50 protein-coding genes and 3 tRNA genes (2 of these 53 cut by a window edge) are annotated in these 57,671 nt (G+C 38.8%); 20 read left to right on the forward strand and 33 right to left on the reverse strand.

Annotated elements, in window-relative coordinates:
* Nucleotides 1-540: the beginning of a YifB family Mg chelatase-like AAA ATPase gene (locus EZL74_RS07330; protein ID WP_131475956.1), read on the reverse strand. The gene continues 996 nt to the left of window position 1, outside the view; the window shows 540 of its 1,536 coding nt (coding positions 1-540); its start codon is at nt 538-540; its stop codon lies off the left edge, out of view.
* Nucleotides 541-705: 165 nt separating this feature from the next.
* Between EZL74_RS07330 and EZL74_RS07335 the strand changes: the two genes are divergently transcribed.
* Both EZL74_RS07335 and EZL74_RS07340 read left to right on the forward strand, forming a co-directional pair.
* Entirely contained in the window at nt 706-1,185 is a 480-nt protein-coding gene (locus EZL74_RS07335; protein WP_131475957.1) for a hypothetical protein, read from the forward strand.
* Nucleotides 1,175-1,375, forward strand: coding sequence for a helix-turn-helix transcriptional regulator (locus EZL74_RS07340; protein WP_131475958.1), 201 nt, complete (start codon nt 1,175-1,177; stop codon nt 1,373-1,375). The genes EZL74_RS07335 and EZL74_RS07340 overlap by 11 nt, the downstream gene beginning before the upstream one ends.
* A gap of 4 nt (nt 1,376-1,379) precedes the next feature.
* Here EZL74_RS07340 and EZL74_RS07345 read toward each other — a convergent pair whose 3' ends face one another.
* Nucleotides 1,380-2,282 (reverse strand): patatin-like phospholipase family protein, encoded by a 903-nt coding sequence (locus tag EZL74_RS07345; protein WP_131475959.1) that lies wholly within the window; start codon nt 2,280-2,282, stop codon nt 1,380-1,382.
* A complete protein-coding gene (locus EZL74_RS07350) occupies nt 2,279-4,363 on the reverse strand; it encodes a M1 family metallopeptidase (RefSeq protein WP_131475960.1) in 2,085 nt (694 codons plus the stop codon). Before EZL74_RS07350 ends, EZL74_RS07345 begins: the two co-directional genes overlap by 4 nt.
* Nucleotides 4,364-4,527: 164 nt before the next feature.
* On the opposite strand from EZL74_RS07350, the gene recG reads away from it, so the two are divergent.
* The 9 genes from recG to pheT all read left to right on the forward strand — a co-directional run bounded on the left by recG (nt 4,528) and on the right by pheT (nt 17,577).
* On the forward strand, nt 4,528-6,654 hold the full coding sequence (gene recG, locus EZL74_RS07355; protein WP_131475961.1) for an ATP-dependent DNA helicase RecG: 2,127 nt from the start codon (nt 4,528-4,530) through the stop codon (nt 6,652-6,654).
* A gap of 132 nt (nt 6,655-6,786) precedes the next feature.
* Nucleotides 6,787-7,845, forward strand: a complete 1,059-nt coding sequence (locus EZL74_RS07360) for an efflux RND transporter periplasmic adaptor subunit (RefSeq protein WP_131475962.1) — start codon at nt 6,787-6,789, stop codon at nt 7,843-7,845.
* Nucleotides 7,846-7,896: 51 nt separating this feature from the next.
* Nucleotides 7,897-11,019: an efflux RND transporter permease subunit gene (locus EZL74_RS07365; protein WP_131475963.1), complete on the forward strand. Its 3,123-nt coding sequence runs from the start codon at nt 7,897-7,899 to the stop codon at nt 11,017-11,019.
* A 2-nt stretch (nt 11,020-11,021) separates the two neighbouring features.
* Nucleotides 11,022-12,329: a TolC family protein gene (locus EZL74_RS07370; protein WP_131475964.1), complete on the forward strand. Its 1,308-nt coding sequence runs from the start codon at nt 11,022-11,024 to the stop codon at nt 12,327-12,329.
* A gap of 211 nt (nt 12,330-12,540) precedes the next feature.
* Nucleotides 12,541-12,783, forward strand: coding sequence for a hypothetical protein (locus EZL74_RS07375; protein WP_131475965.1), 243 nt, complete (start codon nt 12,541-12,543; stop codon nt 12,781-12,783).
* A gap of 89 nt (nt 12,784-12,872) precedes the next feature.
* Nucleotides 12,873-13,349, forward strand: a complete 477-nt coding sequence (locus EZL74_RS07380; protein WP_131475966.1) for a DinB family protein — start codon at nt 12,873-12,875, stop codon at nt 13,347-13,349.
* A 76-nt stretch (nt 13,350-13,425) separates the two neighbouring features.
* Complete coding sequence (locus EZL74_RS07385; protein WP_131475967.1) at nt 13,426-14,100, forward strand: hypothetical protein; 675 nt, start codon at nt 13,426-13,428, stop codon at nt 14,098-14,100.
* 90 nt (nt 14,101-14,190) lie between these two features.
* On the forward strand, nt 14,191-15,054 hold the full coding sequence (locus tag EZL74_RS07390; protein WP_131475968.1) for a bestrophin family protein: 864 nt from the start codon (nt 14,191-14,193) through the stop codon (nt 15,052-15,054).
* 102 nt (nt 15,055-15,156) lie between these two features.
* Nucleotides 15,157-17,577, forward strand: a complete 2,421-nt coding sequence (pheT, locus tag EZL74_RS07395; protein ID WP_131475969.1) for a phenylalanine--tRNA ligase subunit beta — start codon at nt 15,157-15,159, stop codon at nt 17,575-17,577.
* A gap of 55 nt (nt 17,578-17,632) precedes the next feature.
* Here pheT and typA read toward each other — a convergent pair whose 3' ends face one another.
* Nucleotides 17,633-19,429, reverse strand: a complete 1,797-nt coding sequence (gene typA / locus EZL74_RS07400; protein WP_131475970.1) for a translational GTPase TypA — start codon at nt 19,427-19,429, stop codon at nt 17,633-17,635.
* Nucleotides 19,430-19,591: 162 nt separating this feature from the next.
* Between typA and EZL74_RS07405 the strand changes: the two genes are divergently transcribed.
* Together EZL74_RS07405 and EZL74_RS07410 are read left to right on the forward strand one after the other, a co-directional pair.
* Nucleotides 19,592-21,313 (forward strand): PAS domain-containing sensor histidine kinase, encoded by a 1,722-nt coding sequence (locus EZL74_RS07405; RefSeq protein WP_131475971.1) that lies wholly within the window; start codon nt 19,592-19,594, stop codon nt 21,311-21,313.
* Between the two features lie 2 nt (nt 21,314-21,315).
* Entirely contained in the window at nt 21,316-21,726 is a 411-nt protein-coding gene (locus EZL74_RS07410; RefSeq protein WP_131475972.1) for a response regulator, read from the forward strand.
* A 68-nt stretch (nt 21,727-21,794) separates the two neighbouring features.
* Here the strand turns inward: EZL74_RS07410 and rpsT are convergent, their stop codons facing one another.
* The 4 genes from rpsT to proS form a co-directional block, all read right to left on the reverse strand.
* On the reverse strand, nt 21,795-22,046 hold the full coding sequence (gene rpsT / locus EZL74_RS07415; protein ID WP_131475973.1) for a 30S ribosomal protein S20: 252 nt from the start codon (nt 22,044-22,046) through the stop codon (nt 21,795-21,797).
* Nucleotides 22,047-22,199: 153 nt separating this feature from the next.
* A tRNA-Glu gene (locus EZL74_RS07420) sits at nt 22,200-22,271 on the reverse strand.
* Nucleotides 22,272-22,294: 23 nt separating this feature from the next.
* Nucleotides 22,295-22,366: transfer RNA gene (locus tag EZL74_RS07425), tRNA-Glu, on the reverse strand.
* Nucleotides 22,367-22,448: 82 nt separating this feature from the next.
* On the reverse strand, nt 22,449-23,927 hold the full coding sequence (gene proS, locus EZL74_RS07430; RefSeq protein WP_131475974.1) for a proline--tRNA ligase: 1,479 nt from the start codon (nt 23,925-23,927) through the stop codon (nt 22,449-22,451).
* Nucleotides 23,928-24,027: 100 nt separating this feature from the next.
* Here proS and EZL74_RS07435 point away from each other — a divergent pair, with 100 nt between their 5' ends.
* The 3 genes from EZL74_RS07435 to rimO all read left to right on the forward strand — a co-directional run bounded on the left by EZL74_RS07435 (nt 24,028) and on the right by rimO (nt 28,055).
* A complete protein-coding gene (locus EZL74_RS07435) occupies nt 24,028-24,999 on the forward strand; it encodes a hypothetical protein (protein ID WP_131475975.1) in 972 nt (323 codons plus the stop codon).
* A gap of 79 nt (nt 25,000-25,078) precedes the next feature.
* Nucleotides 25,079-26,638, forward strand: coding sequence for an OmpP1/FadL family transporter (locus EZL74_RS07440; RefSeq protein WP_131475976.1), 1,560 nt, complete (start codon nt 25,079-25,081; stop codon nt 26,636-26,638).
* Between the two features lie 115 nt (nt 26,639-26,753).
* Nucleotides 26,754-28,055: a 30S ribosomal protein S12 methylthiotransferase RimO gene (gene rimO / locus EZL74_RS07445; RefSeq protein WP_131475977.1), complete on the forward strand. Its 1,302-nt coding sequence runs from the start codon at nt 26,754-26,756 to the stop codon at nt 28,053-28,055.
* Nucleotides 28,056-28,092: 37 nt separating this feature from the next.
* Here the strand turns inward: rimO and EZL74_RS07450 are convergent, their stop codons facing one another.
* Together EZL74_RS07450 and EZL74_RS07455 are read right to left on the reverse strand one after the other, a co-directional pair.
* Nucleotides 28,093-28,971: a TorF family putative porin gene (locus EZL74_RS07450; RefSeq protein WP_131475978.1), complete on the reverse strand. Its 879-nt coding sequence runs from the start codon at nt 28,969-28,971 to the stop codon at nt 28,093-28,095.
* Nucleotides 28,961-31,069 carry an ATP-binding protein gene (locus EZL74_RS07455; RefSeq protein ID WP_131475979.1) on the reverse strand — a complete coding sequence of 703 codons (2,109 nt, stop codon included), beginning with the start codon at nt 31,067-31,069 and terminating at the stop codon, nt 28,961-28,963. The genes EZL74_RS07450 and EZL74_RS07455 overlap by 11 nt, the downstream gene beginning before the upstream one ends.
* A gap of 204 nt (nt 31,070-31,273) precedes the next feature.
* Between EZL74_RS07455 and EZL74_RS07460 the strand changes: the two genes are divergently transcribed.
* Entirely contained in the window at nt 31,274-32,269 is a 996-nt protein-coding gene (locus EZL74_RS07460; RefSeq protein WP_131475980.1) for an FAD:protein FMN transferase, read from the forward strand.
* A gap of 51 nt (nt 32,270-32,320) precedes the next feature.
* Here the strand turns inward: EZL74_RS07460 and EZL74_RS07465 are convergent, their stop codons facing one another.
* The 6 genes from EZL74_RS07465 to EZL74_RS07490 form a co-directional block, all read right to left on the reverse strand.
* Complete coding sequence (locus tag EZL74_RS07465; RefSeq protein WP_131475981.1) at nt 32,321-33,172, reverse strand: T9SS type A sorting domain-containing protein; 852 nt, start codon at nt 33,170-33,172, stop codon at nt 32,321-32,323.
* Between the two features lie 41 nt (nt 33,173-33,213).
* Complete coding sequence (locus tag EZL74_RS07470; RefSeq protein WP_131475982.1) at nt 33,214-33,747, reverse strand: YceI family protein; 534 nt, start codon at nt 33,745-33,747, stop codon at nt 33,214-33,216.
* An 11-nt stretch (nt 33,748-33,758) separates the two neighbouring features.
* Entirely contained in the window at nt 33,759-34,100 is a 342-nt protein-coding gene (locus EZL74_RS07475; RefSeq protein WP_131475983.1) for a hypothetical protein, read from the reverse strand.
* 4 nt (nt 34,101-34,104) lie between these two features.
* Nucleotides 34,105-34,971, reverse strand: a complete 867-nt coding sequence (locus tag EZL74_RS07480) for a DUF5777 family beta-barrel protein (protein ID WP_131475984.1) — start codon at nt 34,969-34,971, stop codon at nt 34,105-34,107.
* Nucleotides 34,972-34,978: 7 nt separating this feature from the next.
* Nucleotides 34,979-35,377 carry an OB-fold protein gene (locus EZL74_RS07485; RefSeq protein WP_131475985.1) on the reverse strand — a complete coding sequence of 133 codons (399 nt, stop codon included), beginning with the start codon at nt 35,375-35,377 and terminating at the stop codon, nt 34,979-34,981.
* 143 nt (nt 35,378-35,520) lie between these two features.
* Complete coding sequence (locus EZL74_RS07490) at nt 35,521-37,746, reverse strand: B12-binding domain-containing radical SAM protein (RefSeq protein WP_131475986.1); 2,226 nt, start codon at nt 37,744-37,746, stop codon at nt 35,521-35,523.
* Between the two features lie 172 nt (nt 37,747-37,918).
* Here EZL74_RS07490 and EZL74_RS07495 point away from each other — a divergent pair, with 172 nt between their 5' ends.
* Entirely contained in the window at nt 37,919-41,545 is a 3,627-nt protein-coding gene (locus tag EZL74_RS07495) for a T9SS type B sorting domain-containing protein (protein ID WP_131475987.1), read from the forward strand.
* A gap of 14 nt (nt 41,546-41,559) precedes the next feature.
* Here the strand turns inward: EZL74_RS07495 and EZL74_RS07500 are convergent, their stop codons facing one another.
* The 12 genes from EZL74_RS07500 to idi all read right to left on the reverse strand — a co-directional run bounded on the left by EZL74_RS07500 (nt 41,560) and on the right by idi (nt 50,248).
* A complete protein-coding gene (locus EZL74_RS07500; protein WP_131475988.1) occupies nt 41,560-42,273 on the reverse strand; it encodes a DUF4369 domain-containing protein in 714 nt (237 codons plus the stop codon).
* Between the two features lie 115 nt (nt 42,274-42,388).
* Nucleotides 42,389-44,248 (reverse strand): M61 family metallopeptidase, encoded by a 1,860-nt coding sequence (locus EZL74_RS07505; RefSeq protein WP_131475989.1) that lies wholly within the window; start codon nt 44,246-44,248, stop codon nt 42,389-42,391.
* 124 nt (nt 44,249-44,372) lie between these two features.
* On the reverse strand, nt 44,373-44,648 hold the full coding sequence (locus tag EZL74_RS07510; protein ID WP_131475990.1) for a TIGR03643 family protein: 276 nt from the start codon (nt 44,646-44,648) through the stop codon (nt 44,373-44,375).
* A gap of 103 nt (nt 44,649-44,751) precedes the next feature.
* On the reverse strand, nt 44,752-45,576 hold the full coding sequence (locus EZL74_RS07515) for a sterol desaturase family protein (RefSeq protein ID WP_131475991.1): 825 nt from the start codon (nt 45,574-45,576) through the stop codon (nt 44,752-44,754).
* Between the two features lie 35 nt (nt 45,577-45,611).
* Complete coding sequence (locus EZL74_RS07520; RefSeq protein WP_131475992.1) at nt 45,612-46,214, reverse strand: alpha-ketoglutarate-dependent dioxygenase AlkB family protein; 603 nt, start codon at nt 46,212-46,214, stop codon at nt 45,612-45,614.
* Nucleotides 46,215-46,287: 73 nt separating this feature from the next.
* Nucleotides 46,288-46,995, reverse strand: coding sequence for an aquaporin Z (aqpZ, locus tag EZL74_RS07525; RefSeq protein WP_131475993.1), 708 nt, complete (start codon nt 46,993-46,995; stop codon nt 46,288-46,290).
* Between the two features lie 297 nt (nt 46,996-47,292).
* Nucleotides 47,293-47,366 (reverse strand) — tRNA-Thr (locus EZL74_RS07530).
* Nucleotides 47,367-47,445: 79 nt separating this feature from the next.
* Nucleotides 47,446-47,712 carry a hypothetical protein gene (locus tag EZL74_RS07535; RefSeq protein ID WP_131475994.1) on the reverse strand — a complete coding sequence of 89 codons (267 nt, stop codon included), beginning with the start codon at nt 47,710-47,712 and terminating at the stop codon, nt 47,446-47,448.
* Between the two features lie 90 nt (nt 47,713-47,802).
* A complete protein-coding gene (locus EZL74_RS07540; protein WP_131476041.1) occupies nt 47,803-48,765 on the reverse strand; it encodes a type I phosphomannose isomerase catalytic subunit in 963 nt (320 codons plus the stop codon).
* Between the two features lie 18 nt (nt 48,766-48,783).
* Entirely contained in the window at nt 48,784-49,236 is a 453-nt protein-coding gene (locus EZL74_RS07545) for a peroxiredoxin (protein ID WP_131475995.1), read from the reverse strand.
* A gap of 2 nt (nt 49,237-49,238) precedes the next feature.
* Nucleotides 49,239-49,646, reverse strand: a complete 408-nt coding sequence (locus EZL74_RS07550; RefSeq protein ID WP_131475996.1) for a 6-pyruvoyl trahydropterin synthase family protein — start codon at nt 49,644-49,646, stop codon at nt 49,239-49,241.
* A 74-nt stretch (nt 49,647-49,720) separates the two neighbouring features.
* Complete coding sequence (gene idi / locus EZL74_RS07555; protein ID WP_131475997.1) at nt 49,721-50,248, reverse strand: isopentenyl-diphosphate Delta-isomerase; 528 nt, start codon at nt 50,246-50,248, stop codon at nt 49,721-49,723.
* Between the two features lie 207 nt (nt 50,249-50,455).
* On the opposite strand from idi, the gene EZL74_RS07560 reads away from it, so the two are divergent.
* Nucleotides 50,456-51,514 carry a bifunctional methionine sulfoxide reductase B/A protein gene (locus EZL74_RS07560; protein WP_394345860.1) on the forward strand — a complete coding sequence of 353 codons (1,059 nt, stop codon included), beginning with the start codon at nt 50,456-50,458 and terminating at the stop codon, nt 51,512-51,514.
* A 31-nt stretch (nt 51,515-51,545) separates the two neighbouring features.
* Here EZL74_RS07560 and EZL74_RS07565 read toward each other — a convergent pair whose 3' ends face one another.
* The 4 genes from EZL74_RS07565 to EZL74_RS07580 form a co-directional block, all read right to left on the reverse strand.
* On the reverse strand, nt 51,546-53,846 hold the full coding sequence (locus EZL74_RS07565; RefSeq protein ID WP_131475999.1) for a TonB-dependent receptor plug domain-containing protein: 2,301 nt from the start codon (nt 53,844-53,846) through the stop codon (nt 51,546-51,548).
* Nucleotides 53,843-54,745, reverse strand: a complete 903-nt coding sequence (locus tag EZL74_RS07570) for a FecR family protein (protein WP_131476000.1) — start codon at nt 54,743-54,745, stop codon at nt 53,843-53,845. The genes EZL74_RS07565 and EZL74_RS07570 overlap by 4 nt, the downstream gene beginning before the upstream one ends.
* 11 nt (nt 54,746-54,756) lie before the next feature.
* The gene (locus EZL74_RS07575) at nt 54,757-55,281 is read right to left on the reverse strand and encodes a sigma-70 family RNA polymerase sigma factor (RefSeq protein WP_131476001.1); all 525 of its coding nucleotides are present in this window, start codon (nt 55,279-55,281) and stop codon (nt 54,757-54,759) included.
* Nucleotides 55,282-55,351: 70 nt separating this feature from the next.
* Nucleotides 55,352-56,533, reverse strand: coding sequence for a hypothetical protein (locus EZL74_RS07580; RefSeq protein ID WP_131476002.1), 1,182 nt, complete (start codon nt 56,531-56,533; stop codon nt 55,352-55,354).
* A 145-nt stretch (nt 56,534-56,678) separates the two neighbouring features.
* On the opposite strand from EZL74_RS07580, the gene EZL74_RS07585 reads away from it, so the two are divergent.
* On the forward strand, nt 56,679-57,293 hold the full coding sequence (locus EZL74_RS07585) for a hypothetical protein (protein ID WP_131476003.1): 615 nt from the start codon (nt 56,679-56,681) through the stop codon (nt 57,291-57,293).
* A gap of 3 nt (nt 57,294-57,296) precedes the next feature.
* Here the strand turns inward: EZL74_RS07585 and EZL74_RS07590 are convergent, their stop codons facing one another.
* A protein-coding gene (locus tag EZL74_RS07590) for an NAD(P)/FAD-dependent oxidoreductase (protein WP_131476004.1) crosses the window boundary here: on the reverse strand, nt 57,297-57,671 show its 3' end. The gene runs 1,188 nt beyond the window's last position; 375 of the gene's 1,563 nt are visible here — the last part of the coding sequence; its start codon lies off the right edge, out of view — the gene reads right to left on this strand; the stop codon is at nt 57,297-57,299.

Consider the following 57,671-nt stretch of genomic DNA (forward strand, 5'->3'; position numbering starts at 1 on the left):
ACGAGTATCAATAACTGTTGGTTCTAATTCCTGCTTGCCTTCAAAAAAACCGATTACTTCTAAAACATTTTCTACGCCGTACACATTCAACCCACTTACAATAGCGGCTTCCTTTACATTTTGTTTGGGCAAAAAGAATCCTTTGAATCCCTCTTCCTTGGCTTTAATGGCAATAGACAAAGCTCCTTTTATGGGTTGCAAACTACCGTCGAGCGACAATTCGCCCATAATCATGTACTGATCAACCTCATCAGCTTTAATTTGATTGGAAGCAGCCAGTATACCAACAGCTAAAGTCAAATCGTAAGCAGAGCCTTCCTTGCGTAAATCAGCCGGAGCCATATTGATGGTTATTTTCTTTCCCGGAAGCTGGTACCCGTTGTTCTTCAGGGCTGCTGCTATGCGGTAACTGCTTTCTTTGATGGCATTATCGGGCAAACCAACCAGATGATAGCCGACTCCTTTATCGATATTTACTTCTACCGTCACGGTCGTGGCCTCCACCCCAAAGACAGCACTTCCAAAAACCTTTACCAACATATCCTATTTTATTTACAAAATAAAAATAATAAAATAGTTACAAAAATTGATATTAGCAAGTATAATTTTAATTAAAAAGTAAAACAAAGCAAACTTTTTGTAAAGTTTATTTGTCTATTTGTAAAATATAACATACTTTCGAAATGAATTTAAATCACAACTCACATGAAAACACATTTTTTACTTCCGAACCAATTCAAAAAAATCGGCTGGTTTTTATTTATTCCTTCCTTGATTGCTTCGCTCCTCATTTCGATAGCAAACCTTAACATTGATGACTATTTAGTTGTGAAAGTTTTTGCTTTTACTAACGACGACATCTTAGGTCCAAAAAAATACTTTTCTTTTATCAATAACAGTATAGCCGATGAACTTTTACTTTTCGGTTTGGTTATCGGAGGTATTTTAATAGGATTTTCAAAACTGAAAATTGAAGACGAATTCACTTCTAAAATACGGTATGAAAGTTTGGTTTGGGCCACTTATCTCAATTACGGGCTGATATTGTTTTTTACGATTTTTGTTTACGGATTGCCGTATCTGAACGTTTTGTTTTTCAACACATTTACACTGTTGTTGTTTTTTATCATACGGTTTCATTATCAGATTTACAAACTCAATAAAACTTCAGGCGATGACGAATAATCTGAAAGTACTGAGAGCTATTAAAAACATTTCTCAGGAAGAATTGGCCAAACAAATACAAGTGAGCCGGCAAACCATCAATGCTATGGAAAAAGGGAAATATGTACCATCAACGGTACTGGCCTTGAAGTTAGCCCGTTTTTTTGAAAAACCGGTAGAGGATATTTTCACTTTAGAGGAAACCGATTAGGCGTCTACTGCAAATTGTCACTCATCAGTTCACTCTTGTTTTTGGCATAATCATACCCTTGTTGCCACCATTGCTTCATTTTATCTTTATTAAAAATCAGAGCATTGTTAGTCAACTGTGTGGGGGTATAGTATAAATTGAGCTTAACATTTTTGTTGTTTGCTGCCAATTTGCCTATGGTGATATCGTGTTTTTCTACCTGATTCAACAGCGTTTGAAACAAATCTATCATCAACGAAAACGGGTTCCGTCCAATGGCTTTGGGAGTACTTTGTTTTTCGGTTTCCAAAATTACGACGTCTACTTCGGTAGCACCTCTGTTGATGGCTTCGCGTATGGGGACCAAACTCGAAAAACCTCCGTCGCCATACTCCTGATTGTTTTTGGTCACCAAACTCATAAACGGAATATAGTTGCACGAAATCCAAATCCATTCACAAAACTCATCATAGGTAAAATCGTTAATTGACTTATACTCTACCTCATTTTTTGAGAGATTGGTAACCGTCACTACTATATTGCAGCCCGAAGCCTTTAATTGATTGAATTCGCTTTCAGTAAAGTTTTCTTTGATGTAACTTTTCAAACGATGGCTTTCGCCAAATGTTCTCTTTCCTCTTAAAAGCTGCAACAGTACATTGAAGTGATTGATGGAAACTATTTCCAGATCGCCTTTTTTCTTGACCACAAACGGATTGATATCGAAAATCTTGCTCATGTCGACACTGGTGTAAATGCCGTGAATTTTGCTCACATTGCCCAAGGCCAAATGAGGAATCAACAAACTCCCGGTCGAACTCCCGATGAGCAAGTCGTATTGGTGTAATTTTTCCTGAAGCAGGTATTGCGCCACACCGCCACCAAAAGCACCTTTGCTTCCGCCTCCCGAAATCACTAAAGCCCTCATGGTTTCTCGTTTAAGAGTTTTTGCAACTGACTTTTATCGGGTTCCGCAAGTGTGGGTAACATGGTTTCAAACAAGTTGCGATAACCTTCCAGAGTAAGTAATTCTCTGATTTTATCGCGCCCGAATTTGCTGAACTGCCATCTATAATGTGTAGTGGCATTGACCAGATTTTTTAGAACAATGATGTCTTTATCGTTTATGGTCAAAGCGTTGATTATAGCATTTTGACGTACTGAGCTTTCGTATTTTGACGAAGTGTAGGCTATCAATTCGTTGTAACAATTTTCCTTGGCATCGCTTTTTTCCTCGGCAGACATTACCGAAAACGCCAAGAACATAATCCGCAAACTTTTGTCGTTTCCGCCTACCCAATTTTGTGCTTTGGTCAAATAAATGCTTCGGCTTTCGGGAAAGTTTTTCCACAAATTCATAAAAGCAATTTCTTTGGTGTCGTAGGATTGGTCGTCTAATAACGTTTCATATTGGGTTTTAAACTCCAACGGAATTTCATTGGTAAACTCAGCTACCGATTGGCGAACTTTAATATCATTGGTTTGCAATGCTAATTCCAGCAATTCTCTTTTATCCTCAAACGGCATGTACTTTATTTGATACAGAATCTCAGTCTTTATCGGGTAAAATACATCCGACAGCAGTAATTTTTTGTAGGTTTCTTTGTTATCGGCGAACTTATTTTTACGCAATTGTTGGGTTTCAAACAGTGTCTTGATGAAGCTATTTTTCTTGAGTAAAACGTTAGCCTCATCGGTTTGAAAATGGTAATCCTGCAACCAGTTTTTCTTGAAGGTTTCAGTATCAAAATGAGACACTTTTCTGATTTCTGCTAAAAAATCATCGGTTTCAGCATTCTTATATTGATACTTTTTCAGATAGGATTTCACGGCTTTCTGAAAAGCTTTCGGACCAATAGCTTCTCGGATTACGTGCAAAGCCCAGGCTCCTTTTTGGTAAAACGACAGCGAACTGGCTCGTTCACTCATCACCGGAACCGTATCCGACTTTGCGGCATTGCGCAGTTGTAACGACGAACGGTACAGTTGATGGTAAAAATAATCATCTCCAAAAACCTGACGCTCGGCCAGGAGGGCATAATAAGTAGCAAATCCTTCCTGCAACCAATGGTGTTTTCCTGATTTGGCCGTCACTAAATCGCCAAACCAATGATGGGCTAACTCATGAGCATTGACATTGACGTAATTCCTGTCGTTAAATCCCACCTCATCTACTACAAAATCTTGTGCAAAAATGGTAGCTGTGGTGTTTTCCATGCCGGCGTACAGAAAATCCTCTACCGGAATTTGTTTGTAGATTTTCCATGGGTATTTTACTCCTATTTCTTTCTCCAAATAATCAAATATTGTTTTAGAATGGCGGTAAGTAGCTTCAAACTTTGCCGTATCCTTAGGCTGAATGAACAACTGCAGCGGCACCCCCGATTTAGAGCCTATGGCTTTATTACTGAAATCGCCTATAGCCAACGCCAGCAAATAAGAACTCATCGGATGCTGCATTTCATACTTCCAGATTCGTTTGTCTTTATCGGGCAGAACTTCTTTTAAAACTCCGTTAGCAATGACGTTGTAGTTTTTATCAAACGAAACATTCAAGTTAAAAATCACCTTCTCATTCACATCGTCAAAACTCGGAAACCAATGGCTGGTATATTTACCTTGCCCTTGCGTCCAAACTTGTTGGTTGCTGATTTCAGGAGCGGTAAAATCGCCGTTGAAATATAGCGTTTGTTTGGGCTTGGCCTGATAGGTAAATGCCAGAGTGTACTTCCCTTTTTTATAGCCGTCAAACAGCAACAATTGTTTTCCCGAATTGCTAAACCTTGCCTCCTTACCGTTTATTTTAACGCCAGCAAAAATCATGTTCTGCGCATCAATTTTAAGGGTATCAACCGGTTCTTTTACTTCTAAAGTGTAACGAACCGATCCTGATATTTTTTTCTCTACAGGGTTGATTGTGATATTTCCGTAAGCGGTTTTGAAGTCGACCTTAGAAGTCTGCTGGGCAAAAGTAAAAACCGAAAAAAAGAGCAAGGAAAGTTGGCGCATTTGGCTGTAAATTATTTGATACGAATATAATCATTTTCAAATTGACTCATTTTCAAATTTTCAAATTAAAAAACTATCTTCGCTTTGAATAAAAAGACAAAAGATGAAAGACGAAAAGATGAAAGACTGTCTGCCGTCTGTCAATCCATCAGTTAGCTCAAACAATGTCATACTCTCTCCTGCAGACTCCCATCGAATATCTTAAAGGCGTTGGTCCTCAGCGCGGTGAGTTGTTGCGCAAAGAAATAGGCATCCACCGCTATGAAGACCTGCTCAATTTTTATCCCAATAGGTATATTGACCGAACTCGCTACTATAAAATCAATGAATTAAACAACAATCCGGCGGAAGTACAAATCATAGGCAAAATCATCAACATCAAAACTGTTGAATTCGGTAAAGGCAAAAAACGACTGGCCGCTGTTTTTGTGGATGATACCGGGCAAATGGAACTCACCTGGTTCCAGGGACACAAATGGATTCGCGACACCTTGAAACTCAATATTCCTTATGTGATTTTCGGAAAGGTAACGAACTTCAACGGGCAGTACAGCATGGCTCATCCCGAAATGGAACTGCTCAGCGAACACGAAAAGAGTCTGCGCTCGGCCATGCAACCGGTCTATCCGTCAACAGAAACCCTGACCAACAGGGGTATTTCGAATAGGGTGATTACCAAAATGATGCAACAGGTTTTTTTAGAAACTCAGGCACAGTTTGTTGAAACTCTGCCCTCATACCTGATGGATGAATTAAAGTTGATTCCGAAAAATGCAGCGTTGTTTAACATACATTTTCCTAAAAGTGCCGATCTTTTGGCGAAAGCCCAATTTCGGTTAAAGTTTGAAGAATTGTTCTTTATTCAACTACAATTGATTACCAAAAATCTGGTCCGAAAACATAAAATCAAAGGACATCCTTTTACCGTGGTAGGGAATCACTTTAATGACTTTTACCAAAATCACTTGCCTTTTCCACTGACCAATGCCCAAAAAAAGGTACTCAAAGAAATCAGAAATGACCTGGGGTCGCATGCGCAAATGAACCGTTTACTACAGGGCGATGTGGGCTCGGGGAAAACCATCGTGGCCCTGATGGTCATGCTTATTGCTTTGGATAACGGTTTTCAGAGTTGTTTGATGGCTCCTACCGAAATTTTAGCCACCCAGCATTTCAACGGTTTAACCGAACTGGCCAGAGAATTAAACATCAACATCAAAATTCTCACCGGTTCAACCAAACCCAACGAACGCAAAATCATACACGAGGAACTCGAAAACGGAACACTTCATATTTTGATAGGAACCCATGCGCTGCTGGAAGACAAAGTACAGTTTCAAAATTTAGGGTTGGCCATTATCGATGAGCAGCATCGTTTTGGTGTAGAACAACGTTCCAAACTTTGGCAAAAAGGAGGCTCTGCCGGAGGAACACAAGTACCGCCGCACATATTGGTTATGACCGCCACTCCTATTCCGCGTACATTAGCCATGAGTTTGTATGGCGATCTAGACATCTCAGTTATTGACGAATTACCGCCCGGCAGAAAACCCATACAAACCGTGCATCGGTACGACAGTAACCGATTGAAAGTGTGGAAATTCATTAAAGATGAAATAGCCAAAGGCCGTCAAATTTACATTGTGTACCCTTTGATTCAGGAAAGCGAAACGATGGATTACAAAGATTTGATGGATGGCTATGAAAGTCTGTCAAGAGATTTTCCTTTACCGCAATACAGTATTTCAATAGTGCATGGTAAGATGAAACCCGCCGAAAAAGATGCCGAAATGAAACGCTTTGCCGAAGGTAAAACCAACATCATGGTAGCCACCACGGTAATTGAAGTGGGAGTAAATGTGCCTAATGCGAGTGTGATGATCATAGAAAGTGCCGAACGCTTCGGCTTGTCGCAATTGCATCAGTTGCGAGGTCGCGTAGGTCGGGGTGCAGAACAGAGCTATTGTATTTTGATGACTTCGTTTAAATTATCCAACGACAGTAAAACCCGATTGGAAACTATGGTCAGAACCAATGACGGTTTTGAAATAGCCGAAGTGGATTTGAAACTGCGCGGCCCGGGAGATATTATGGGGAAACAACAAAGCGGTGTCCTTAATCTTCAGATTGCGGATTTAGTAAAAGACAAAGACATTTTGCTGTTGGCCCGACAAAAAGCTATGGAACTTTTGAAAAGAGATGCCTCTATGAGCCTGCCCGAACACCAAACCCTTCGAGCCGTATTTATAGAACTGACCAAAAAGAAAAATATTTGGAATTACATCAGTTGATGCAACCAATGAAATAGATACAAAATTTGTATCTACAACTGTTAAATAAAAATTAAGGATTACCCCATTTTAATCGCTAAAAAGTAGTTTTGCAAGATAAAAACTCCTTCATACTAAATCAACTCCATTCTGATGAAAATAAAACACCTGCTAATTACCCTTATAATTATTGCTCTCGGAGCCATGATTGGTTACCGAATCACCAAAAACAAAGCCGAGAACGAAAAAGGAAATGATAAAAACGGTAAAAAACCCCCAATGTCGGTTAGCGCCGTAGTGGTAAAACCTCAGGATTTTTCGAATACCATTTCGCTTTCAGGTTCTATTGAGGCCAACGAACAAATTGAAATTCACAGCGAAGTTTCTGGTATCGTAGAACAAATCTATTTTTCCGAAGGCAGTCAGGTCAGCAAAGGACAGGTTTTACTTAAAGTAAATGACATCGAACTAAGAGCCCAATTGGCACAGGCCAAAACCAAAGAAAGCCTCGCTTCAGAAAACGAACGAAGAGCCAAATTGCTTTTGCAAAAGGAAGCCATTAGTCAGGAAGAATACGACATTGCCAGTGCCGACTACCGTTCGGCCAAAGCTCAAACCCAACTCATTCAGGCGCAAATAGGTAAAACTTCTATCAGAGCTCCTTTCTCCGGAAAAGTAGGTCTGCGCAACATTTCTCCGGGAACTTATGTCACACCCACTACCTTGATTGCCAATTTGGTCAATACCAATCCGCTCAAAATTACGTTTTCATTACCCGAAAAATACGCTTCTGAAATTGTAAAAGGAGCTCAGGTAACTTTCACAGTTCCGAACATGACCGAAAAATTCAAAGCCAAAATCTATGCGTTGGAACCGGGCATTGAACTGGCCACCCGTACGCTTAAAATCAGAGCCCTGACGGAAAACCCGAACGGAAAACTCTTGCCGGGTACTTTTGCTACCATCGAACTTCCGTTGAAGGATATAAAAGATGCCATTATCGTACCTACCGAAGCCATAGTACCTGTGCAGGACGGTAAGAAAGTATTCATTGCCAATAACGGCAAAGCCAAAGAAGTAAAAGTAGAAACACTTACCCGAACCGATACAGACGTGATTATTACTTCCGGATTGAAAGCCGGTGATACGCTGCTCACCTCGGGAATGATGTCATTGAAAGACGATGCCGACATCAAAGTAAAACTAAAATAATTTTAGCATTTCATTCCTATTGAAGCTGAAATCTAAAATATGAAGAACATTATGAGTTTATCCACCTTAAGCATCAAACGACCGGTATTTACGATTGTTGTCAATCTGACCATCATTCTTTTCGGAATCATTGGTTACAGTTATCTGGGCGTACGCGAATTTCCTTCTATTGATCCGGCTCAGATTTCGGTGCGTACCAATTATACCGGTGCCAATGCCGATATTATTGAATCGCAAATTACCGAACCGCTCGAAAAAGCCATCAACTCTATAGATGGTATCCGAAACATTACTTCATCAAGTAACCAAGGTTCGAGCATCATCACCATCGAATTCAAACTCGAAAAAAACCTGGAAGAAGCCGCCAATGATGTGAGAGATAAAGTATCGCAGGCCGTCAGAAGTTTGCCGCAGGACATCGATGCCCCACCGGTAGTTTCTAAAGCCGATGCCGACTCTGATCCTATCATTACCATGACAGTGCAGAGTGACACTAAAAATGCTTTAGATCTGAGCGATTATGCCGAAAACGTCATAGCCGAGCGCCTGCAAACCATACCCGGCGTTAGTAGTGTTCAAATTTGGGGACAAAAACGCTACTCGATGCGTATATGGATAGACCCTGTAAAACTGACTTCCTATGGCATCACCGTTTCCGATGTCAGAACAGCTCTTGAAAAACAAAATGTAGAATTACCTTCGGGAAAACTGACCGGTGCCAATACCGAACTCACGGTAAAAACCATGGGAAACCTTTCTAAGCCAGAAGAATTCAATAACATCATCATCATTGCTAATGGGGATAAAATTGTAAGACTCAGCGATATCGGTCATGCTGTTCTGGATGCTGAAAACCTTGAGACACAACTAAAAGCCAACGGGCAACCCATGGTAGGACTGGCCATTATTCCCCAACCGGGAACCAATTATCTGGACATAGCCGACCAGTTTTACAAGCAATTTGATGCCTTTAAAAAAGACCTACCCAAAGACATTAAGCTCAATGTAGCTTTGGACAATACACTTTTCATCAAAAAATCGGTAGTAGAAGTAGCCGAAACCCTGCTCATTTCCATCATCCTGGTGATTTTGATCATCTATTTGTTTTTCAGAGACTGGGCCATTGCATTCCGTCCGCTTATTGATATACCGGTATCGTTGATTGCTACTTTTTTCATCATGTACCTCTGTGGTTTTTCAGTAAATGTACTAACGCTGTTGGCCATCGTACTTGCGACCGGATTAGTGGTTGACGACGGAATTGTAGTAACCGAAAACATTTTCAAAAAGGTAGAAGAAGGCATGTCGCCTATAGAAGCTGCTATCAAAGGGTCAAACGAAATATTTTTTGCCGTTATTTCTATTTCCATCACACTGGCTGCGGTGTTTTTACCGATTATCTTTTTAGAAGGATTTGTGGGAAGACTGTTTAGGGAATTTGGAGTGGTCATTGGGGCGGCTGTTTTGGTTTCAGCCTTTGTATCGCTTACCCTGACCCCTATGTTGAATGCTTACCTGATGAAAGGAGGCGAACAAAAGAAAACCAAATTTTACACCTTTACCGAACCTTATTTTGAAAGTTTAAATAAAGGGTACGCCACTGCGTTAGAAAATTTTATGCAGCGCAAATGGCTGAGTTTCCCGATAGTCTTGTTTTGTATCGGGCTCATCGTGCTGTTTTTTAAAATCATTCCCAAAGAAACGGCTCCTTATGACGACAGAAGCCTAGTTATTGTTGGGGTCACTACTCCTGAAGGAGCAACTTATGACTACACCGACCGCTTTATGCAAGAATTGTCAAATTTGATAGATGATTCCATACCCGAGAAAAAAATAGCTTTAGTCATCACGGCTCCCGGTTTTGCCTCAGCATCGGTAAACAGCGGTAGGGTGCGATTGGCTCTCAAAAACCCTGAAGAACGCGAACGTTCACAGAAAGAAATAGCCGAAGCTTTCACCAAATGGACCAAAAAATATTCTCAGGCCAAAGTAACGGTTTCCGAGCAGCCTACCATAGCGGTAAACAAAAGAGGTGGTTTGCCCATACAATACATCATACAGGCTCCGAATTTTGAAAAGCTGCGTGAAAAAATACCTCAATTTTTAGAATTAGCGAATCAAAACGAAACCTTTTCCAATGTAGATGTAAACCTGAAGTTCAACAAGCCGGAGATTAATGTTACCATCGATAGGGAAAAAGCAGAGAGTTTGGGTATTTCGGTTATGGATGTCGCACAAACGCTGCAACTTTCACTGAGCGGACAACGCTTTGGCTATTTCATGCGCAACGGCAAACAGTATCAGGTCATTGGGCAATTTGACGATAAAGACCGCGACGAGCCCTTAGATTTGACGTCGATGTTTGTTAAAAACAACAAAGGCGAACTGATACAACTGGACAATGTGGTTAAGGTTGACGAACAAAGCAATCCGCCTCAATTGTACCACAACAATCGTTATATGTCAGCCACAGTTTCGGCAGGTTTGGCTCCGGGCAAAAGCATTAGTGATGGTATCGAGGCAATGGATGAAATCAAAGCCAAAGTACTCGACTCCAGTTTCACTACCGATTTGGGCGGAGAATCCCGCGATTTTGTAGAGAGCAGCTCCAATACTATGTTTGCTTTTGGCTTGGCTCTGTTATTGATTTACTTGATTTTGTCGGCACAATTTGAAAGTTTTATCGATCCGTTCATTATCATTTTAACGGTGCCTATGGCAGTAGCGGGTGCCTTATTTTCGCTTTGGCTGTTTGGACAGACTTGGAATATTTTCAGCCAAATCGGAACCGTCATGCTCATTGGGCTGGTAACCAAGAACGGAATCCTGATTGTGGAATTTGCCAACCAACTGCGCGAGCAAGGCCTTTCTAAATACGATGCTATCATTCAGGCTTCAGAAGCCCGATTGCGCCCTATCTTGATGACCAGTTTAGCTATTGCTCTGGGTGCGTTGCCTATTGCGCTATCACTGGGGGCAGCCTCAACCAGCCGTATCGGAATGGGAGTGGTTATTGTGGGCGGAACGACATTCTCATTGGTACTGACGTTGTTTGTGATTCCGTCTTTTTATCTGATGTGGTCGAAAGCCAAAAAGCACCGACCTGAATTTGACAACCTTGCAGCTTTGGAAGCAGCACCAAAAACCGGAACTAACGAAGCTAAACACCATTGATTATGAAATTGAAGACTTTATACAGCATTTTGGCACTGATGGTATGGATACCTAACCTGAAGGCTCAGGAAGTGTTGACTCTGGAAACAGCTGTAAAAACAGCGCTTGAAAACAACTTTGATATCCGCATTGCTTCGAATTCAGCCAAAATGGATGCTACCAATGCTACCGCGGGTAATGCCGGTATGCTACCCAAAGTGACCGCCAATATCGCCGATAACAACAGTGTTCAAAACAGTTCTCAAACCCGTCAGGACGGTACCAAAAATGAGCTGAACAATGCTAAGAACAACAGCCTTACCTATGGGGTAAGTTTAGATTGGACGGTATTTGACGGCTTTAAAATGTTTGCCAAAAAAAGTCAGTTGGAAGCCTTACAAAAACTGGGGGATGCCCAACTCAAACTGACCATTATTACCAAAATAAGCGACGTAAATGCCACCTATTTCGATTTGGTTCAACAGCAACAACAGTTGGCGGCTTTGGACAGCTCTATCGTTATTTCGAACCAACGCTTAACGATGGCTCAAAACCGCTTCAGTATTGGTAAAGCCTCTAAACTGGAAGTGCTGAATGCCCAAGTAGATTTGAATACCGACCTGACCATGCTTGCCCGACAAAAGGAAACACTGGCAAACACTAAAATTCTTTTGAACCAATTACTGGCCCGTGATGTCAAAACCAATTTTAAAGTATCGGAAACCATAGCGGTTGACACCAACTTATTGCTTCCGGCACTTAGCGATGCTGCCGCTAAACAAAATCCGCAATTGCAGGCACAACTCATCAACAAAAGGGTGGCTGAACTGCAATTGAAACAAGTAAAAGGCAACCGTTACCCGACGATAAAAGTAAATACAGGGTATAATTTTTCGGAAAGCCAATCGAGTTTAGGGTTTACCTCTTCCTCCTACTCGCGCGGATTGAATTACGGATTCAGTGCCAGCCTGAATATCTTTGACGGCTTTGCCCAAAAGCGCACCGAAAAAATTGCCCAACTGCAAATCGAAAATGCACAAATAGCAGTAGAACAACAAACCGCAACACTCAATGCCCAACTGGAAAGCAGTTACCAAACCTACCTGACCAACTTAGACCTGTTGCAACTGGAAGAACAAAACGAAGCTATCGCCAAACAAAATTTAGACATTACCTTAGCTAAATTCAAAATAGGTACCATTACACCTGTTGAATTCAGAACGGCACAGCTTAACTACATCAATGCCAAAGTACGCAACACCAATGCGCAGTATCAGGCCAAACTATCCGAGATTAGCCTGAAAGAACTGGCCGGCAGTATGAGTTTTTAATCCGGATTGCTTCATAATGCTTTGTGATTGAGACTGCGTATTGTTATGGATATACACCGTGTTCAGGTTTTATACACCGGCTGTATCTGTTAACGTTCCGCCGCTAGGTGTTTTGAATTCTGTTTTTGTACAAACACTTTCTGCGTTCCATTCTGTGGAGTTTGTTTTGCACTTTCCTGTATCATTTCAACCACAAAAAAAGTGAAATACGGTGGCAGAACTATCACCCAAGTTGCCAAAACTATCAGCCGAGTTAAGAAAACTATCAGCCAAGTTGCCAAAACTATCACCCAAGTTGCCAAAACTATCAGCCGAGTTACCAAAACTATCAGCCAAGTTAAGAAAACTATCAAATGTCATGCGAAAACTATCATTTTCAATTTCGGTTTATTCTTTTCTGCGCAAACTTGGGAAAGACTTGGCGGTAACTGTTTTCTTCTTCGAAAACTACTAAATTGATTTTTTGTTTATCTTTACTAACCTCTCCGGTATTTATCGGTTAAACAAAACTTTATACAAACAAAATAGTATTCGACAGTTATTATGGCACAAAATAAAACACTTGCAAGCCGACTACGGGAAGTACTGCTGGACGGACATTGGATTGCCAACACCAATTATAAAGAACAACTTCTGAAAACGAGTTGGCAACAAGCAACTCAAAAAGTTGGTAATCTAAATACCATAGCTGCTTTGACCTATCATATAAACTATTATCTGGCGGGACTATTGAATGCTTTTGAATCCGGGAAATTAGAAATCAGCGACAAATTCAGCTTTAATCTTCCTCCCATTCATTCGGAAGCGGAATGGAACCAATTGTTAACCGACTTCCTGAACAACTCTGAAAAGTTTGCTGACACTGTTGAACAAATGCAAGATGATATTTTTGACCAACCCTTTATCGATGAAAAATACGGCACTTTTTTGAGAAATATTGAAGGGGTAATTGAACACAGTTATTACCATTTGGGTCAAGTGTCTTTAATTCGAAAAATGATAATGGAGTGTAACAACTAACTTGCTGTAAACAATACAAAACATCGGAACAAACTGTCAAGTCCCTAAAAAAAATGTAATTCTCCGAACAGCACTTATGAAACATTTCCTGTCATTCTTTTTATTGATTGTAACTCTAACGGTTCAGGGTCAAACCAAGCAAAACCAAAATTTCACCTCTTATTTACCCAAAGGATATCTACTCATTGATACTGTTTACGGCGATGTCAATAATGACGGTATTCAGGACTGCTTACTCCTGATTAAAGGAACCGATAAATCGAAGGTAGTACTTGACGATTACGGAAAAAAAGCAGACCGCAACAGAAGAGGACTCATCGTCCTGATTAAGCAACAAGGAATGTATGCGGAAGCGGTCAAAAACTACAACTGTTTTTCCTCTGAAAATGAAGATGGTGGTGTATATATGCCTCCCGAGTTATCAATAGAAATCAAAAATGGAAAACTGTACATTAGTTTCGGACATGGAAGATATGGCTATTGGCGTTATACTTTCAGATTCAATCATTCTGATTTTGAACTCATTGGTTACGATTCGGGAGACCGTAGCAGCTTTCTATCTGAATATGTTACTTTTGATGAAACCAGTATAAACTTCATAACCCGAAAGAAACTGGTCAAAAAAGTAATCAATGTGACCCAAGACGGCAAAGAAGTATACAAAGAAACCCGGCAGAACATTAAGGCCAATAAACTCATCAGGCTGTCTGCTATACAAGATTTTGATGAATTAGAAACAGACAATCCGTAAAGAAAATCATCCTCCCCACACTATCGTTTCCCGTGAGCTTACTTGTGCTTTTCTCATTTTAATGTATTTTTGAAATTCATTTGACATGCTATGGTACAATATAATCCCAAAGACTGGATTACGTTTATATTTCGTTTTCACAAATCAGATACTTTCCGAAAATTATTGCCCATGATGGTTTTTATAGGGCTGTACTCTGCCGGCATTTGTTATCTGGAAGTGGAGTATTGGAAACTATCTGAGAACAGCCATGTAAAAAACATCTCAATCATGCACGGCATGTTGGGATTTGTAATTTCTTTATTATTAGCCTATCGAACCAATACGGCTTATGACCGCTGGTGGGAAGGACGTAAACTGTGGGGAGCTTTGGTAAACAACAGCCGGAATTTGGCCATCAAACTCTCGGGCATTTTGAAGGACGAACACGATAAAAAATACCTCCGTTTTCTGATTCCGACCTATGCCTCTGTTTTGGCTAAACATTTGAGCAATGAAGAAGTAGGTCAATTGCTTTTTGAAAATACCGAATTAAAAATAAATTTAGAAAAACACCGACCTAATCAAGTGGCACAAGTCATTTTCCACAAGATAAACGACTTATATGTAACAGGAAAAATATCAGGAGAACAACTCATCATTCTCAATACCGAACTTCAATCGTTTACTGAGGTTTGCGGGGCTTGTGAACGCATCAAAAACACACCTATTCCCTACTCCTACAGTGCCTTTATCAAAAAATTCATATTCTTTTATGTGATGACATTGCCCTTTGGATATGTATTTAATTTGGGGTATTATGTGGTTCCGGTAGTTGTCTTTATTTTTTACGTATTGGCTTCTTTAGAACTGATTGCAGAAGAAATTGAAGACCCTTTCGGAAGCGATGCAAACGATTTGCCTACCAACAAAATAGCCGCCAACATTAAAAAACATGTGGAAGAAATCCTGTAACTCTTTTTTTGCTTTTTGTTAAAAATTAGCATCGATAAACGACACTATTTTGTTTTATCTCTCATCAGCAATACTTATATTTGCACCCTTAAAATACGATACATGAGAATCTCATACAATTGGTTAAAACAATTCATTAAAATAGATTTAAAATCAGAGGAAACTTCGGCCATACTTACCGATTTGGGACTGGAAGTGGAAGTAGTGGAAAAATACCAATCGGTACGCGGCGGATTAGAAGGCGTAGTGGTGGGTCACGTATTGACCTGCGAAAAACACCCTGATGCTGACCGATTAAAAATAACTACTGTCGATTTAGGGGATGGTACTCCGGTACAGATTGTTTGCGGTGCTGCCAACGTAGCGGCCGGGCAAAAAGTTCCTGTAGCCACCATCGGCACTAAATTGTTTGATAAAGACGGTGTGGAATTTGAAATCAAAAAAGGTAAAATCCGAGGACAGGAAAGCCACGGTATGATTTGCGCCGAGGACGAATTAGGTTTAGGCAACAGTCATGAAGGCATCATGATTTTAGATGAAAAATTAAAACCGGGTACACCCTGTGCCAAAGTATTCAATATAGAAAACGATGAAGTTTTTGAAATAGGATTAACTCCCAACCGTGCCGATGCTATGTCGCATTACGGAGTGGCTCGTGACCTGCGTGCCAGTTTGTTGCAAAAAAACAGCAATATCGAGTTGATTACTCCATCCGTAAGCACGTTCCGAATTGACAAAAGAACACTTAAGATTGATGCAGATGTCAAAGACAGTAAGTTGGCCCCAAGATATTGCGGAGTTACCATTTCGGGAATTACGGTTAAAGAATCGCCTGAATGGTTAAAAAATCGCTTAAAAGCAATTGGGTTAACTCCTAAAAACAATGTTGTTGACGTAACCAATTATGTGCTGCACGATTTAGGACAGCCGTTGCATGCTTTTGACGCAGCCAAAATAAGCGGAAAAATTATTGTAAAAACAGCTCAAGCCGGAACCAAGTTTACCACGCTTGACGATGTAGAAAGAACCCTGCACGAAGAAGATTTAATGATTTGTGACGAAAAAGGGCCACTTTGTTTAGCCGGTGTATTCGGCGGAAAATCATCAGGAGTTACCGAAACCACCAATGCTATTTTCTTGGAAAGCGCTTATTTCAATCCGGTAACAGTCAGAAAAACAGCCAAGCGTCATGGTTTGAATACGGATGCTTCTTTTCGTTTTGAAAGAGGTATTGATGTAAACATCACCGAGTTTGCCTTGAAACGCGCGGCTTTATTGATTAAAGAATTGGCAGGCGGTGAAATCACTTCGGACATCATTGACATTTATCCGAAAAAAATTGAAGACTTCCCGGTGTTTTTGCATTTTGACAAAACAGCCAAACTCATCGGTCAGGATTTGCCTAAAGAAACCATCAAGAAAATATTGGCTTCGTTAGACATCAAAGTTACCACGGTTTCCGATGCCGGTTTGGGATTAATCATTCCGTCCTATCGTGTAGATGTACAACGTGAAGTTGACGTGATTGAAGAAATTCTTCGCGTGTACGGGTACAACAACATTAATTTTACCAAAAAAATCAATGCAACGGTTGCCAATTCAGCACGAACCGAAGATTATAAAATACAAAACATCATTGCAGCTCAGCTGAATGCTAACGGTTTTCATGAAATGATGGCCAACTCGCTGACTACACCTGACTATGTAAAATTATCAGAGCAGCTAAAAGAAGAGTACAACGTCATGATGCTTAATCCGTTGAGCGGTGATTTATCGGCTATGCGTCAGTCGTTATTATTCTCAGGCTTAGAGGCTGTGTCTTACAATATCAATCGCAGAAACGGCGATTTGAAATTATTCGAATTCGGAAAAACCTACCATAAGTTGCCATCGGGGTATGACGAACCGAAACACTTAACGTTATTTATGAGCGGAAGCCGAAATAAAGAAAGCTGGACCAACACCCAAAAACCTACCGACTTCTTCCTATTTAAAGGTTATGTAACCAGTATTTTGGAGCGTTTGGGAGTATGCAAAACCCAGAATAAACCGTCGGTTTCAGATGTGTTTGCGGAAGGCTTGGCTATAGCTTGTGGCAACGATACTTTGGTAGAATTCGGAACTGTAAAGAAATCGATATTGAAGCATTTTGACATCAAGCAGGAAGTTTTTTATGCTGACTTTAACTGGAATTTGATTTTGAAATTATTATCGACTAAAATCAAATTTACCGATATACCGAAATACCCTGAAGTGCGCAGAGATTTGGCATTACTCGTAGATGAAGCAGTAGCTTTTGACGCCATTTATAACATTGCCCGTCAAACAGAAAAATCCTTGTTAAAAGACATAAATCTTTTTGATGTATATCAGGGAAAAAACCTTCCGGAAGGCAAGAAATCTTATGCAGTGAGTTTCACGTTGCAGGATACTGCCAAAACCCTGACCGACGAGCAGATTGACAAAATCATGAACAAACTGCAAAAGAATATGGAAAACGAACTGGGTGCCAGTTTAAGATAATAACTAAATAAAAAAGCCCCGATATTCGGGGCTTTTTTAATGACTTGAATTAAAATTATATTTTAAAACGTTTTCTGTCGTTTTCGTTCAAATAGATTTTACGCAAACGCAACGATTTTGGTGTTACCTCAACGTACTCATCTTTTTGAATATATTCCAAAGCTTCTTCTAATGAGAACTTGATGGCCGGAACAATTTTGTTCTTTTCATCGGCACCGGCAGAACGGAAGTTAGTTAACTGTTTGGTTTTAGTGATGTTCACGGTCATATCATCGCCACGTGAGTTCTCACCTACTACCTGACCTTCGTAGATATCTTCGTTAGGATCTACAAAGAACTTACCTCTTTCCTGTAATTTATTGATTGAGTATGGAATGGCTTTACCGTTTTCCATAGAGATTAACGATCCGTTGATACGACCGGCGATTTCGCCTTTGTATGGTTCATACCCGATGAAACGGTGTGCCATGATGGCTTCTCCGGCAGTTGCGGTAAGCAATTGATTTCTCAAACCGATGATACCACGCGACGGAATGTTGAATTTGATAATCATACGATCTCCTTTTCCTTCCATAGAAAGCATTTCGCCTTTACGAACCGAAACAAACTCTACTGCTCTACCCGATACGCTTTCAGGTAAATCAATCGTTAATTCTTCTATCGGCTCACATTTTACGCCGTCTATCTCTTTGATGATTACCTGTGGTTGTCCGATTTGTAATTCGTATCCTTCACGACGCATGGTTTCGATTAAAACCGACAAGTGCAATACCCCACGGCCGAACACCATGAATTTATCGGCAGAATCCGTATCGGCTACGCGAAGCGCTAAGTTTTTCTCTAATTCTTTGGCCAAACGGTCTTTGATGTGACGTGAGGTTACAAACTTCCCTTCTTTCCCAAAGAACGGTGAATCGTTAATCGTAAACAACATACTCATGGTTGGCTCATCGATAGCGATGGTCTGCAAGGCTTCAGGATTTTCAAAATCAGCTATGGTATCTCCAATTTCAAAACCTTCTACTCCTACGATGGCACAAATATCTCCTGCTACTACTTCGTTTACTTTTTTACGACCTAAACCTTCGAAAGTATGTAATTCTTTGATTCTGGATTTGATTACTTTTCCGTCTCTTTTTACTAATGAAATCGGCATTCCTTCTTTCAACACTCCTCTTTCTAAACGACCGATAGCAATACGACCGGTAAACGAAGAAAAATCTAAAGAGGTAATCAACATTTGAGGAGTTCCTTCAGATACTTTTGGAGCCGGTACGTTGGCCACTACCATATCTAACAAAGGCTCGATACTTGTGGTTACATTCTTCCAGTCATCCGACATCCAGTTGTTTTTAGCCGATCCGTAAACGGTTGGAAAATCCAACTGCCACTCTTCAGCTCCCAGTTCAAACATCAGGTCGAATACTTTTTCGTGTACTTCTTCCGGAGTACAGTTTTCTTTATCTACTTTATTAATTACCACACAAGGTTTCAATCCTAAATCGATGGCTTTTTGCAACACAAAACGAGTTTGCGGCATAGGGCCTTCAAAAGCATCTACCAAAAGACACACTCCGTCAGCCATGTTCAGTACACGCTCTACTTCGCCTCCGAAATCGGCGTGACCCGGAGTATCGATAATGTTGATTTTAGTTCCTTTGTAAACAACAGAAACATTTTTGGAGGTAATGGTAATTCCCCGCTCGCGCTCCAGATCGTTGTTATCCAGGATTAAATCCCCGGTATTTTCGTTTTCGCGAAATAGTTGACAGTGGTACATAATTTTGTCAACCAAAGTGGTTTTACCGTGGTCAACGTGGGCAATGATTGCAATGTTTCTAATGGATTCCATGTTTGCTTTTTTGTGGGTGCAAAGGTACACTTTATTTTCAGATAAAAAACCAATAACAAATTAGTTTACACATTATTAAAATCGAAGTAAAAGTTTATAAAATCCTTGATAAGTTTTTGGGCAAATTTTAAAACTTCTTTGAAAATCTATATATTTGGTGTAATGAAAAATAGTTCCAATAAAATAACTTTAACTTACGTCCTTATTTTACTGTTTGTGACTGTTATTGGCCACAAGGTTGTGTCTAATCTTCCTTCAGACACCATCTCTGATACTATTTTAAAATACAGCTACATCAAAGATTTGGTTTTAATCCTGTTTTCGGGCTTGGTATTCAAGTACATTTTATACCGAAACGACAAGAGAAATGAATCAATTTTTGAAAAACTGCAAGAAACCAACAATGAAATTCTGGAATCTAACGAACGTTATGACATCGTAGCTAAAGCTACCAGTGATACCATTTGGGATTGGAAAATAGAAGAAGACAGTTTTACATGGAATAAAGGAATTGAAGTTGTTTTTGGATATAAAAAAGAGGAAGTCGGCAAAACATCAAAATGGTGGTTTGACCGCATCCATCCGGAAGACAGCTTGAAGATGTCGGTTAAGCTGTATTCTTTTTTGGAACAAAAAACCGAAAAATGGCAAGATGAATACCGGTTTCAATGTGCTGACGGCAGTTACAAATATGTATTCGACAGGGGGTTCCTGGTTAAAGACAAAGACGGAAAACCCATTCGTATGATTGGAGCCATACAGGATGTTACCAAACAAAAAGAAGAAGAGCAACGACTGCGATTACTGGAAACGGTGATTACACAAACCAAGGATGCGGTAGTGATTACTGATATTGACACTTCTGAAAATGTAATTCCGAATATTATCTTCGTTAACTCTGCTTTTACCGACATGACAGGCTATCTGCCTGAAGAAGTTATCGGAAAATCACCTGTAATGTTTTCCGGACCAAAATCGGACATACTGGAATTTGACAAATTAAAAACCGCCATACAGGAATATAGGGAATGTTTTGTTGAAACCATCAGTTATAAAAAAAATAAAGAAGAGTTTTGGGTGAACTTTTCGATGATTCCGGTTACCAATAAAGACGGAGAACATTCACACTGGATTTCAATTCAGAGAGATGTTACCGAAGAAAAAGAACGCGACAAGGAAAGAGAGCAACTCATCAGGGAACTGACACAAAACAATAAAGACCTCAAACAGTTTTCCTATATCACTTCGCATAACTTAAGAGCTCCTTTATCAAATCTGACAGGATTACTGAATTTGGTTGACGACATGACGATAACCGATCCTGAGCTGAAAGAAATAATCAGCGGTTTTTCAAAATCGACTCATCTGTTAAACGAAACCATCAATGATCTGGTAAAAGTAGTTATCATCAAAGATAACCCTTCCATAGAAAAGGAAAAAGTACTGATTAAAGAGATATTTGAAAACGTTTTCAATCAGTTGAGCTTTTTGATTGGACTACACAAACCGATTCTCAAAATCGATTTGGAGGAAATCACCATTTTAAACATTAACAAATCATACTTAGAAAGTATTTTTCTAAATTTACTGACGAATTCCATAAAATACAGATCGGAAAACCGACAATTGAGGGTAAATATTTCGTCAAAAGTCGTAGACGACAATCTGGTTTTAACCTTCAAGGATAACGGCATTGGAATTGATTTGCAGCGAAACAAAGACAAGATATTCGGACTGTACCAACGTTTTCACAACCATCCCGACAGTAAAGGATTGGGGTTGTATCTTGTGAAATCTCAGGTTGAAGCCATGGGAGGAACTATAACAGTAGAAAGCGAAATTGGAAAAGGAACCACTTTTACTATAATTTTTAAAAACAACTGATAATGTTAGATAAAATTTTTTGTGTAGACGACGATCCAATAACGCTGATGCTTTGCAAAAAAGTAATCGAAAGGGTTGAATTTGCCAAAGAAATAATTACCGCTCAGGATGGTGAAGAGGCCATCAAGTTCTTTGATGATTTAGCATCAAGTCAAAACAACGGAGAAGTTGTTTCGTATCCTAAACTGACGTTTTTGGATTTAAACATGCCGGTAATGAACGGTTGGGAATTTTTGGATGTGTACCTGCAAAAAGACTATCAAACTCTTTTTCCCGAAGCCAAATTTATAGTGCTCTCCTCAACGATTGACCCCGATGATGTAAACCAATCTATGAAATACCCCGTAGTAGTGGATTTCATGTCAAAACCCATAACAAAAGAAATGCTTGAAAATCTAAAAACCCGATTTTAATACAATAAGTACATAAATAAAAAAAGCACTCAAATTGAGTGCTTTTTTTATGGTATATAAAGTTAAGATTATAACTTAGCTACATGTTTAGTTAACTTTGACTTTAAGTTAGCTGCTTTGTTATCGTGAATGATATTTTTCTTAGCTAATTTGTCAATCATAGAAATAACAACAGATAATTTTGCCGAAGCTTCTGATTTATCTGTAGCCATTCTTAATGCTTTGATTGCATTACGAGTGGTTTTGTGTTGGTATCTGTTCAACACTCTTTTCTTTTCGTTGCTTCTGATTCTTTTTAAAGCTGACTTATGATTTGCCATTTTTCTGTAATTTAATTGTAATTAATATAAAATATTAGTTAAAAAAGAAAAACCTCCCACAATTATAATGTAATCACTTTGGTTTTAACTAATAAAACAAAAATCCGAGACACTGAACTGTTGTTTTATAAAACTAATTTACAACTAATTTTGTAGCCCGTAGGGGAATCGAACCCCTCTTACCAGGATGAAAACCTGGCGTCCTAACCGATAGACGAACGGGCCAATTTTAAGCCTTGATAATTTTGTAGCCCGTAGGGGAATCGAACCCCTCTTACCAGGATGAAAACCTGGCGTCCTAACCGATAGACGAACGGGCCATCTTTGCTTAAAATTGCGGTTGCAAAAATACAACTATTTTTCAATCACGCAAGAGCAAAAAAATATTTTTTGTTATTTTTATTAGTAGGCTTTTGCAAAGAGCACTCTACCAGTCGATTTGCCTCCCGAAAAAACACAAATTCCTTCTTCTTCTTTTCTGTCTAAAGGGATACAACGAATGGTTGCTTTGGTTAATTCTTTTATTTTTTCTTCCGTTTCAGGAGTACCGTCCCAATGTGCGGAAACAAACCCGGTTTTGTTATCTAAAACATCTTTGAACTCTTCAAAGGAATTTACTTCAGTAATATGGGTGTTTCTGAACTCGAGAGCACGGTTGTACAAATCTTTCTGAATTTGCTCGAGCAAATCACTAATGTGCTGTACAGCTCCTTCTTTGGCTATCACTTCTTTGGTCAGTGTATCCCGACGAGCCACTTCAAAGGTTCTATTTTCTAAATCTTTTGGCCCAATGGCTATACGCACCGGAACCCCTTTCAACTCCCACTCAGCAAACTTGAAGCCCGGTTTTTGAGTCGTACGGTTATCAAATTTAACTGAAATGCGCAACTTTTTAAATTGAGTCAATAATTCATTTGCAACAGCTGATATAGCATCCAATTCTTCATCTGTTCTGAAAATTGGCACAATCACTACCTGAATAGGCGCTAAATTTGGCGGCAACACGAGTCCGTTATCATCGGAGTGCGTCATTACCAAAGCTCCCATCAAACGGGTAGAAACCCCCCATGAAGTTCCCCACACAAGCTCTTGTTTCCCTTCTTGATTAGTAAACTTTACATCAAAGGCTTCAGCAAAATTTTGTCCGAGAAAATGAGAAGTGCCAGCCTGTAATGCTTTACCATCCTGCATTAGAGCTTCTATGCAATAGGTTTCTACCGCACCCGCAAAACGCTCAGATTCAGTTTTCAATCCTTTGATTACAGGAATTGCCATAAAATTCTCCGCAAACTCGGCATACACCTGCATCATTTTCTCAGACTCCTCGATAGCCTCTGCCTTTGTGGCATGAGCAGTATGTCCTTCCTGCCACAAAAATTCAGCAGTACGCAAAAACAATCGGGTTCTCATTTCCCAACGTACCACATTGGCCCATTGGTTAATCAACAGCGGTAAGTCTCTATAAGATTGTACCCAGTTTTTGTAAGTTGACCATATAATCGCCTCCGAGGTAGGACGAACAATAAGTTCTTCTTCTAATCTGGCATTAGGATCAACCATTAATTTCCCCGGACGTGATTCATCGTTTTTCAGACGGTAATGAGTAACCACAGCACATTCTTTAGCAAAACCTTCTGCATTTTTTTCTTCAGCCTCAAACATGCTTTTGGGCACAAAAAGAGGGAAATAGGCATTACTGTGTCCGGTTTCTTTGAACATTCTGTCTAATTCCGCTTGCATTTTCTCCCAAATAGCATACCCATAAGGTTTGATAACCATACAGCCTCTGACACCTGAATTTTCAGCTAAATCCGCCTTAACTACAAGCTCGTTATACCATTTGGAATAGTCTTCCTCTCTCTTTGTTAAATTCTTACTCATAATGAATAGTTTGGCATAAAAATTGTTTAACTTTTTTTTACTAAATAGTTCGGCAAAACTAACTATTTTTGTATAGTCCAACAATAAAAATGCTATAGATATGAAAACTTATTATTTATTAGGCAAAAGAATATCCGTTTATTCCCTATTCGGATTTCTTGCTCTTGCCGTTACCTCATGTGGTTCTTACCAAAACAGCTCCTATTATGACGGAGACGGCATTTACGGAGGCTCTGAAAACAACCAAAGACAAACGACCTCAAACGATAAAAGCCAAAGCAGTAAATATCAGGAGTATTTCAGCAATCTGAACAGAGATGCGGAAATATTCACCAATGTTGACAACTATAGCACCGTAACCAACGACACCGTAAAAAAAACCGAGAGTTACAACGCCAATAATTCAAGCTGGGGGAACAACCCACAATCAATAACTGTAAATGTTTACGACAACAGTTGGGGATGGAGTTATTGGAATAACTATTGGTATGGCAGTTATTGGGGATGGAACAGTTGGTACGGGCCTTATTGGGGATGGGGATGGAACAGTTGGTATGGACCCAGTTGGAGTTTAGGCATTGGTTGGAACAGTTGGTATAGCCCTTGGTATGGCGGATACTATGGTTACGGCTATAATAATTGGTGTTCTAATTATTACAATCATTACTACTATTCTTATGCCGGCGGCAGAAGAGGAACAAATTACTACGGTTCAAGAAATGCAAACGGAAGAAGTTACACTAATTATACCAGAGGGTACAGAGACAGCTCACCCATCCTAAACGGCACCAGAGGTCAAAATTTTGGTGGCAGAAATCAAAGCTTCGGCACTCCGAGAACTAATACTACGAATCCGGTCAGAAATAATTCTTACAGCACACCTCCTCGTGTAAATACTAACCAAAATAACACTACACCTACCAGAGGCAATATAAGATCACAGGAATCAGCACCTACCCGATCTTACACTCCAAGCACTAATTATGGTGGCGGACGCTCAACCTATGGCGGCGGCAGCGGTGGCGGAGGAGGATTTAGTGGTGGAAGATCTTCATCAGGAGGCAGACGATAAATATGTTATAATGTCAAACCATACCTATGTTTTTGTTTTCACAATGACATAGGTTTTTTTAAACAAAAAATAATTTGCAATGAAAAAAAACATACTACTATTGTTAACAGGTTTTGCTTTTTTAACTGCTCATTCGCAGGAAACCACACCGCAGGACGCTCTGAGATTTGCGGTTGAAAGCATTACAGGAACCGCGAGATTCAGAGCCATGGGCGGAGCCTTTGGAGCCTTAGGAGGTGATTTATCATCTTTAAATCAAAATCCTGCAGGATCTGTATTTTTCAATAACAACTACGCCACTGCCACATTGTCGAGCTACAATATTAAGAACAGTTCCAGCTACTTCGGAACCAAAACAAAAGAAACAGACAACTCGCTGGACTTAAATCAAGCCGGAGTTGTTTTTGTTTTTACCGATAACAGTCCTAAAAATGATTGGAAGAAATTTACAATTGCATTGAATTATGAGAACAACAACAACTATCACAACAGTATTTTCTCAGCCGGAATCAACCCATACAATTCCATCAGCCAGTATTTTGTAAACCAAGCTAATGCTTTAGGAGGAATTCCGCTTGAATTATTACAAACCCTGCCTAACGAAACCTATGCTGACTTGTACAACTATCTGGGAGGCTTACCCAACGGTGATTATCCCAACATAAACGGTTTTCAGGCACAACAAGCTTTCTTTGGCTATCAAGGATACGCCATCAACCCAGTAACCAATTCGCCGGGAAATACTGTTTACACGTCAAACGTACCGACGTCAAACAATTACTATCAGGATTATTACGACACTACTACCGGATATAGCGGAAAAGGAACCATCAACTTTGCTACCGCATACAAAGACATCATATCGTTGGGTGTTAACCTGAATTTGCACTTTACCGATTTGACCAGAACTACATCTGTTTATGAAGATTATAACATTAATGATTTGACCAAATTACAATCGCTCCAATTTGATACCGAGACTCATACTTACGGTCAAGGATTTTCATTTAATCTCGGAGCCATTGTCAAAGCCACTAAAAATCTGCGCTTAGGACTATCGTACGAGTCACCAACCTGGTACCGACTTCAAGACGAACAACGTCAAGTAATTTGTGCCGATTGTTATTCAAATAACAGTAGTATTGTGGTTGACCCGAATACTATCATGATTTATCCATCATACAAAATTCAAACACCGGATAAATGGACCGGAAGTGCGGCATACATATTTGGTAAAAAAGGATTAATCAGTCTTGATGTTTCAACTAAAGATTACAGCACTACAAGATTCAAGCCCAAATACGATAAATTGTACCGCAGTCTGAATGAAGACATGAAAAACAACCTTGAAAGAGCGGTCGAAGTAAGACTTGGTGGTGAATACAGAATTAAGCAATTGAGTTTGAGAGGCGGTTACCATTTTGATCAGAGTCCGTATAAAGTTGATCAGGCCTTTGGTGATTTGACCGGCTACTCAACGGGAATCGGGTATAATTTCGGAGAAAGCAGATTGGATTTAGCCTATTCGTACGAACACCGAAAAATGAATCAGGCTTTGATTTCATCAGGAATGACCGATCCGGCCCGTATAAGTCGCTATAACAACAATGTAACTCTCAGTTATTCCATCAATTTCTAACAAAAATAAGAATCTATTAAAACCACTTAAACAAAGTGGTTTTTTTATTTTAACAGTTAAGCTTCTCTTTTAATTTGAAATAAAAGCGTAGTTTTGCACTCCAATTTTCAAATCTATGAGAACTAAGTCTTTAAAGAAAAATAAAATCAACGTTATCACATTGGGTTGTTCCAAAAACACCTACGACAGTGAAGTCTTAATGGGTCAATTAAAAGCCAGCGGTAAAGATGTGGTACACGAACAGGAAGGAAATATTGTTGTGATTAACACTTGTGGTTTTATTGACAATGCAAAAGCCGAATCGGTAAATACGATATTGGAATACGCCGACAAAAAAGACAAAGGTCTCGTTGATAAAGTTTTTGTGACCGGATGTTTATCTGAAAGATACCGTCCTGATTTGGAAAAAGAAATTCCCAATGTAGATCAGTATTTCGGGACAACTGAATTACCTTTATTATTAAAAGCCTTAGGTGCCGATTACAAACATGAGCTATTGGGTGAGCGTTTGACGACTACTCCGAAAAATTATGCCTATTTGAAAATTGCCGAAGGTTGTGACCGTCCCTGCAGTTTTTGTGCTATTCCCATCATGAGAGGTAAGCACATTTCTCAACCGATAGAGAAATTGGTAAAAGAAGCTGAAGGTTTGGCAAAAAACGGCGTAAAAGAACTGATTCTTATTGCACAGGATCTGACCTATTACGGATTGGATTTATACCAAAAAAGAAATTTAGCCGAATTGCTTGAGAACCTGGTAAAAGTTGAGGGTATTGAATGGATTAGATTGCATTATGCTTTTCCGACCGGTTTCCCTATGGATGTTTTAGAGTTGATGAAACGGGAGCCTAAAATTTGTAATTACATCGATATTCCGTTGCAACACATTTCAGACAACATTCTGAAATCTATGCGCAGAGGAACTACTAAAGCTAAAACGACAAAATTACTACAGGATTTTCGTGCGGCTGTTCCGGGTATGGCTATACGCACTACATTGATTGTTGGATATCCTGGCGAGACTCAGGAAGATTTTGAAATATTGAGAGATTGGGTACAGGAAATGAAATTTGAACGTTTGGGCTGTTTTACTTATTCACACGAAGAAAACACTCATGCCTACTTACTAGCGGATGATGTACCTGAAGAGGTAAAACAAGCCCGAGCAGCAGAAATCATGGATTTACAGTCGCAAATCTCATGGGATTTGAATCAGGAAAAAATCGGACAAACCTTCAAATGCATTATTGACCGAAAAGAAGGGCAGCATTTTGTGGGAAGAACAGAATTTGACAGCCCTGACGTAGACAATGAAGTATTAATTGATGCCTCAAAGTTTTATGTCAAAACAGGTGAATTTGTCAACGTAAAAATTACTGACGCAACCGAATTCGATCTTTACGGCGAACCGGTATAAAATAAAAAAGCTCCAATTTTATACTGGAGCTTTTTTATTAATAACTAAAGCTTATTCCGGCAACCAAAAAATTATTACCAAAGGCTTCCGTATTGTGCTTTGCTCCGTTATGGGTGTAACACAAGGACACCGGCATGGCTATACCGGCACCCAAATCAAATTCTTTAGTAGCTTTGATGCCCATATTCACGAATGAAACTTCATCATAATCGGCATAAGAATAATAACCGGCTTTGTTGTTCAAAACAGCTCCAATTACGGGAGCTAATTCCATTGAACGGATTGCTTTACAAACAGATTTTTCAAACAACGTAAACGTGTAACCTAACTCTAAATACGTGGTAAAGTTCTGCTTAGCATTCTCTCCGTTGCTGTCATACCGATAATCATTTCCGGCAATCAGGGTGCTTATGGTAGCGTTAAACGGAAATTTATATCCCTCTGAAAAATCAAAATACAGTATAGCATCTACTGTTTTAGACCCGTCTTTTCCGTAATTGAAAAAACCGTTGTTAATGCCTTCCACTTTACTAACTGATGGCCAGTAATAATCCCAAACCTGTAACTGCAAAAAATCGGCAAGTGTATACGTTACATAAAAATCAATTTCCTGATATCCTTTGTAGGCTGTTTCCCCATCTGGATAAAAATAATCATTCTTAAAATTAGTTGTTGCCCAAAACCCCAATGATAGCTTTGGGGTAACAGCATACTGAATTGTTGGTTGCACCACAACGTAGTCACCTCCCCAACACTGACCGCGCCAAAGATAACGGCTGAAAAAATCAACCCTGAGATCCAACCGTTTCTTGTTTTCAACGTTAGCGGTATCTATTTCAACTTGAGTTGTCTGAGAGAACCCAACGACAGAAATCAACACTAAAAGAAATACAAAGAATAGTCTGTTAGGCTTCATTGGTTTGCTGTTTATGTAAATATTGATCCACCAATTCGAACAATCGTTCCCGATTTAATGGTTTTGTAATATAATCTGTAAATCCGGCTTCTTCAATTTTGATTTTGTCCTCCGATGAGGAATAAGCCGTTTGTGCAATTACAGGCAGCAAGGGACGAATGGGTCTTATTTGCTCTAAAGCTTCAAAGCCGTTCATCAAAGGCATTTTAATATCCATTAATACTAAATCAACCTCAGGATTATTGATGCAGATATCTACAGCTTCCTGCCCGTTGATAGCTCGTAAAATCTTGAAATTTTTGTTTTGCATCATCTTTTGAAACAACAGAAAATTGATATTATCATCTTCTGCAATCAAAATAACCTGTTCTTCAGACTTGGTAGTTTCCTTACTTTTAATGGATTTCACAACGATATGCTCAACTTTGGCATACTGTAACGGAATTGAGAAATAAAACGTGGATCCCTCCCCTACTCTTGATTTCAAATTAATAGTTCCGCCAAGAAGTTCAACATATGCTTTGGAAATGGCTAATCCGAGCCCCAGTCCGCCAACTTTGACGGAAATATCGCTGTCAACGCGTTTGAATCGGTCGAAAATATTTTTGTGATTGTCTTCATCTATTCCCAAACCGGTATCTTTTACCATGAAATTGATTTGTCCTTTTTGCTCATCAATTTCATACCCAAACGTTACTTCGCCTTCATCTGTAAACTTGACGGCATTGGTTACCAAGTTAATAATCACTTGTTTTAATTTAATATCGTCGGTAATGATATTGAACTCTGCCGGAGTTTTACTTGGAATTAATTTAAAATCGATTGCTTTATTTTTAATGGTAATCCGAATGGTTTCGTAAAGCTCATTGACACATGACTCCAAATTAACCACAGTAAAGTTCGGTGTTATTTGATTGGAATCAATCTTGGACATCTCAATTAAATCATCAATAATGGAAACTAAATTTTTACCGCTTTTTTCAATAACGTTCAGGTATTCTAGCTTTTCCGTTTCGTTGACATTGGTATTAATGATGAGCTCGGTGAATCCGTTTATGGCATTCATAGGCGTACGGATTTCATGGGATAAATTGGCCAAAAAAGACGATTTAAGCCTGTCACTTTCCTCTGCTTTTATTTTAGCTTTTATCAATTCGATTTTCTGATTGCTGTTTTCCTCAAACAAATTACCAATATAACTGAATTCACCCGTAGTCTTTTTTAGTTCTTTGATGGCTTTTTTGTTTCCGGTTTCGAGTACTCTTCTGACCAAATCCAAGGGGTGATAAACCAATCGTCGGGTATAAATCAAACTAACCAAAAGATTCACAAAAAATGCCACTATCATGACATACAGCAAGTTTGTGGTATTTTCAAAATAAACAGCGAAATTTCGTTTGAACAAAAGTCCCCCTATCAATTTACCATTGCTGTCTTCCAAACGATAAAGTGATTTGATTTTTTTATTGTCATCAGTCAACGAAACTTTATCTACCAAGAGTTCAATTTCTGAACTGGTCAACTTCTCCAGATCTTTAAGGAACTTTTTGTCTACTAATCTAACTACGAAGAAAAAACCTGCTGCCTGCTTTTTATTTTTAAACGGATCGTCTGAAGGATGAATGGCAGCACCCGTCACTTCTGCAATTCCTTCGGGAATTTTTATGTAAAATTTATTGATGCCGACTTTCTTCAACAATTCCATTTCCTGTTTCGGAATGAAATCAACCGATTTTATTTTGGGGGTCGGAGTTCTGATGATAAAATTTTTATTAGCGTCGTAAACGCCCATATAATCCGCTTCATAAATAGACAACTCATTCCCAATAGATTCCTCGTACCATTTCACATCCCGGTTTGCAATAAATTTGACAAACTCATCCCAGTTTGTGTCGTTATTGATGGCTACCAGTATGGGTTTTGCATTAACCTCGAGCGACTTATTAACCTCATTATCAAACTGATCAACCGAATTAGCGTACACCTGCTTCTCGGCTTTTTTGGTATAATAAAACAACGCAAAATATAGTATGATAAAAAAAATACTCGATGATATAATCAGCCAAAGTATTTTGGGAAATGTCTTTTTCAGTGTCATTTTATCAGATTCACAATTTAATTACAGCTTTTAAAAGTAAACTAATTTTATGGGTTGCTATCGAGAGACCCTAAAAGAAATTAACAAATTATTTAGACATTTCAATATTGCTTAATTTGTTTTTTTTAGTCATTTAAGCCTATCTTAAGTCCCGTTAATCTTAAAAAAAGTACCTTTACCAAAGTAATTTTAAGACTGTTTGTTATGAACAAAATCATTGCTGTAGGTCTTCTTCTTTTTGTGGTCATGGGCTATTCTCAAGAGCCAGTAAAAATTGAAGGTTTTGCACAAGGAACTACCTACCACATCACCTATTTTGATGCTAAAAACCGCAATCTTCAGCCTGAAATCGATACGCTTCTAAGGCAATTTGACTTATCGGTTTCAACATATATTCCCAATTCGATTATATCAAAAATCAACAGCAACAAGCCTAATATAAAAGCAGATGACTACTTCATCACTTGTTTTAAAAAAGCCAAAGAAGTGTGGAAAAATACTCATGGTGCTTTTGACCCAACGGTTTATCCCTTAGTCAACGCTTGGGGGTTCGGTCCGGGAAAAAAACAAAAGATAGAAAAAACCAAAATCGACAGCATGCTTCAATTTGTAGGTTTCGGTTTAATTGAGTTGAAAGGAAAGCACGTTGTCAAGAAAGACCCGAGGGTGGCTCTTGATTTTAATGCCTTTGCCCAGGGATATTCTGTAGATGTGGTTTCCGATTTTCTGAAATCAAAAGGAATTCAAAACTTTATCGTTGAAATTGGCGGTGAAGTTTATGCTCACGGCAAAAAGCCCAATGGTGAACACTGGAAAGTGGGTATTGAGCAACCTTATGACAATAAGGAAACTGAAAATCCGTATAACATAATCGTCAATCTCGAAAATTTAGCATTGGCCACCTCTGGTAATTACCGACGTTTTATAATAGAAAACGGAATAAAATATGCGCATCACCTCGATCCCAAAACCGGCTACCCGACCAAAAACAACTTACTTAGTGCTTCTGTTTTTTCCAAGCAATGCATTGCATCAGATGCTAATGCCACCGGTATCCTGGTAATGGGACTGGAAAAAGCTAAACTGTTTTTGAAACAACATCCCGAATTACAAGCTTATCTGATTTATTCGGACGAAAACGGCAATTTCAAAACTTACGCCACTGAGGGTTTTGCCGCCTTAATTGAAAAGACAAAATAAAAAAGCACCTATTCATCTAAAACAGGTGCTTTCTCGTTTAAAAAAAATGGGTTATTTATTGACTATAACCTCGAAGTTCGAAATTCCGTTATCATTCTGTAGGCTGATGATATAAGTTCCGTCGGTTAAATTCGAGAGATTAACCTGTATCGTGTTTGCTATCGCATTCGGATTTACTTCTTCAGAGTAAACTGTTTTGCCTAACAAATCATAAACGCGTATATTTTTTACTTCATTTTTCATATCAATATTGAAAATACCGGTCGAAGGCACAGGATAAATCGAGACCACCGGACTGGAGTTTTCCTGAACTCCCATAGAGTCGGGTAACCAATGCAACGTAACCGTATTGATGTACGTATCGCCGGCCGGGGTCAATGTTTGTTCCGTAGGACCTTTGGTAAACGTGAATCCGATTAATTCATTATGAATGTTATTCGCTCCGTCATTCCAGGAACTTTCCACCCAAATTTTATAGGTACCGTCCACAACCGTTGTTCCGTTGGTGGTACCTACTACGTTTTTGCCATCCCAAGTAATGGTTTTGGTTCCGAAAGCAGTTGGTGTTGTTGAAGTAGTTCGGGTGGCTCCTGTAGAGGCATCTGTAACATTACAGGCAGATCCTGTTGCAATTGTGGTATTGGCACACCCCGATTTGCTGGCCCATGTAGGCAAATGATCATCAGTAGATGTAGAAGTGTAACGGCATTTGGTTTTAATAAATGTTCCGGCTGCATTTTCAATCCAAACGGCGTAAACATTTTTAACTCCCTGATTTAGAGATGGACTTGTCGGTTGTGGTTGATTGTATGTAAATGTCAGTGTTCCTGCAGTTTGTGCGTTCACATTGGCGACAAAACAAAACATGACAACCAAACCTAACTTCAGTAGTGCTTTTTTCATTTTAATTGTGGTATTTGTTCATTATGTTGATTAAGGAAAATTTATTTGTTTTCCATGGGTAATTTCAGTGTAATCTTGGCGGTCTCAGCCAATGTTTTTTTGGCTAAGGCCGGAACAGCTATATTGTAATCGGATAATTTTACCGTAAAACCACCGGACAACATTAATTTGCTGCCCTCGGGAGCGATATTCATTTTGGTTTTTACTTTATTGGTAACACCGTGTATGGTTAAATCTCCTTCAACATCATAGTTCCCCGATTTGCCATCATAGCCCAATACTTTTCCTTTAAAGTTGGCTTTGGGCAATTTGTCACTTTCCATATAGTTTTCGTTGAAATGTTCCTCCATCAAAGGCAGTTTGAATTTGAACGATTTTACCATCGCCTGAACGACTAGTTCTCCGGTAGCTTTATCGAAAATGCTGGAAACCGTGCTGTTGGTTGCATTAACCATGTCTGTAGCTCCGGGTACGGTAGCATCAAATTTTATTTCGCCAGAGCGGGTCAGCATCTTTTGCGAAAATCCTATTCCGCAGCACAATAGGGCTGCTGTAATGATAATTACTTTTTTCATAGTTGTATTTTTTATTCTTCTTTTAAACCTTGTGCTACCCAAGCATTAAACATATCAATTTGTACCTGAGGCAGTCTACCGCTTTGTGGCATTAATCCACAGGAATTACCGTCGAGTCTGCAAGAAATTGACTCCGCGTAATCAACCACTTGTTGGTAGGTTTCGAGCGGAGAACCTGATTCGGTCCCATTGGCACTGTGACATGACACGCATTGGGCATCCATAAGGGGTTTTATATTGGCTTTGTATGTCGGATTTTCAACATATCCAAAAATATCGGCATAAGTGTCGGATTCACAAGACGTAACAAATGAACCAAGGACGAGTAACAAAATAACTTTTACTGCTTTCATAGTCTTAAAAAACTCTATATAAATTAAATCCAAAATAAATACTTCCGCCGTTCCATTTGCCTGTGGCATTGGTAAAGTAGGCAATGTCGTTCATTGGTTGTGCGCTCGAAAACACCAACTGAAATACGTGACCTCCGGTGTCAATATCAAATCCGGCGGTTAACGGATTGTGGTAGTATTCATGCTCTTCCGGATTCACACGTGCGGCGTATTCTAAATTAAAACTGATGCGTTTTGATATTTTACAACGTCCTCCCATCCCTACAACAAACTGATCTTTTTTATCGGTACCGGGCTGTAAATCGTAGAGGTTTTTGTGAATGAAAGCCGGAACTATTTCCAAGGAAAGGGCATCTGAGAATTTTCTCGAAATCAACAACTGGGTTGAATAGGCCAATCGGTTAGATTCTTTAAAATTCGGATACAATGCTTTATCAAATTTGGAACCGTTGACATCCATAGTATTATACCCTACAATAGTCACCGGAAATCCGTCTTCCATTTGATTAGCCAATCGGTATTTTAAACCGGCTTCAAATGTTTTGTTATACGTATGGCGGGCCAAACTGATATTTAACCAATTGGTTATCCCATAAATTCCGCCAATTTTTGTCAGGGCATTATCGAAACCGAAGAAATTGTTGATTCCTTCTTTCAAATCACCAAAACGGTGAGATACTAAAAAATACCATTCATTTTTGTTGGTCATTTTGGTGGATTGCATGTTGCAAACCTGTAATCCTTTGAAGGCAGATGCTGTGATTTCTTTTTGTTTTGGCACCGAATCGAGTTCACTCATTAAATCCTGTGCACTTGCTGTATGGAAAGCAAAGAGCAGGAATGCAGAACCCGCAATTTTACATAATTTCATTTTAATTCTATTTATTGGTTGATAAGTTACATTGATCCAGTTTCAATTCGCCAAAAAGATCATCAAAGCCCACCACACGACCTTTAACAATTACTTTTTGATTTACTTTTACGGCCGGATTAGCCGTTGCAAAAATGCAGTTTACGGTGTTATCTAAAATTACCCCGGCAGCATTAACCGAAGTAACCGTGCCGGATATGGCCACCGGTTTTTCAAGATACTTTTTATTGGAAGCCTCTGTATTAGAGGTAAACTCAGCAACTATAGAAGATGAAGTGACTGTGAAAGCCGTTTCTTCCGATTGTATATCGCGTTGGCCTCCGTGATATACATAATAGCGAACAGAAAAAAAGCCAATGGCTATAATGATGATTATAAAAACTAAAACTTTGGTCTTCTTGCTCATAATTAGGATTCTTAAAAATGTTTAAAAGATTCCTGCATATGTAACAAATGTATAGCCAATTGAATCTTCTATTGGCTTAAACATACAGTGTTAAAAAAACCCTACTTAGGATTTCTTAAGATTAATCAGTTGTTAAAAAAAAACTATAATGTCAACAACCCAAAATGGCGCAATGTTGCCATGGGTTTGGCATACCAAAACATTTCAAAATCATCAAATTGCATTTCATAATCAGCTTTGAGCTGGGCAAAAGTAAAGTTCTGTTCATTAGTTACCGACAAATTATTCAATTGAGCTGACAACCATATTCCTTTTTCTTTTTCAACCGAAATGGTGACTTCATCAAGGTTGTTATGAAAACTCAGTTGCATCATCTCCCAAGTATTTCCTTTCTTGGATTTAGTAACAATTTCGGTAGTTGGTTTACCTCCAAGCCAAATAATTTTGGCAGATGCTTTAGTAGAGAACGAATGATCTTTTTCCAAAGCGTTTAAAATAAAGTTAGGCGGAACGGTAGTTTTCGGTATTTTGAAATCAAACCAATCCTGCAACGCATACTCAAAACAAATACCGTGCATGTAGTTAAACAGGGATTTTTTCAGTCCGAAACTGAACTTGTCGTGGTTGATGCCTGTTTTGTCTTTGAATTGGATATCGTTATTGGCGAAAGAAATTGGGTTGGTTTCGGGAATTACTCCAAACTCTTCAGGAAACATGCCTACCGGACTGTGGGCTGTCATGGCAAATTGGTGCCAAAATCCGGACTGAATGATTCCCAGTTCAAACAATTGACGAACCATTTCCAAACTGTCGACAGTTTCCTGTACGGTTTGTGTTGGGTAACCATACATCAAATAGGCATGTACCATAATCCCGCTTTCGGTAAAATTACGGGTAACCTGTGCTACTTGCTCTACCGTCACTCCTTTTTTAATTAGTTGCAGCAAGCGGTCTGAGGCCACTTCCAATCCACCCGAAACCGCTATACATCCTGAAGCTTTAAGCAGAACGCATAAGTCTGCCGTAAAACTTTTTTCAAAGCGAATGTTAGTCCACCAAGTAACGGTTAAATTGCGGCGTAATATTTCCAAAGCCAGTTCACGCATCAATGCCGGCGGTGCCGCTTCATCTACAAAATGAAAGCCGTTTTCACCGGTTTGCGCGATGAGTTCTTCCATTCTGTCGACCAATATTTTTGCAGCAATAGGTTCATAAATTTTAATGTAATCGAGTGATATGTCACAAAAGGTACATTTTCCCCAATAACACCCGTGAGCCATGGTGAGCTTATTCCAGCGGCCATCACTCCACAAACTGTGCATAGGATTGGCAATTTCTATTACCGAAATGTATTGATCGAGCAATAAATCAGTATAGTCAGGTGTTCCGACCTGTGATTGTTTGTAGTCAGACTGCAGAGCGTTATTTTTATAAACCACTTCCCCATTTTCGATGAGAAATGTTCTTTTGAAGAGCAACTCACCATCGTTATTTTGTTTATTGCTTGATGGTTTTGTTTGACAAACAGCTTTAAAAAGTAACTCAACGGGAAGTTCACCATCGTCTAGAGTGATGAAATCAAAGAATTCAAACACCCTTTTATCTTTCAAATCTCTGAGTTCAGTATTGGGGAAACCGCCTCCCATAGCTGTCTTTACAGAAGGATACTTCTTTTTTATGAATTGAGCCACTCTGAAGGCACTGTACAAATTACCGGGAAATGGAACTGAGAGGCAGACCAATTGAGGTTGTGTTTCCTCGAGTTGCTTTTCAAGAATTTGCATAGTAATGGTATCAATATAGGTGAGTTCCTTTTGCAGGTAAGCATACAACTCATCAAACGAGTTTGCACTTCTCCCTAATCGCTCAGCATAACGACTGAAGCCGAAATTTTCATCGACACAGGCTATGATAAAATCGGATAAATCATCGAGGTAGAGCGTGGCCAAATGCTTGGCTTTGTCCTGCATACCCATGGATCCGAAAGCCCATTCCATATCATCTAACTGCTCAAAACGGGAAGCTTGTGGGAGGAAATTACCGGAACACAGTTGGCGTGCCATAGTCGGGTTTTTGCCTTGCAGAAATTCAATTACAGAGTCTATGGTTTTGATATACTGCTGTTGCAGGGCAAATATTCGCTGCAGGTTGTGTTCTTCTTTTATTACTGTAGGGTTATTCAAAGCAGCATGATTGAAGATGCTTTGCAGACCTCTTTTTGAAAAAATATTGAGTATCACTTCAATCCCTAAATCCATTTGGCGGCTGGAAATGCTTTTGGTGTTCAAAAATCCTTTCAAATAAGCCGTTGCAGGATAAGGCGTATTGAGCTGGGTAAAAGGCGGCGTGATGAGCAGGAGGTCTTTCAACTGGAGTAACTTTTTACAAAAGTAAAAGAAAAACAGCAAACACTGCTATGGGTTTTGAAAGCAATAACCAATCACTTTTTTTACAAAAAAAATCTTTCTTTTTTCAAAAAACTTAACACAATCAAAACAAGAACTTTCTTATATTTGTTTTTCTCTTGAAATCTAAAGCTCAATGAAGTCAATTATTTACGTATGCTGTTTGCTGTCAATACTGAATGTTTTTGGTCAAAACAAGCCACAAAAAACAACCGTTATTTTTGATAGCAACAAAAAAATAGAAGACCGAAACGGTCATTTGATAACCGATTCTATTGAGCGAAAAGTTTTTTTTGAGCATCAGATGAGGCAATTGGAGTTACTTCAAAAAAACAGCTCTAAGTCTACTATGGCGCTCCCGGCAGTTCCTTTGTGCACCAACGGCAGCTTTGAAGAATTCGAAACTGTTTCCAGCGTAAACGTTTTAAAGAATTATGAATACACCACTGGAGAACCTTTAAATCCGATGCAGTGTAAATCGGTTTCAGCAAATGCCAATCTGAGAATCAAACAATACAATCCCGCTGATTATGGATTAATGGCTTCCACTGTTCCTTCAAACTTTATTGATGAATACATAGGAAACATCAATGCTTTTGATCAGTATACGTTAAAAATCAACTACAAAGATTCCTCTCCCACCATGGGATTGATTCAAGCCAAACGCTACAAAACAGATAATGAAACTATTTTCAAATTTAATTACAAAGCGGTTTTACAAAGTATACTTGAAAACGATCATGATAATGAACAACCCTATTTTAAGGCAAGAATTATCAATAATTCAGGTGTTGTAGTAAGTGAATTTTGTTTGATTGGCAATCCCGCAGATTGTATTTTCACACAGGCTCCCACACTTGAAGGAGGAAGCATCATTCTGTATACCCCAAACTGGCAATCGGGAATATTGGATATTTCCAGCATTCCGAACAATCAGGAATTTACCGTTGAATTTATGGCTGCGCGCTGCGGTTTAAATGGTCATTTTGGGTATGCCTACATAGACGACATTTGCTTATTGCATTCCGATGAAAGTTTGCAAGGCAGCATTGAATTAGATCCTTTGTACAAAATTTGTCCAACCTTGCCGATATCCGTTTGCGGCAGTTTCAGCTTGCCTAACTCCGGAGGCATCAATGCTAATATAACTACAATTGAATTAAAAGTTTACGATGAAAACAATGCGGTTGTTTATTCTACCCAAACACCGGCTTCACTTAATTTAATAACCAAACGATTTTGCTTTGACTTAGTTGCAGCAAATTTGCCCAACATTACCACCGGAAGCTACAATGTAAGTGTTAAAATAAATTTCGGTATTGTACAAACCAATTGTTTGGGAACCAGTTTTGCTTCGGCAACAGATGACGATGCTAATCCGGGCTGGGATATTTGGTTTTTAAACTGCACCAGCTGTGACCTAACGCTTCAACCGACTAATATTACATTATGTGATACCAATCACGACGGAAAAGAATTCTTTAATCTTTCCAGTATAGAAAACACGATTACCACTCCGCAGCCGGGTCTTACTTTCAGTTATTATTCCAATTTAGCGAATGCTACTAACGACACTAATCCTATCACGACTGTCACTAATTTTGAAAGTCCGACAACTACGGTTTATGTCAGAGTAACACTGAGTCCGACTTGTTATAAAATCATTGCCATCAAATTAATTGTGCGTAATCCAACTGCTTCAATAAGCGGAATTTTGAATGTTTGCAGCGGCAGTACCGTTTTAACTGCCTCGCCCGGAGCCGGCTATCTGTGGACCAATAGCTTAGAAACCACACAAAGCATCACCGTTACATCAACCGGCACCTACTCAGTAGCCGTAACCGACAGCAATGGCTGTGTGGCCAATGGAACCGTTACCATTTTAAACAACAATATTGCTCCGTTGCCCAGTATTGTACTTACACAACCAACTTGTTTCAGCAGCACCGGTTCTATACAAGTTACCTCACCAGCATCTGAATTCAGCTATGACGGAGGTGTCACTTGGGGGACTAATCCTATTATGAGTAATCTCCCTTACGGAAGCTATGCTGTTAAAATAAAAACGGCAATGGGCTGTATTTCATACAACTCGAATGTAAATATTATCCCCTATTTATCTTCATTTCCCAATTTTTCATCGGTCAGCCCAACAAGTTGCGGTGGCTTGGGAAGCATAACCATTACCTCCCCTTCTGACTTTTACAGTTTTGATGACGGCCTTACCTGGACGACCGACAATGTAGCCACGGGATTGCCATCGGGAACATATTTGATAAGAACAAAGGATTCTTTTGGTTGTATTTCAAATTTCAACAGCGTAATACTGAGCAGTGAATTTTTAGACCCTCCACTTTACATCAAAGACAATCCCTTTTGCGGTTCTCCCGGAAGTATTATTATTACCACACCGGCTGCCGAATACAGTTTTGACGGAGGAAATACATGGCAAACTTCAAATACACTGGGTAATTTATCCAGCGGCAGCTACATCATTAAAATAAAAAACAGCCAAGATTGCACCTCACCTAATGTTTATGTATACCTGAATAATTTAGAAAACAGCTATCCGTTGTATACTCTAGAAGATGCGGGATGCGGTACTTATGCTAAAATAACCATTCAAACACCTGGAGATTTTTACAGTTTTGACGGCGGAACCACCTGGACAACCAATCCGGTGCTGACCAATATAAACGGACCCGCTTCTTTTTCAGTAATAGTCCGAAAAGGAGCAACGTGCAAATCGTATCCGACCAATGTATACGTTTATTCACAATTTTTGCCTATTCCAAGTGTCATGAATTATGCCACTACCTTATGTGATGCACTGAATGATGGCTCAGAAAATGTAAACTTAACATTATACCACTCCTATCTTGTTGTCAACCCAACCGCATACTCCTATACTTACTTCAATAATTTAACAGCAGCTGAAAACAACAATTCATCAGGATTGATTACCAACTTTACCAGTTGTAACCTAAGCAATACCAACAACAAAGTTTATGTTAGAATAACTTCGACCGACGGTTGTTCTGCTGTAGCCGAACTGAAATTCACCTTTATCGACTCGCCCCGAATTTATATGGACGATCGATATCCTTTGTGTGAAAATAAATTTGCCATCATTGATGCCGGCGTTGGTTTTGACAGCTATCAGTGGTCATCAGGACAAACGGTACACGCTGTGGCAATTATTCACGACGGAAATTATTCGGTCACAGTTACTGAAAATCACCCTGCCGGTTTGGTTTGCAGTTCTAAAAAAGACATTCATGTGTTTCTGTCAAACCCGGCTACCATAACTAAAATAGAAGAGTTTGACTGGACCGAAGTAGACAACAGCATTATCATTACCGTTACCGGTTTAGGAATCTACGAATATTCTATTGATGGTGTTCACTACCAAACATCCAATAAATTTGACAATCTAAAACCCGGCATTTATAAAGTATATGTCAGAGATAAATATGGTTGCGGAACTACTGATGATGAAGCATTACTTTTGAATTATCCGAAGTTTTTCACTCCCAACAATGATGGTTTCAATGATTATTGGAGAATACGGTTTTCACAGTTTGAACCGGATATTGACATCAAAATATTTGATCGTTACGGCAAACTGCTGATTATTATGGGCAGTGATGATGCTTGGGACGGCACCTATAACGGCCATTTAATGCCATCAGACGATTACTGGTTTTATGTTACCCGCAGCGACGGAAAAATTCACAAAGGACATTTTGCCATGAAACGATAGGTGTTTGAATCTGACTATTGACCCTGTTTTTTTCTCTCGGCGATATATGCATTCAGCTTTTTGCCGTACAAGGATTGAGCGACTTTGGGAGACATTCTTTTTTGAATCGTATCCAAATATTTCAGGTTGATGTCATAAATCTCGGCTAAAGTCACATAGGGAGCCACTTCGTAATCGCCGTGATTTACTGCAAAATTGGTTGTATATAGGTATTTTCTTTTTTGAACTCCCTTTTGCTCTTCATCAATTTTCAGGACTTCATCTTCCTTTTTATTTTGAAAAGCTTTGAATTTTTTCTCGGCCAAATCAAGATTTTGATCTACATATCTTGAAACTACTTTCTTGTACTCATCATACAACTCTTGGTTTTTAGAACCCGTGATTTTAGCATCTGCCGTGAAAAAATCAAGGGTTGTTTCGATATTCATCTTTCCTTTTTCGGCAAAAAACGGAATATTATTGTCTAATGAATTAGTAACGCCTCTGTCTAAAAACAAATACAACATCTCGGGTGATTCCAAATCAAATTCGCTTGCAAAATGAGAATCACCGTTAATTGTAATGGTATCAATAGCGACCAAAACAGTATCTTTTACTCTTTGAATGTATAAAGTCCCTTTTTTCAGCCCTTTGATATTACCGGTTAAAACAAAATTTTTATCCGATTTTTTTTCGGCACAAGAAATCATAAGAAGAAAAGAAAAACTGGCGATAAGCGATTTATACATATTTGAAATTTTTAGTTGATTGGGCTCAGATTAAAAAATCCTGAGCGGCAATATTACTAAAAAAAATCCTCAATCAGTTGGGCCGATTGAGGATTTAAATAGCTGGCTTTATAGATTAGCCTTTTAACCAGGCAGTGTTCAGTTTTTCCTTAGAAGGGTCACTCATGTTGTACTCTTCCTCTTCCTGCATCGATAGTTTCACTTTACCGTTGATGATTTGTTCCTTGCCGTCTCTTTTTATTTTAACACTTATGGCATCATCGTTTTTCCAGTTTTGACTCTCCATAATCAAATCATAAATGTTATCCAGACCATACGGTTTGTTGTTGAATGCCAGAATAACATCTCCTCCTTTTATTCCCAGAGTATTCATGAAATCATTCAATCCTGAACCCGGTATAACCACAATTTCTTTGGTATTCGGATTGATGGTGATGAAAGGCGTTGATGGGTCTTTCATAAACGGATTAACAGGAACCAAAACTTTGGTCTTGTTTACACCCACTTTAGCAAAATAAACATCATAGGGAATTGGTGTTTTCCCCGCCACATAAGTTGTCAAGAACTCCCCAACTTCAGGATAGGTCAAAGCCGTAATTTTGTCAAAAAGCTCGTCATCGTTAAAAGGTTTATTGGGTCCGTATTCTTTAGATAATTTTTTCATCAGGTCTAAAACACCTCTTTCTCCGTTGCTTTTTTCACGTATGATGATGTCAATACACATACCAATCAAAGCGCCTTTTTCGTATACGTTTAGGTATTGATCTTTGTAGGGTTTAACCAAAACATTGGCACTCATCTCTGTAAACGGCAAAGTATCATTCATCAACGCTGAATTTTTGATTTTACCCACCATTCTTTGGTAAAATTCATTGGCATCTATCAGTCCCTGATTGACCTGAAACAAATTGGCAAAATACTCCGTTACTCCTTCATACATCCATAAATGTTTAGACATTTTGGGATCGTTGTAATCAAAATACTGAATTTCTTTTGAATGAATGCTTAATGGTGTTACAGTATGAAAAAATTCGTGCGACACCACGTCTTTTATCTGTTCTCCAAGTTCCTCTGTTTCCATCAGCTCCGGAAAGCACACTGTGGTAGAAGTATGATGTTCCAAAGCCCCAAATCCTTTTGCATCGGATTTTTGCATATCGGATAAATATAACAAAACCGTGTATCTCTTGTTGGTGTTGATGGAACCCAGAAATGCTTTTTGGGCACGCATTGTTTTTTCTAAATAAGGCAATAAAGATTTAGCCGTATGAACACCGTTGGGCGAATACACACTGAACAAAATCTCCATACCGTCTACAGTAAACGTTTCATAATCCGGTTTAGAGTACATGATTGGGTTGTCAACCAAATCAAAATAACGGGAAACCACGAAATTATCAACCACATTACTTTTATTGGTATCAACCATAGAAGTAGCCCCGTAAAGTGATGCAGGGTGTTGAACTGTCAGGTTGTATTTAATTTCTTTTTTGCCGTCAAAATACCCCACAAAACAGTGATTGTTGAGCATGAAATTTTTACCGGCTTCTATATTGCTTCCGGCCGGAGAGAAAATATCTTCTTTACCAAAACCGCTCCCTTTTTCAGAATCATAAGTGTCATTTACCCAATACGTAACCTTTGACAAGGTTTTGGCATTTGAAATTTTCCACGAATTATCATCGGTTTTAGTAGTTGTCAACTCTTTTCCCACTTTATCAAAAGCTTTCAAATCATCAATTAGTTTCCCGTAATTATCGGCAGAGTAGGTTCCGGGCACCGTTTTAGGAATGTGAAATACAATATCATTAGTGCTGATTTTTGGCGGAGTTATAACTACCATCACCTTATCGTCTTTTACCTGATTTAAATCGATGGCCACTTTTACTTCTTCAGCCGGGGCGCTTTTTTGTGCCGTTGCTTTAAAGTTGAATACCGATAAAGCGATGAGAGCACTAAGGATTATTTTTTTCATTTTTAAAAATTTATTTCAAATAGGTCAACAAATGTAACCAATAGTTACAACGGATTTTTAGATTTTGGAATTGATTAACTAAATAAACAAAAATTAAAAACTCTTGCAGAGCAAGAGTTGTGGGTTAATCGAACTTATTTTTGATATAGTATTTACTGTCTAACTCATCGTCAAAATCATCAATGAATGGTTTTGGCTTTGGTTTGCTTCCGGTAGCTTTCTTTTTCCAAAGCTCAAAATTATCTTTGGATAATCGTTTACGCATCAATTCGGTTACTTCGCTTTCGGTAAGTCCGAATTCTTCCTTTATCACTTCAAAAGGTTTTCGTTCCTCTTGCGCCATACTTACAACTCGTTCTAATTGCTCATGGTCTAATGCTGCTAATTTACTTTTTTTCATTGCTGTAAAAGCATTATTTAAATAGATTTCAACTGATTAATTGGTATTTCAATATTAATAAAAAAAATAATTAGTTTACAAGCCTCCTCTCCATTTTTTTATCTCAAGTGCCGGGTGAACGGTATTTTTGGAAAGGAATCCTCAACAAATTACCCAATCTGCTGTTCTCTTCCGGTTTCATGTGCGTGTCGATTCCGTATACCAATTTATCTCTGTCCAGTGTTTTGAAAGTTCCGAAGAGTCGGTCCCAAACCGAGAATATATTGCCGTAATTACTGTCGGTATACGGTAATACATAATGATGATGCACCTTATGCATATCCGGCGAAACAATTAAATAGCTTAAGACCGTATCCAGTTTTTTAGGCAAAACAATGTTAGCATGATTAAACTGTGTGGCAATCACAGAGAGTGTCTGATACAAAAACACCATCCACATAGGGCTCCCCACAACTAAGACCCCAAGTGTAGTAAAGAGAAATCGCAACACACTTTCGCCCGGATGATGCCGGTTGGCTGTAGTGGTATCTATATAAGTATCGGTATGATGAATCAAATGAAAACGCCACAGGAATCTGATTTTATGTTCGATTAAATGAACAAAGTAAGCGCCCACCAAATCCAACAGCAGCAAACCGATAACCATCGAGAGCCACGGATTAAAAGCCGGGAGCCAATTCAATATTCCAAAATGATGTTTGGTAGTCCAGAGTGCAGTATTTAATAAAATCAAGGCCAAACAAAAATTTACCACCATGGTGGTAATCGTAAAAAAGATGTTGACTCCGGCATGTTTCCACTTGTTATATTTGAATCGGATGAACGGTGAAGCAGACTCAATGAGCCAGAAAAAAGCAATACCACCAGCCAAAATCAGCGCCCGGTGAGCAGACGGAATGGATGAAAAGTAAGCTACAATCTCATTCATGGTTAGTTATTTTTTATCAAATATACTAAAACTAACTATTTGATAATTCGGAATGTGAGATTAATTCGGGGTCCTATTTCCTTGGTTGTTTTAGGGATTTGATGTTTCCAAAAATGTTGTGTTGTCCCTTTCATGATAAGTAAACTGCCGTGTTCAAGGGTAATTTTCAGTTTCTGTTCTTTCAGGGTATTGTGTTGCAGATGAAAGGCTCGTTCGGCACCAAAACTTACTGAAGCTATGATTGGATTTCTGCCGAGTTCTTTTTCATTATCAGCATGCCAACCGTTGCTATCCCTGCCATCGCGATACTGATTGAGTAAAACAGTGGTGAAATTGGCATGACATACTTCCTCTATTTCATTTTTTATGAACATCAACAGCGGATTCCACGCGTGGGGTTGCATGATGATATCGGAATAACCATAAGGCTTCCCTTCGTTACCAAAAAGAGCCGTCAGGCGGGGTTGCGGATGTGTTTTGCCAAAAACCGTTATGTAGTCCTGCTGCCAGGGGATTTCGGTTTTGAGTTTTTCAAATAATTCATGAGCACGTTCATTTTCAAAAAAACCGGCATAGTATTCAATCTCGGCATCGGGAAGCGAGAAAACTATTTTGTCTTTTGGAAAAAGTGAATTCATTAAACAAAAATAAAGAGAAAAAAAGGAATGTAATTACTCTTCTTCTCTTTAAATAAATGGGGCGACTGGTATCCTACAAATCGTCTTTTTTATCTAATAGAATCCTATAAACAAAACCGGCAACAAGTGCTCCTGCAATAGGCGCTACCCAAAACAACCATAATTGCGACAGCGGTTCTCCCTGGGTAAACAGCGCTTGAGAAGTAGAACGTGCCGGATTAACCGAAGTATTGGTAATGGGAATACTTACCAGGTGAATCAGCGTCAATGCTAAACCAATCGCCAAACCGGCAAATTTTCCGTTAGCCAGTTTATCAGTGGCACCAATGATGATAAGCAAGAAAAACATGGTCAGGACAAACTCAGCCACAAAAGCAGAAGTCATCGAATAGCCATCGGGCGAAAAAGCTCCATATCCGTTCGACGCAAAAGCACCGGCTTTAGTATTATCAATAGTAAAACCTGTTTTTCCGGAGAGAATTACAAACAAGGTCCCTGCAGCAGCTACAGCTCCTAAACATTGAGCAAGGATGTACGGCACTAAATCCTTAGCCGGAAAACGTCCTCCGGCCCATAGCCCGAAAGAAACTGCCGGATTAAAATGCCCGCCTGAAATATGCCCTACTGCGTAGGCCATTGTTAAAACTGTCAATCCAAAAGCTAATGCCACTCCGGCAAACCCGATTCCCAAGTTGGGAATTCCGGCTGCAAACAAGGCGCTTCCACAACCGCCAAACACAAGCCAATAGGTTCCAAAAAATTCTGCAAATAGTTTTCTCATAAGTTTAGTTTTGAATCATGGCACGCCATGAAAGGTTATCAAACTAAAGTTATAAAAAACTAAACGAAGTAAATTTCAAACACAACAAACTTATTAACAGTAAATTACAATGGAAAATATTTCATCAAAACCCTCGCTGGCACTAAAAAACGCTTCCAAATTATTAACAAAAAACCACCACCTATCCGGTAATGGTTGTTGTATTGGGGTAACGGAAACTTTTTCAAATAAGACTCAGGAAGAATTTCTTCACTTTATGGCATAAAAAAAGGAAAGCTTTCGCTTTCCTTTTCACTGAGCCGGCGGAGGGATTCGAACCCACGACCTGCTGATTACAAATCAGCTGCTCTAGCCAACTGAGCTACGCTGGCGTCTCAATGTGAGTGCAAATATAATAGTGAAATTGAATTCTCCAAAATAATTTTACACTTTTTTATTGTTTTTTTCTGACTACAGCGCGTTGATTTTATCAATCAACTGATTTGCAGTTTGTTCTAATTCTGTATTGATTTGCTTAAAATGTGCTTTTTTATTTTCTACATTCTTAGCGTTTACTCTGGTGATCAAAGCATCGAAAGAGGCAATCGCTTCATCAATGATAGCGTTAGTTTTGTCAGATGGCTTACCTGAAGAGGTCATTTCATAGATATATACAGTTTCGATGATATCACCCAATACAAAGTTGATGTCTTTTTTCAAATTCTTAACACTTCCCATTTTCTTCTAATTTTTATAGTTAACTTATTTACCCAAAAGCCTGTTTAGCTTTGGTTGGCGCAAAATTACATTAAATCTTTAGAATACAAACTACGAAATATAAATTTCCAACAGAGAAGCATTTCCGGATAATTGAAAATCAGTCAATGAGGCCGGAATAAGCAAGGTATCTCCCTTTTGGTAGTGATGACTTTCGCCGTTCCAAGAAATTTCAAAAACACCTTCAACACACATATACACGGTGAATGAATCCCCGTTTTTGACCATTGAAACGTTACCGTTCAACGGAATCAAATTGGTTGTAAAATATTGGCAACTGACCATTTCGTTGGCAACATTTTCGTTTTTGGTGTAAAGCCTTTGTGCTTCTACTTTGTTGTAATTAATGGCTTCTAAAGCTAACTCCAAATGCAATTCACGCTGATTACCCTGAGCATCAGTTCTCTCAAAATCGTAAACTCGATAGGTAATATCCGAAGTTTGTTGGATTTCGGCTATGACTATGCCGGCTCCTATAGCATGAACCGTACCCGTTTCGAGAAAAAAAACATCGCCTTGCTGTACTTTTTTGGCATCTAAAATATCCAGTAAAGTTTTGGCTTTCAGATGCTGTAAAAATTCCTCCGGAGAAGACTTTTCTTTGAATCCAACAATCAAACGGGCTTCTTTATCGGCCTGCATCACATACCACATCTCGGTTTTGCCAAAAGAATTGTGTCGTTTTTTGGCCAAATCATCATTCGGATGGAGCTGGATGGATAAATCTTCGCGGGCATCGAGGTATTTAAAAAGTAACGGAAATTGCTTTCCGAATTGCGCCAAAACTTTGGTTCCTAATATTTCGGCCGGAAATTTGGTTATGAGATCATTCAATGATTGACCTTTTAAAATACCATTGGCTACGATACTTACATCGTTATCTACGGTTGAAATCTCCCAGCTTTCGCCGGTAACATCAGACCTAATGGGCTTATTAAGATACGACTTGAGTTTGGTTCCTCCCCAAATTCTGTCTTTCAAAATCGGCTCAAATTGTAACGGATAAGCTTTCATGGTCTTCATTTGGCAAACTTACATTGTTTTCAGAATTTCGAGTGCTTTTTCAATGTGAATTTTACCCGAAGTACTGTCGAAAACCAACTGAATCACGCCGTTTTTATCGGCAACATAAGTGGCCCTTCCGGGGATTAACCCCAGATAATCGTTGGGAACACCAAACTGTTTCCTGATTTTCTTATCAGCATCGGAAAGCAAAATAAAGGGAAGTCGGTATTTGTCAGCAAAGGAATGGTGTGAGAGCGAACTGTCTCCGCTAATGCCTATGACTTCGGCGCCTAATTCTCTAAATTCTTCGTAGCGATCACGAAAAGAGCAGGCTTGTTCGGTACAAACGCGGGTATCGTCTTTGGGATAAAAATAAATGACCACCGGTTTTTGACCAACAACCATCTGACTGTCAAATACGTTTCCATTTTGGTCAGTAGCAGAGAAATTCGGGATGACATCTCCCACATTCAAACTCATGATTATCCTTTGAACGTAACAAAATTTCTGGGGGTTTCATACAAAACCACTTCAAGGTCTTTGTCAGCTTCAATGTGCTTTCTCAATTTTTGCCAAATGACAACCACTATGTTTTCCGCAGTTGGATTCAATTCGGCAAATTCAGGTACATCCAGATTTAAATTTTTGTGATCAAACGCATTTTCAATGTGCTCTTTAATCAAATCAGAAAGAATTTTCACATCGATAACATAACCGGTTTCTTTGTTGATTTCTCCGGTAACCGAAACTATCAACTCATAATTGTGTCCATGAAAATTGGGATTGTTGCACTTGCCGAAAACAGCATCGTTTTGCTCCATAGACCAATCCTTGCGATACAAACGGTGGGCAGCATTAAAATGGGCTTTGCGTGAAACGGTAACTTTCATTTGATTTTAGATTGTTGATTAACAATTGTTGATTTTAGAATAATTCTGAAATATGCATTCTCAATTCTTTATTCTTAAATCTTGTGGTCTTCAAGGTAATGGTAAAATTCGTCAAAAATAATTTTAAACCAAACGGTATACCTGTCAGGATTTTGAAGCATGTCGTTTTTAACATCCTCTATCTTCATCCACTTCCAACTTTCTACCTCATCAGGATTTATCTTGGGTTGACCGCTATAATACCCAATCATTACGTGATCGAGTTCATGCTCAGTTAAACCATTATCAAACGGGGCTTTATAAATGAAGTGAAACAACTCTTTGAGTTCGGTCTCAAACCCCATTTCCTCATACAATCGTCGGGTTCCTGCCTGAATATTGGTTTCTCCTTCCCGCTGGTGGCTGCAACACGTGTTAGTCCACAGCAAAGGAGAATGGTACTTGTGATGAGCACGTTGTTGCAACATGATTTCATTGTTATTGTTCAACACAAAAACCGAAAAAGCTCTGTGCAGTAAGGCTTTTTCATGAGCTTCCAATTTGTTCATCAACCCGATTGGTTCATCTTGTTCGTTGACCAAGATTACTTTTTCTTCTAGCATAACTTTTATTAAACGTTCAAAAATACGAAAAAAATACAGCGGCTATAATTATACCGATAGAACAACCGTTAAACTTTCCTTAAATAGCAGTAATTTATCATCTGCTTGACATTTTACCACACTCATGTAGTGTAAATTTGTGGTAGCTAAAAACCAACAACCATGCGAAACTACATTTTAAACTTCTTAATTTTGTTACCCATGTTCATGTTGAACGCTTGCGGGCAAAACAATACCAAATCAAACACTACAAAAAAAACTATGGCTATGGAAAACGTGATTTCAAAACCCGAAAACCCCTACTATTCAAACACTGACACTACCAAATTAGTTTTGACTGATGCCGAATGGAAAAAAGTTTTACCTCCTGATTTATACGCTGTTGCCCGACAAGCCGATACGGAAAGAGCCTTTACTGGTACGATGTGGAAATCAGACACTAAAGGAACGTATTATTGTGCTGCCTGCGGTCTGAAACTCTTCAAATCTGATCAAAAATTTGTGAGCAGTTGCGGATGGCCAAGTTTTTTTGAACAAGACAATAAAAACAGCATCATCTTCAGAAATGACAATTCGTATGGCATGCACCGCATAGAAGCACTTTGCGGAAGATGCAACAGCCACTTAGGCCATTTGTTTGATGATGGCCCTGAACCTACCGGCAAACGCTATTGCATGAATGCTATTTCGTTGGATTTTATTCCGGATGCCGTGACAGAGAATAAAAGTAATCTTGAAACGATCGTCTTGGGCGGAGGATGTTATTGGTGTGTAGAAGCGGTTTACGAACAATTGGACGGAGTTACACAAGTAGTTTCCGGCTTTTCGGGAGGTACCGTTGAAAATCCCAGTTACGAAGAAGTATGCACCGGCACCACCGGAGCGGCTGAAGTAGTGCAAATTACTTACGACAAAACCAAGACCAACTTAGACGAGATCTTCAAGGTGTTTTTTACTGTGCACGACCCCACTACCCTGAATCGCCAAGGTGCTGATGTGGGAACGCAATACCGCTCAGTCATCTTTTATAAAAACGAAGAACAGAAAAAAGCAGCTCAGAGTATTATTGCCGAACTGAACCAAGCGGTGTATTCAGGTAAAATAGTAACCACTTTAGAACCGTTCAAAGCTTTTTATAAAGCCAAAGACTATCATCAGAATTACTATGAAAACAATAAAAATCAGCCGTATTGCCAGTTAGTGATTCAACCCAAACTGGAGAAATTTGAAAAAGTCTTTAAAGACCGATTGAAAAAGAAACACTAACAAGAATCCCGGTAAATCCGGGATTTTTTGTTTACCAATCGATTCTTAAAAAGACATTAGGCATAATTTTCAACGAATAAAAATCTTGCATAGAATACCGTGGATTGAGATAATCGGATAAGTTGATATACTTTCGTTCAAACTCCCGACTGATGATTTCACTATGGTTGTATAGGTTGTAAATCGAAACTCCTATTTTATAGGTTTGTCCGTGCTTGCCTTTAAACTGATAACTGCCCGAAACATCCAAACGATGATAATTGGGCAATGTTTCCGAATTGTATGAAGTAATCAGCCCACTTGGATTGCTGTTGCTGTAAGGCTTTCCGGTATGCCAAAACCACCCCAGAGTCAGCAAATAATTATTCCATTTTTTGTTAACTGCTACGTTAAAACTATGCTTGTTATTAGAATTAGCCTGATAGTATTGACCTTGATTCAAATCTTCAAATTTATTTTGCGAATCCTGATAGGTGTAAGTCATCCAGACACGCCAGGTTGGAGTACTTTTTTGAAGCAAAACATCAACTCCTTTTGTAAAGCCTTTCCCGTGATGAATAGAAGTATCATTCTGACTTAAAAACCCCAATGTAAAGGAAGTGATTCCGCTGATGGTTTTATAATATCCGTCAACATCCAAAAGCCAACCGTTATTTTTAAAAATAAAACCCGATGTATATTGATTCGCTTTTTGAATAGGATATTTTTCATTATCAGACAATATCCAAACGTAGTTTTCCAAGCTCAAATCGTTGGCCGTATTTTCACGAACCTGACTTAAAACCTGACTTCTTTTTTCATAGGAAACCTGCCAAATCAAAGTCTCTGACAACTTATTTTGTATTAAAAACCTCGGTTCAAAACTAGTAGCCTTTATTTTGCTGTAGTAATTATAACGCAAGCCCGGTTGCAAACTCCACGAACCAAAATCTTGTTTAAAAAAAACAAACCCAACTTGGGTAATATTGTAACGATGTTTCAAATTTAAATCGATGGCAACATCTTGATTGTAGCTGTTCAACAAATGCGAGACATCGTTTCCTAAAAATTGGCACCCAAATTCGAGGTTTGATTTTTCATTAATAACATAGGCAAAATTGGACTGTATTCCCGAATCAAACACGCGGTTTAATTTCTTGAATGCTTCAAATTTATTGGTTTGGTATTCCTGTCTTTTTTCATATTCAAAATTGTAGACTGAATAAAAAAGTTGGAGTTGCTGACTGAATTTTGAGCTGTACTGTTGACTCCAATTCAATCCGAAGCCATAGTTTTTAATGTTCATTTTTTGTTTGCCGATGCTGTCTTTTTTGATAACATTTGTGTAATCTAAATCATTATTGATAAGCAAACCGGTGAACGAAATGGCCGTTTTTTTATTTGGTTTGAAACTCAGTTTTGATGAAAAATCATAAAACTGAAACTGGTTGTCATTATCAAAATTATTGAAATTGGTATGCTGAAAAACCTTGTTTTCTAATTGTTTGAACGTTGGCGACTGCAACCATTCTGTATACGATTTTCTGCCCGAAACCTGTAACCCGAGTTTATCTTTATACAGCGGTATTTGAAAATAGGCATCGGCATTGAGAGCATTGACACCGGCATTGCCTTTGATTTTATCAGCAATTTTATCAGTAGATTGGATGTCAATTATACCCGAAACCCGTTCTCCGAATTTTGGATTTACGGCTTTATTATAATAATTGACTGTTTGTTCTGCATTAGGATTTATACTCGAAACCATTCCGAATAAATGTCCGGGATGGTACAATCGGATGCCATCCAGTAAAATTAAATTTTGGTCAGAAGTACCGCCCCGAATGTGTAAGCCTGTTGCGGTTTCATTCGGACTCTTAACTCCCGGCAGTTGTTGCAACGACAGCAAAACATCCGCATCGGTAACTCCGGGCAAGGTGGCAATTTTTTGCGGATAGAGTACGTAATTCTGATCGGTTTTCTTAATGCCTTTGGCTAAAAACTCTTCTACTATTACTTCTTTTAATTCATATGATTTCTCAATGGTTTCTTCTCTCAGAGTTTTGGCTAATGAATAAAAACGCTCATTAATTTTCACCACTTGTAAGGACGATTGCTTTTCGATTTCGGCATTAATTTCGGTCAAAGAATAACGTCTTTTTATCAACGAGATGGTTTGTACTCCTACTACCGAATCGGCATAAGAATATTTAACATCGAATTTCTTTTCAATGTCGGAAAGTACTTTTGTGATTTTGGCATGAGAGTAAGCCAATATAACATTCTTCTTTTCCTGAGCATGAAAAAATGACGTCCAAAACAACAAAAAGAAAAACAGAATTATTCTTTTCATTCTGTAATCAATATTTTTCCTGAGTCTTCTTGGGTATATTTTAAATGCAACGGAATACAAATAGCCTGTAAAGCCACATCAGGGTTATTGTGTGTAAAAGTGCCTGTAAATTTTACGTTACCAATATGTTTCGGATATGAAACCGCAATATGGTATTGGTTCTCAAATTGGTCAAAAACATACTCCATCGGTACATTTCTGAAAGCAGACTCTCCGGTCAGCCAGGATGGTTTTCGGGAAGTAGCATCTGCCCAATTTTCGATTGTATCATCATAAAAACGCACACTTTCACCATGGGTCAATATAGTTGTTTTTGGACCTTTGGTAACTTTAACTTTGCCTTCATAACAAACTACTTCAAAAAAATCACGGAATGAAATCACGTTAAATTTTGTACCCAAAACTCTCACTTTTCCCAGCGTTGTTTCAACAATAAAAGGACTGCCTTTTTGCACCTCAAAAAAAGCCTCTCCCTCGAGCTGTAACGTTCGTTTGTACTCGAAATAGTTGGAATAGATCAACTTAGACTTGGAGTTCAAAGCTACTTTGGAATTATCACTCAGGAGGACGGTTGTGGTAGTTCCAAAATCAGTGACTACTGTATTTGAAGCAATAAAAAAATGATATATCCCGAAACACAACACCAAACAAGCGGCAACCGTCAGATACTTCCAAAGCGAGAGAACCGGAGTTGATGGCTTATTTGGGGCATTCCGTTTTTGGATAACCGCGTTAAAATTTTGCTCCAAGTCGGGGTCTTCAATTTGGAAACCTTCCAACGTGTTTTTTACTTTCCTGTAAGCTTCAAAATCTTCTTCCGAAACCAGTTCCTTCAGTTCTTCATCCGTAATTTGACCACTCAGCCAATCGGACAAATAAGTATCTTTATTCGCTTTCATACATTTCTTTTTCAAACATTTTTTACTACTTTTCTAAGAGCTAACAAGGCAAGGTGCATTCGTTTTTCTACTGCTTTAACCGACAAATTCAAGGCTGAAGCAATTTCAGGATAAGACTGATTGTCAAACCGATTCATCAAAAAAACTGTTCGTTGTTTTGCAGGTAAATCGTTGATGGCTTTTTCTAACCTTGCTTTCAATTCAGTTTCTTCCAGCAAAAGATCAGGTGATTCTTTATGGTTGTCTTTGGTTTTAAGCTGAAGTTCAAAATTGGCCACAACCTTATCATGCTTAATATTGTTAAGCGAAATCCTTATGGCAGTAGTATATAAAAAACTCTTGGCCTGCTCGGGTTTTAAGATGCTGCAATTTTCCCAAAGTTTGACAAATGCATTCTGTGCAACATCTTCAGCCGTTTCAATATCGCCTCTGAATTTGTAAACCAAAAAGTTACGCAACACTTTAAAATTAGCGTCAAAAACCGAACGAAAAACCGCATCGGAACAAAGTCTTTGATTGGAATTATTTTCACTCATCGCTTAAAATTACCAAACACAACCTCATCGTTGAGATTGTGTCGGCAACAATTAACTTTTTTACTTTAAATTAATTACAGTGACTAGCAATAGCGGATTGAAACGCTGTTTCGTTAGCAATAACCATAGTCTCATTTCCTGTTGGTGTGGCAAAAGATATCGTAATCGGATAGTTCAATGCCGGGAAATACGATTGATTCGGCCACCAATATTGTAATAACTCTCCGTCATTGTGTATGGTTATTAACATGCCTCCGTTTTGAACCTCAACCGGATAAGCCACGTTGAAACAAGTTCCTAATAATTGCCCGAATGTATGCGTTGGAGTTGGGTTACAACTTACAAAATCATTAGCGGTGTATCCTTCACACTGAGCTAAACATGCATTGTCAAACTGCACAATACCGGTTGCTGTTTGCACACAAACCGGATTAATGTCGGTTGGGCAATTACACGGACTTGTGCTGTTACAGTCTACAAAATCATTGGCGGTGTAACCGGCACATTCGGCATGACAGGCATTGGAAAATTGCACAATACCGTTTGCCGTTTGAACACAAACCGGGGCATAAATTTCCTGACACACACATCCGCTTGCATCACAATTGTTATTCAAATTAAAAAACTCATAAAGATCGTGAATAACCATCGTTTGATTGTTTTGAATTACCGAAATCGGGAACACTATATTTAATTGGTAAGTACTCACTTGATTAGGATTGGAAAGCAATTGCAGCAATTGAGCTTCATCAGTAATGGTCTGAGTTTCATTATTGGCATTTATAATCTGAATAGGAAATACTATGTCATAACAAGTGATGTCAAAAACACAATCGTTAACCGTTTGAAAGTTACAATCGTTAATGAGGGCGTAAAATTCGGCTTCATTGTTAATAGTGGTTACAACTCCCTCGGCCTGCACATCAAACGGAAAAGCAATACCGTCAATGTATAAATTATTGGTTTCATTAGTTAAAACATCCAATAAACCTTGGTAAGAACTTACAGCTATAACAGTCCCATCGTTATAAGACAGCGTAATCGGGTAAACAAACTGGAAACACAAGAATTGATCTTTGTTCAACTTTCCGTTGTTGATGTTATTAGTTTTTCTCAACTCATTCAAAGTTGTTCTCAAGGCTATACTTTTTGAAGTAACGACTTCATTTTCTACCGGATTGTTATCGGTACACGAATAAAAACCGGCCACTGCAACAGTCAGCAACAGTACTAAAAGTTTAATTTTTTTCATCTGATGTATCATTTAGTGTTTTGAGGTTAGACAACCGTAAAGGCCACCACCCTACTTTTTCAAAACTTTTTATTCTGTTAAAAAACAGAAATTCTGAAAAATCATATCTAAATGTATATTTTTACCATGAATTAATAACATGCTTATGAAAAATATTTTCCTGATACTCATAGTACTTACTGCTTCATTGAGCTACGCACAAAAACAAAAATGCACGATTTACTTATTAGACGGCTCTACAAAAGAAGGTATCAGTCGTTTTAAAGCTGATGATAATGTTAAGTTTCGAGTGACGGAAGACAGCGAACCTGAAATAATCCCTAAAGAAAAAATTGAAAAAATAAAATTGGATGAAAACGGTATCATAGGAACTTATCGTTTCAAAAATGTAACCGACGAAATGGGGAGATGGTTAAAAGAGGTTTCTGTTGGCGAAATTTCATTATATTCTGACAAAATATCCGGTGCTTTCTATGGAGGCGGTGTCGGTTTTAATAGCATGGGTGGTGTTGGCATGGGTGGCACCATGATGATGGGCGGAGGCGGCGATGTCACCTATTACTATGTTTGTCATAAAGGTGATAACGAAGTTTTTAAAATAACCTCGATAGGTAACATCAGTAAAAATTTCAAAAAAGCAGCTTCTGAGTTTTTCAAAGATTGTCCGAAACTCGTCGAAAAAATCCAATCGAAAGAATACAAAAAAAGTGATATTGAAAGTGTAGTTTGGTTCTACAACAATTACTGTGTCACCAAATAATTATTACTTTGCTAAAGCTTCGGCTATCTTCAAGGCACACTTTTCGCCATCAATGGCTGCCGAAATAATACCTCCTGCAAAACCGGCTCCTTCTCCACACGGATAGAGCCCTTTTATCTGAAGATGCTCTAAAGTTTCGTTGTCTCTAGGAATCCTCACCGGTGAAGAAGTTCTGCTTTCGGGCGCATGTAATATAGCTTCATTGGTCATGTAACCGCGCATTGATTTGCCAAATTGAACAAAACCTTCCCGCATAATTTGAGTCAAAAAACCGGGAAATACCTGTCCCATTTCAACCGAAGTAGTACCCGGAACATAAGACGTTTTAGGAATGGATGCCGATATTTTATTTTGGGTAAAATCAACCATGCGCTGTGC

The organism is Flavobacterium silvisoli (assembly GCF_004329815.1).
GTDB lineage: Bacteria > Bacteroidota > Bacteroidia > Flavobacteriales > Flavobacteriaceae > Flavobacterium > Flavobacterium silvisoli.

What these genes read in the sequence shown, in the direction of transcription:
- EZL74_RS07440 (WP_131475976.1), top strand. Translation starts at nt 25,079, where the DNA reads ATGAAAAAAAACATACTACTATTGTTAACAGGTTTTGCTTTTTTAACT.
- EZL74_RS07560 (WP_394345860.1), top strand. Translation starts at nt 50,456, where the DNA reads ATGTTGAACGCTTGCGGGCAAAACAATACCAAATCAAACACTACAAAA.
- EZL74_RS07460 (WP_131475980.1), top strand. Translation starts at nt 31,274, where the DNA reads ATGAACAAAATCATTGCTGTAGGTCTTCTTCTTTTTGTGGTCATGGGC.
- EZL74_RS07360 (WP_131475962.1), top strand. Translation starts at nt 6,787, where the DNA reads ATGAAAATAAAACACCTGCTAATTACCCTTATAATTATTGCTCTCGGA.
- EZL74_RS07335 (WP_131475957.1), top strand. Translation starts at nt 706, where the DNA reads ATGAAAACACATTTTTTACTTCCGAACCAATTCAAAAAAATCGGCTGG.
- EZL74_RS07365 (WP_131475963.1), top strand. Translation starts at nt 7,897, where the DNA reads ATGAGTTTATCCACCTTAAGCATCAAACGACCGGTATTTACGATTGTT.
- EZL74_RS07575 (WP_131476001.1), bottom strand. Translation starts at nt 55,281, where the DNA reads ATGAGTGAAAATAATTCCAATCAAAGACTTTGTTCCGATGCGGTTTTT.
- EZL74_RS07480 (WP_131475984.1), bottom strand. Translation starts at nt 34,971, where the DNA reads ATGAAATTATGTAAAATTGCGGGTTCTGCATTCCTGCTCTTTGCTTTC.
- rimO (WP_131475977.1), top strand. Translation starts at nt 26,754, where the DNA reads ATGAGAACTAAGTCTTTAAAGAAAAATAAAATCAACGTTATCACATTG.
- EZL74_RS07565 (WP_131475999.1), bottom strand. Translation starts at nt 53,846, where the DNA reads ATGAAAAGAATAATTCTGTTTTTCTTTTTGTTGTTTTGGACGTCATTT.
- EZL74_RS07410 (WP_131475972.1), top strand. Translation starts at nt 21,316, where the DNA reads ATGTTAGATAAAATTTTTTGTGTAGACGACGATCCAATAACGCTGATG.
- rpsT (WP_131475973.1), bottom strand. Translation starts at nt 22,046, where the DNA reads ATGGCAAATCATAAGTCAGCTTTAAAAAGAATCAGAAGCAACGAAAAG.
- EZL74_RS07370 (WP_131475964.1), top strand. Translation starts at nt 11,022, where the DNA reads ATGAAATTGAAGACTTTATACAGCATTTTGGCACTGATGGTATGGATA.
- EZL74_RS07345 (WP_131475959.1), bottom strand. Translation starts at nt 2,282, where the DNA reads ATGAGGGCTTTAGTGATTTCGGGAGGCGGAAGCAAAGGTGCTTTTGGT.
- EZL74_RS07470 (WP_131475982.1), bottom strand. Translation starts at nt 33,747, where the DNA reads ATGAAAAAAGTAATTATCATTACAGCAGCCCTATTGTGCTGCGGAATA.
- EZL74_RS07405 (WP_131475971.1), top strand. Translation starts at nt 19,592, where the DNA reads ATGAAAAATAGTTCCAATAAAATAACTTTAACTTACGTCCTTATTTTA.
- EZL74_RS07545 (WP_131475995.1), bottom strand. Translation starts at nt 49,236, where the DNA reads ATGAGTTTGAATGTGGGAGATGTCATCCCGAATTTCTCTGCTACTGAC.
- EZL74_RS07580 (WP_131476002.1), bottom strand. Translation starts at nt 56,533, where the DNA reads ATGAAAAAAATTAAACTTTTAGTACTGTTGCTGACTGTTGCAGTGGCC.
- EZL74_RS07495 (WP_131475987.1), top strand. Translation starts at nt 37,919, where the DNA reads ATGAAGTCAATTATTTACGTATGCTGTTTGCTGTCAATACTGAATGTT.
- pheT (WP_131475969.1), top strand. Translation starts at nt 15,157, where the DNA reads ATGAGAATCTCATACAATTGGTTAAAACAATTCATTAAAATAGATTTA.
- recG (WP_131475961.1), top strand. Translation starts at nt 4,528, where the DNA reads ATGTCATACTCTCTCCTGCAGACTCCCATCGAATATCTTAAAGGCGTT.
- EZL74_RS07435 (WP_131475975.1), top strand. Translation starts at nt 24,028, where the DNA reads ATGAAAACTTATTATTTATTAGGCAAAAGAATATCCGTTTATTCCCTA.
- EZL74_RS07385 (WP_131475967.1), top strand. Translation starts at nt 13,426, where the DNA reads ATGAAACATTTCCTGTCATTCTTTTTATTGATTGTAACTCTAACGGTT.
- EZL74_RS07535 (WP_131475994.1), bottom strand. Translation starts at nt 47,712, where the DNA reads ATGGGAAGTGTTAAGAATTTGAAAAAAGACATCAACTTTGTATTGGGT.
- idi (WP_131475997.1), bottom strand. Translation starts at nt 50,248, where the DNA reads ATGCTAGAAGAAAAAGTAATCTTGGTCAACGAACAAGATGAACCAATC.
- EZL74_RS07505 (WP_131475989.1), bottom strand. Translation starts at nt 44,248, where the DNA reads ATGAAAAAAATAATCCTTAGTGCTCTCATCGCTTTATCGGTATTCAAC.
- EZL74_RS07540 (WP_131476041.1), bottom strand. Translation starts at nt 48,765, where the DNA reads ATGAAAGCTTATCCGTTACAATTTGAGCCGATTTTGAAAGACAGAATT.
- EZL74_RS07550 (WP_131475996.1), bottom strand. Translation starts at nt 49,646, where the DNA reads ATGAAAGTTACCGTTTCACGCAAAGCCCATTTTAATGCTGCCCACCGT.
- EZL74_RS07520 (WP_131475992.1), bottom strand. Translation starts at nt 46,214, where the DNA reads ATGAATTCACTTTTTCCAAAAGACAAAATAGTTTTCTCGCTTCCCGAT.
- EZL74_RS07350 (WP_131475960.1), bottom strand. Translation starts at nt 4,363, where the DNA reads ATGCGCCAACTTTCCTTGCTCTTTTTTTCGGTTTTTACTTTTGCCCAG.
- EZL74_RS07450 (WP_131475978.1), bottom strand. Translation starts at nt 28,971, where the DNA reads ATGAAGCCTAACAGACTATTCTTTGTATTTCTTTTAGTGTTGATTTCT.
- EZL74_RS07585 (WP_131476003.1), top strand. Translation starts at nt 56,679, where the DNA reads ATGAAAAATATTTTCCTGATACTCATAGTACTTACTGCTTCATTGAGC.
- EZL74_RS07500 (WP_131475988.1), bottom strand. Translation starts at nt 42,273, where the DNA reads ATGTATAAATCGCTTATCGCCAGTTTTTCTTTTCTTCTTATGATTTCT.
- EZL74_RS07515 (WP_131475991.1), bottom strand. Translation starts at nt 45,576, where the DNA reads ATGAATGAGATTGTAGCTTACTTTTCATCCATTCCGTCTGCTCACCGG.
- EZL74_RS07510 (WP_131475990.1), bottom strand. Translation starts at nt 44,648, where the DNA reads ATGAAAAAAAGTAAATTAGCAGCATTAGACCATGAGCAATTAGAACGA.
- EZL74_RS07455 (WP_131475979.1), bottom strand. Translation starts at nt 31,069, where the DNA reads ATGACACTGAAAAAGACATTTCCCAAAATACTTTGGCTGATTATATCA.
- aqpZ (WP_131475993.1), bottom strand. Translation starts at nt 46,995, where the DNA reads ATGAGAAAACTATTTGCAGAATTTTTTGGAACCTATTGGCTTGTGTTT.
- EZL74_RS07485 (WP_131475985.1), bottom strand. Translation starts at nt 35,377, where the DNA reads ATGAGCAAGAAGACCAAAGTTTTAGTTTTTATAATCATCATTATAGCC.
- typA (WP_131475970.1), bottom strand. Translation starts at nt 19,429, where the DNA reads ATGGAATCCATTAGAAACATTGCAATCATTGCCCACGTTGACCACGGT.
- EZL74_RS07465 (WP_131475981.1), bottom strand. Translation starts at nt 33,172, where the DNA reads ATGAAAAAAGCACTACTGAAGTTAGGTTTGGTTGTCATGTTTTGTTTT.
- EZL74_RS07475 (WP_131475983.1), bottom strand. Translation starts at nt 34,100, where the DNA reads ATGAAAGCAGTAAAAGTTATTTTGTTACTCGTCCTTGGTTCATTTGTT.
- proS (WP_131475974.1), bottom strand. Translation starts at nt 23,927, where the DNA reads ATGAGTAAGAATTTAACAAAGAGAGAGGAAGACTATTCCAAATGGTAT.
- EZL74_RS07390 (WP_131475968.1), top strand. Translation starts at nt 14,191, where the DNA reads ATGGTACAATATAATCCCAAAGACTGGATTACGTTTATATTTCGTTTT.
- EZL74_RS07340 (WP_131475958.1), top strand. Translation starts at nt 1,175, where the DNA reads ATGACGAATAATCTGAAAGTACTGAGAGCTATTAAAAACATTTCTCAG.
- EZL74_RS07570 (WP_131476000.1), bottom strand. Translation starts at nt 54,745, where the DNA reads ATGAAAGCGAATAAAGATACTTATTTGTCCGATTGGCTGAGTGGTCAA.
- EZL74_RS07380 (WP_131475966.1), top strand. Translation starts at nt 12,873, where the DNA reads ATGGCACAAAATAAAACACTTGCAAGCCGACTACGGGAAGTACTGCTG.